The sequence below is a fragment of the Halorubrum rutilum genome, assembly GCF_042665015.1.
Lineage (GTDB): Archaea > Halobacteriota > Halobacteria > Halobacteriales > Haloferacaceae > Halorubrum > Halorubrum rutilum.
This window is the reverse complement of sequence record NZ_JBHTBL010000011.1, coordinates 107,971-162,430: the sequence shown is the minus strand read 5'-3', so window position 1 is coordinate 162,430 and position 54,460 is coordinate 107,971. Positions and strand designations below refer to the sequence as shown.

54 protein-coding genes and 1 tRNA gene (1 of these 55 cut by a window edge) are annotated in these 54,460 nt (G+C 71.7%); 32 read left to right on the top strand and 23 right to left on the bottom strand.

What is annotated here, in order from left to right:
* From ACFQMF_RS12250 to ACFQMF_RS12215, 8 genes are all read left to right on the top strand, one after another.
* Positions 1 to 1,618 carry the 3' portion of a heavy metal translocating P-type ATPase gene (locus ACFQMF_RS12250; protein ID WP_256408082.1) on the top strand. The gene continues 842 nt to the left of window position 1, outside the view, so the window shows 1,618 of its 2,460 coding nt (coding positions 843–2,460); its start codon lies beyond the left edge, outside the window; it ends in the stop codon at positions 1,616 to 1,618.
* Positions 1,619 to 2,121: 503 nt separating this feature from the next.
* The gene (locus tag ACFQMF_RS12245; RefSeq protein WP_256408081.1) at positions 2,122 to 2,583 is read left to right on the top strand and encodes a molybdopterin-dependent oxidoreductase; all 462 of its coding nucleotides are present in this window, start codon (positions 2,122 to 2,124) and stop codon (positions 2,581 to 2,583) included.
* 346 nt (positions 2,584 to 2,929) lie between these two features.
* Positions 2,930 to 3,235, top strand: a complete 306-nt coding sequence (locus ACFQMF_RS12240; RefSeq protein WP_256408080.1) for a putative quinol monooxygenase — start codon at positions 2,930 to 2,932, stop codon at positions 3,233 to 3,235.
* Between the two features lie 158 nt (positions 3,236 to 3,393).
* Complete coding sequence (gene ggt, locus ACFQMF_RS12235) at positions 3,394 to 5,052, top strand: gamma-glutamyltransferase (protein ID WP_256408079.1); 1,659 nt, start codon at positions 3,394 to 3,396, stop codon at positions 5,050 to 5,052.
* Positions 5,053 to 5,263: 211 nt separating this feature from the next.
* Positions 5,264 to 6,376: a branched-chain amino acid ABC transporter permease gene (locus ACFQMF_RS12230; protein WP_256408078.1), complete on the top strand. Its 1,113-nt coding sequence runs from the start codon at positions 5,264 to 5,266 to the stop codon at positions 6,374 to 6,376.
* A complete protein-coding gene (locus ACFQMF_RS12225) occupies positions 6,373 to 7,746 on the top strand; it encodes a branched-chain amino acid ABC transporter permease (RefSeq protein ID WP_256408077.1) in 1,374 nt (457 codons plus the stop codon). Before ACFQMF_RS12230 ends, ACFQMF_RS12225 begins: the two co-directional genes overlap by 4 nt.
* Positions 7,743 to 8,720 carry an ABC transporter ATP-binding protein gene (locus tag ACFQMF_RS12220; RefSeq protein ID WP_256408076.1) on the top strand — a complete coding sequence of 326 codons (978 nt, stop codon included), beginning with the start codon at positions 7,743 to 7,745 and terminating at the stop codon, positions 8,718 to 8,720. The genes ACFQMF_RS12225 and ACFQMF_RS12220 overlap by 4 nt, the downstream gene beginning before the upstream one ends.
* On the top strand, positions 8,717 to 9,421 hold the full coding sequence (locus ACFQMF_RS12215; protein WP_256408075.1) for an ABC transporter ATP-binding protein: 705 nt from the start codon (positions 8,717 to 8,719) through the stop codon (positions 9,419 to 9,421). Before ACFQMF_RS12220 ends, ACFQMF_RS12215 begins: the two co-directional genes overlap by 4 nt.
* A 202-nt stretch (positions 9,422 to 9,623) precedes the next feature.
* Here the strand turns inward: ACFQMF_RS12215 and ACFQMF_RS12210 are convergent, their stop codons facing one another.
* Both ACFQMF_RS12210 and lipA read right to left on the bottom strand, forming a co-directional pair.
* A complete protein-coding gene (locus ACFQMF_RS12210; RefSeq protein WP_256408074.1) occupies positions 9,624 to 11,015 on the bottom strand; it encodes an ABC transporter substrate-binding protein in 1,392 nt (463 codons plus the stop codon).
* A 207-nt stretch (positions 11,016 to 11,222) separates the two neighbouring features.
* Positions 11,223 to 12,161, bottom strand: coding sequence for a lipoyl synthase (lipA, locus tag ACFQMF_RS12205; RefSeq protein WP_256408073.1), 939 nt, complete (start codon positions 12,159 to 12,161; stop codon positions 11,223 to 11,225).
* Positions 12,162 to 12,293: 132 nt separating this feature from the next.
* Here lipA and ACFQMF_RS12200 point away from each other — a divergent pair, with 132 nt between their 5' ends.
* Entirely contained in the window at positions 12,294 to 13,751 is a 1,458-nt protein-coding gene (locus ACFQMF_RS12200) for an MATE family efflux transporter (protein WP_256408072.1), read from the top strand.
* 45 nt (positions 13,752 to 13,796) lie between these two features.
* On the opposite strand, the gene ACFQMF_RS12195 is transcribed toward ACFQMF_RS12200, so the two are convergent.
* The 3 genes from ACFQMF_RS12195 to ACFQMF_RS12185 all read right to left on the bottom strand — a co-directional run bounded on the left by ACFQMF_RS12195 (position 13,797) and on the right by ACFQMF_RS12185 (position 16,170).
* The gene (locus tag ACFQMF_RS12195) at positions 13,797 to 14,282 is read right to left on the bottom strand and encodes a hypothetical protein (RefSeq protein WP_256408071.1); all 486 of its coding nucleotides are present in this window, start codon (positions 14,280 to 14,282) and stop codon (positions 13,797 to 13,799) included.
* Positions 14,283 to 14,404: 122 nt separating this feature from the next.
* Positions 14,405 to 15,889: a sodium:solute symporter family protein gene (locus ACFQMF_RS12190; protein ID WP_256408070.1), complete on the bottom strand. Its 1,485-nt coding sequence runs from the start codon at positions 15,887 to 15,889 to the stop codon at positions 14,405 to 14,407.
* Positions 15,886 to 16,170, bottom strand: coding sequence for a hypothetical protein (locus tag ACFQMF_RS12185; RefSeq protein ID WP_256408069.1), 285 nt, complete (start codon positions 16,168 to 16,170; stop codon positions 15,886 to 15,888). Before ACFQMF_RS12185 ends, ACFQMF_RS12190 begins: the two co-directional genes overlap by 4 nt.
* Positions 16,171 to 16,347: 177 nt before the next feature.
* Between ACFQMF_RS12185 and dnaG the strand changes: the two genes are divergently transcribed.
* Positions 16,348 to 17,955 (top strand): DNA primase DnaG, encoded by a 1,608-nt coding sequence (gene dnaG, locus ACFQMF_RS12180; protein ID WP_256408068.1) that lies wholly within the window; start codon positions 16,348 to 16,350, stop codon positions 17,953 to 17,955.
* A 36-nt stretch (positions 17,956 to 17,991) separates the two neighbouring features.
* Here dnaG and ACFQMF_RS12175 read toward each other — a convergent pair whose 3' ends face one another.
* Entirely contained in the window at positions 17,992 to 18,987 is a 996-nt protein-coding gene (locus ACFQMF_RS12175; protein ID WP_256408067.1) for a prepilin peptidase, read from the bottom strand.
* 178 nt (positions 18,988 to 19,165) lie between these two features.
* Between ACFQMF_RS12175 and ACFQMF_RS12170 the strand changes: the two genes are divergently transcribed.
* Positions 19,166 to 19,687 (top strand): HPP family protein, encoded by a 522-nt coding sequence (locus tag ACFQMF_RS12170; protein WP_256408066.1) that lies wholly within the window; start codon positions 19,166 to 19,168, stop codon positions 19,685 to 19,687.
* On the opposite strand, the gene ACFQMF_RS12165 is transcribed toward ACFQMF_RS12170, so the two are convergent.
* From ACFQMF_RS12165 to gatD, 4 genes are read right to left on the bottom strand one after another with little or no spacing between them, the layout of a single operon-like run.
* Positions 19,684 to 20,988, bottom strand: a complete 1,305-nt coding sequence (locus tag ACFQMF_RS12165) for a DUF6498-containing protein (RefSeq protein ID WP_256408065.1) — start codon at positions 20,986 to 20,988, stop codon at positions 19,684 to 19,686. The genes ACFQMF_RS12170 and ACFQMF_RS12165 overlap by 4 nt on opposite strands.
* A 46-nt stretch (positions 20,989 to 21,034) precedes the next feature.
* Positions 21,035 to 21,250: a hypothetical protein gene (locus tag ACFQMF_RS12160; RefSeq protein ID WP_256408064.1), complete on the bottom strand. Its 216-nt coding sequence runs from the start codon at positions 21,248 to 21,250 to the stop codon at positions 21,035 to 21,037.
* A gap of 24 nt (positions 21,251 to 21,274) precedes the next feature.
* Entirely contained in the window at positions 21,275 to 22,366 is a 1,092-nt protein-coding gene (locus ACFQMF_RS12155) for a GNAT family N-acetyltransferase (RefSeq protein WP_256408063.1), read from the bottom strand.
* Complete coding sequence (gatD, locus tag ACFQMF_RS12150) at positions 22,363 to 23,676, bottom strand: Glu-tRNA(Gln) amidotransferase subunit GatD (RefSeq protein ID WP_256408062.1); 1,314 nt, start codon at positions 23,674 to 23,676, stop codon at positions 22,363 to 22,365. Before gatD ends, ACFQMF_RS12155 begins: the two co-directional genes overlap by 4 nt.
* A gap of 157 nt (positions 23,677 to 23,833) precedes the next feature.
* On the opposite strand from gatD, the gene ACFQMF_RS12145 reads away from it, so the two are divergent.
* The 4 genes from ACFQMF_RS12145 to ACFQMF_RS12130 all read left to right on the top strand — a co-directional run bounded on the left by ACFQMF_RS12145 (position 23,834) and on the right by ACFQMF_RS12130 (position 25,593).
* Positions 23,834 to 24,196 (top strand): Hsp20/alpha crystallin family protein, encoded by a 363-nt coding sequence (locus ACFQMF_RS12145; protein WP_256408061.1) that lies wholly within the window; start codon positions 23,834 to 23,836, stop codon positions 24,194 to 24,196.
* Positions 24,197 to 24,363: 167 nt separating this feature from the next.
* On the top strand, positions 24,364 to 25,002 hold the full coding sequence (gene deoC / locus ACFQMF_RS12140; RefSeq protein WP_256408060.1) for a deoxyribose-phosphate aldolase: 639 nt from the start codon (positions 24,364 to 24,366) through the stop codon (positions 25,000 to 25,002).
* 137 nt (positions 25,003 to 25,139) lie between these two features.
* Positions 25,140 to 25,364 (top strand): hypothetical protein, encoded by a 225-nt coding sequence (locus ACFQMF_RS12135; RefSeq protein ID WP_256408059.1) that lies wholly within the window; start codon positions 25,140 to 25,142, stop codon positions 25,362 to 25,364.
* 67 nt (positions 25,365 to 25,431) lie between these two features.
* Positions 25,432 to 25,593, top strand: a complete 162-nt coding sequence (locus ACFQMF_RS12130; RefSeq protein WP_256408058.1) for a hypothetical protein — start codon at positions 25,432 to 25,434, stop codon at positions 25,591 to 25,593.
* A 4-nt stretch (positions 25,594 to 25,597) separates the two neighbouring features.
* Here the strand turns inward: ACFQMF_RS12130 and ACFQMF_RS12125 are convergent, their stop codons facing one another.
* Genes ACFQMF_RS12125 through ACFQMF_RS12115 form a run of 3 tightly spaced genes read right to left on the bottom strand, consistent with a single transcriptional unit; the run spans position 25,598 to position 28,223 of the window.
* Positions 25,598 to 26,407 (bottom strand): ABC transporter ATP-binding protein, encoded by an 810-nt coding sequence (locus ACFQMF_RS12125; RefSeq protein WP_379792032.1) that lies wholly within the window; start codon positions 26,405 to 26,407, stop codon positions 25,598 to 25,600.
* Positions 26,395 to 27,198 (bottom strand): ABC transporter permease, encoded by an 804-nt coding sequence (locus tag ACFQMF_RS12120; protein ID WP_256408056.1) that lies wholly within the window; start codon positions 27,196 to 27,198, stop codon positions 26,395 to 26,397. Before ACFQMF_RS12120 ends, ACFQMF_RS12125 begins: the two co-directional genes overlap by 13 nt.
* A complete protein-coding gene (locus ACFQMF_RS12115) occupies positions 27,198 to 28,223 on the bottom strand; it encodes an ABC transporter substrate-binding protein (RefSeq protein ID WP_256408055.1) in 1,026 nt (341 codons plus the stop codon). Before ACFQMF_RS12115 ends, ACFQMF_RS12120 begins: the two co-directional genes overlap by 1 nt.
* 227 nt (positions 28,224 to 28,450) lie before the next feature.
* On the opposite strand from ACFQMF_RS12115, the gene ACFQMF_RS12110 reads away from it, so the two are divergent.
* Together ACFQMF_RS12110 and ACFQMF_RS12105 are read left to right on the top strand one after the other, a co-directional pair.
* Positions 28,451 to 29,362, top strand: coding sequence for a 1,4-dihydroxy-2-naphthoyl-CoA synthase (locus ACFQMF_RS12110; RefSeq protein WP_256408054.1), 912 nt, complete (start codon positions 28,451 to 28,453; stop codon positions 29,360 to 29,362).
* Positions 29,363 to 29,436: 74 nt separating this feature from the next.
* Positions 29,437 to 29,805: a cupin domain-containing protein gene (locus ACFQMF_RS12105; RefSeq protein ID WP_256408053.1), complete on the top strand. Its 369-nt coding sequence runs from the start codon at positions 29,437 to 29,439 to the stop codon at positions 29,803 to 29,805.
* Positions 29,806 to 30,233: 428 nt separating this feature from the next.
* Here the strand turns inward: ACFQMF_RS12105 and ACFQMF_RS12100 are convergent, their stop codons facing one another.
* Positions 30,234 to 30,785, bottom strand: a complete 552-nt coding sequence (locus tag ACFQMF_RS12100) for a hypothetical protein (protein ID WP_256408052.1) — start codon at positions 30,783 to 30,785, stop codon at positions 30,234 to 30,236.
* Positions 30,786 to 30,898: 113 nt separating this feature from the next.
* On the opposite strand from ACFQMF_RS12100, the gene ACFQMF_RS12095 reads away from it, so the two are divergent.
* A complete protein-coding gene (locus ACFQMF_RS12095; RefSeq protein WP_256408051.1) occupies positions 30,899 to 33,619 on the top strand; it encodes an AAA domain-containing protein in 2,721 nt (906 codons plus the stop codon).
* 411 nt (positions 33,620 to 34,030) lie between these two features.
* Here the strand turns inward: ACFQMF_RS12095 and ACFQMF_RS12090 are convergent, their stop codons facing one another.
* The gene (locus ACFQMF_RS12090) at positions 34,031 to 35,113 is read right to left on the bottom strand and encodes a phosphoribosylaminoimidazolesuccinocarboxamide synthase (protein WP_256408050.1); all 1,083 of its coding nucleotides are present in this window, start codon (positions 35,111 to 35,113) and stop codon (positions 34,031 to 34,033) included.
* A 169-nt stretch (positions 35,114 to 35,282) separates the two neighbouring features.
* Between ACFQMF_RS12090 and ACFQMF_RS12085 the strand changes: the two genes are divergently transcribed.
* Positions 35,283 to 35,873, top strand: coding sequence for a tRNA (cytidine(56)-2'-O)-methyltransferase (locus tag ACFQMF_RS12085; protein WP_256408049.1), 591 nt, complete (start codon positions 35,283 to 35,285; stop codon positions 35,871 to 35,873).
* A gap of 21 nt (positions 35,874 to 35,894) precedes the next feature.
* Here ACFQMF_RS12085 and ACFQMF_RS12080 read toward each other — a convergent pair whose 3' ends face one another.
* Positions 35,895 to 37,376, bottom strand: a complete 1,482-nt coding sequence (locus tag ACFQMF_RS12080; RefSeq protein ID WP_256408048.1) for an ATPase domain-containing protein — start codon at positions 37,374 to 37,376, stop codon at positions 35,895 to 35,897.
* A 75-nt stretch (positions 37,377 to 37,451) separates the two neighbouring features.
* Here ACFQMF_RS12080 and ACFQMF_RS12075 point away from each other — a divergent pair, with 75 nt between their 5' ends.
* Positions 37,452 to 39,026 carry a PAS domain-containing protein gene (locus tag ACFQMF_RS12075; protein WP_379792029.1) on the top strand — a complete coding sequence of 525 codons (1,575 nt, stop codon included), beginning with the start codon at positions 37,452 to 37,454 and terminating at the stop codon, positions 39,024 to 39,026.
* A 55-nt stretch (positions 39,027 to 39,081) separates the two neighbouring features.
* Here ACFQMF_RS12075 and ACFQMF_RS12070 read toward each other — a convergent pair whose 3' ends face one another.
* Positions 39,082 to 40,098 (bottom strand): hypothetical protein, encoded by a 1,017-nt coding sequence (locus tag ACFQMF_RS12070; RefSeq protein ID WP_256408047.1) that lies wholly within the window; start codon positions 40,096 to 40,098, stop codon positions 39,082 to 39,084.
* Between the two features lie 178 nt (positions 40,099 to 40,276).
* On the opposite strand from ACFQMF_RS12070, the gene ACFQMF_RS12065 reads away from it, so the two are divergent.
* From ACFQMF_RS12065 to ACFQMF_RS12040, 6 genes are all read left to right on the top strand, one after another.
* Positions 40,277 to 40,801, top strand: a complete 525-nt coding sequence (locus ACFQMF_RS12065) for a transcription factor (protein WP_256408046.1) — start codon at positions 40,277 to 40,279, stop codon at positions 40,799 to 40,801.
* Complete coding sequence (locus ACFQMF_RS12060) at positions 40,801 to 41,496, top strand: DUF2110 family protein (protein ID WP_256408045.1); 696 nt, start codon at positions 40,801 to 40,803, stop codon at positions 41,494 to 41,496. The genes ACFQMF_RS12065 and ACFQMF_RS12060 overlap by 1 nt, the downstream gene beginning before the upstream one ends.
* A gap of 4 nt (positions 41,497 to 41,500) precedes the next feature.
* On the top strand, positions 41,501 to 42,265 hold the full coding sequence (locus ACFQMF_RS12055; RefSeq protein ID WP_256408044.1) for a DUF5803 family protein: 765 nt from the start codon (positions 41,501 to 41,503) through the stop codon (positions 42,263 to 42,265).
* A gap of 94 nt (positions 42,266 to 42,359) precedes the next feature.
* Entirely contained in the window at positions 42,360 to 43,052 is a 693-nt protein-coding gene (locus tag ACFQMF_RS12050) for a competence/damage-inducible protein A (protein ID WP_256408043.1), read from the top strand.
* Between the two features lie 338 nt (positions 43,053 to 43,390).
* Positions 43,391 to 44,560, top strand: a complete 1,170-nt coding sequence (locus ACFQMF_RS12045) for an ATP-NAD kinase family protein (protein WP_256408042.1) — start codon at positions 43,391 to 43,393, stop codon at positions 44,558 to 44,560.
* Between the two features lie 605 nt (positions 44,561 to 45,165).
* Positions 45,166 to 46,869, top strand: a complete 1,704-nt coding sequence (locus tag ACFQMF_RS12040) for a tryptophan--tRNA ligase (protein WP_256408041.1) — start codon at positions 45,166 to 45,168, stop codon at positions 46,867 to 46,869.
* A gap of 31 nt (positions 46,870 to 46,900) precedes the next feature.
* Here ACFQMF_RS12040 and ACFQMF_RS12035 read toward each other — a convergent pair whose 3' ends face one another.
* A complete protein-coding gene (locus ACFQMF_RS12035; protein ID WP_256408040.1) occupies positions 46,901 to 47,248 on the bottom strand; it encodes a DUF5518 domain-containing protein in 348 nt (115 codons plus the stop codon).
* A 137-nt stretch (positions 47,249 to 47,385) separates the two neighbouring features.
* Between ACFQMF_RS12035 and ACFQMF_RS12030 the strand changes: the two genes are divergently transcribed.
* A complete protein-coding gene (locus ACFQMF_RS12030) occupies positions 47,386 to 49,362 on the top strand; it encodes an ATP-binding protein (RefSeq protein ID WP_256408039.1) in 1,977 nt (658 codons plus the stop codon).
* Positions 49,363 to 49,378: 16 nt separating this feature from the next.
* The gene (locus ACFQMF_RS12025) at positions 49,379 to 49,771 is read left to right on the top strand and encodes a hypothetical protein (RefSeq protein ID WP_256408038.1); all 393 of its coding nucleotides are present in this window, start codon (positions 49,379 to 49,381) and stop codon (positions 49,769 to 49,771) included.
* Between the two features lie 48 nt (positions 49,772 to 49,819).
* Here ACFQMF_RS12025 and ACFQMF_RS12020 read toward each other — a convergent pair whose 3' ends face one another.
* From ACFQMF_RS12020 to ACFQMF_RS12000, 5 genes are all read right to left on the bottom strand, one after another.
* Positions 49,820 to 50,743 (bottom strand): acetamidase/formamidase family protein, encoded by a 924-nt coding sequence (locus tag ACFQMF_RS12020; protein ID WP_256408037.1) that lies wholly within the window; start codon positions 50,741 to 50,743, stop codon positions 49,820 to 49,822.
* A 296-nt stretch (positions 50,744 to 51,039) separates the two neighbouring features.
* Entirely contained in the window at positions 51,040 to 51,333 is a 294-nt protein-coding gene (locus tag ACFQMF_RS12015) for a chorismate mutase (protein ID WP_092567282.1), read from the bottom strand.
* A gap of 12 nt (positions 51,334 to 51,345) precedes the next feature.
* Positions 51,346 to 52,251: a shikimate kinase gene (locus ACFQMF_RS12010; RefSeq protein ID WP_256408036.1), complete on the bottom strand. Its 906-nt coding sequence runs from the start codon at positions 52,249 to 52,251 to the stop codon at positions 51,346 to 51,348.
* 124 nt (positions 52,252 to 52,375) lie between these two features.
* Positions 52,376 to 52,837, bottom strand: a complete 462-nt coding sequence (locus ACFQMF_RS12005; protein WP_256408035.1) for a hypothetical protein — start codon at positions 52,835 to 52,837, stop codon at positions 52,376 to 52,378.
* Positions 52,837 to 52,962: a hypothetical protein gene (locus ACFQMF_RS12000; protein ID WP_256408034.1), complete on the bottom strand. Its 126-nt coding sequence runs from the start codon at positions 52,960 to 52,962 to the stop codon at positions 52,837 to 52,839. The genes ACFQMF_RS12005 and ACFQMF_RS12000 overlap by 1 nt, the downstream gene beginning before the upstream one ends.
* A gap of 97 nt (positions 52,963 to 53,059) precedes the next feature.
* Between ACFQMF_RS12000 and ACFQMF_RS11995 the strand changes: the two genes are divergently transcribed.
* The 4 genes from ACFQMF_RS11995 (at position 53,060) to ACFQMF_RS11980 (ending at position 54,332) form a co-directional block, all read left to right on the top strand.
* The gene (locus ACFQMF_RS11995) at positions 53,060 to 53,518 is read left to right on the top strand and encodes a DUF5796 family protein (protein WP_256408033.1); all 459 of its coding nucleotides are present in this window, start codon (positions 53,060 to 53,062) and stop codon (positions 53,516 to 53,518) included.
* Entirely contained in the window at positions 53,515 to 53,754 is a 240-nt protein-coding gene (locus tag ACFQMF_RS11990; RefSeq protein WP_256408032.1) for a DUF7508 domain-containing protein, read from the top strand. The genes ACFQMF_RS11995 and ACFQMF_RS11990 overlap by 4 nt, the downstream gene beginning before the upstream one ends.
* An 87-nt stretch (positions 53,755 to 53,841) precedes the next feature.
* Positions 53,842 to 54,189, top strand: a complete 348-nt coding sequence (locus tag ACFQMF_RS11985) for a ferredoxin (protein WP_256408031.1) — start codon at positions 53,842 to 53,844, stop codon at positions 54,187 to 54,189.
* A 58-nt stretch (positions 54,190 to 54,247) separates the two neighbouring features.
* A tRNA-Leu gene (locus tag ACFQMF_RS11980) sits at positions 54,248 to 54,332 on the top strand.
* Positions 54,333 to 54,460 lie beyond the last annotated feature (128 nt).

The following is a 54,460-nucleotide window of genomic DNA, read 5'->3' as shown; positions in this document are numbered from 1 at the left end:
CGACGTCGCAGTCGGCGAGACCGTGGTCGTCCGGCCGGGCGAGAAGGTCCCGCTCGACGGGACGGTGGTCGAGGGCGAGAGCGCGGTCGACGAGTCCCCGATCACCGGCGAGAGCGTCCCCGTCGACAAGGCGGTCGGCGACGAGGCGTTCGCGGGGTCGATCAACGAGGAGGGGTACCTCGAGATCGAGGTGAGCTCCACCGCGGGCGACTCCACCCTCTCGCGGATCATCGAGCTGGTGCAGGGCGCGCAGGCCGAGAAGACAGAGACGGAGCGGTTCGTCGACCGCTTCGCGGGGTATTACACGCCGGTCGTCGTCGCGCTGGCGGTCCTGACCGCCGCGGTGCCGCCGCTCCTCATCGCGGAGCCGGTGACGGTCGGTATCGCCGGCTACCCGTTCGTCTTCGCCGCGGACTGGGGGACGTGGTTCGTCCGCGGGCTCACGCTGCTCGTGATCGCCTGCCCCTGCGCGTTCGTCATCTCGACGCCCGTCTCGGTCGTCTCCGGGATCACCAGCGCGGCGAGGAACGGCGTGCTGATTAAGGGCGGCAACCACCTAGAGGCGATGGGCGAGGTCGACGCCGTCGCGCTCGACAAGACCGGGACGCTCACCAGGGGCGAGCTCGCGGTCACCGACCTGATCCCGCTCGGCGACGCCGACGAGGCGACGCTGCTGCGGCGGGCCGCGGCGCTGGAGCGCCGGAGCGAACACCCCATCGCCGCCGCGATCCTCGACCGCGCCGAGCGGGCGGGCGTCGGGGACCTCACCGAGCCGACGGGGTTCGAGAGCCTGACCGGGAAGGGGATCCGCGCCGAGATCGACGGCGAGACGTACTACGCCGGGAAGCCCGCGCTGTTCGAGGAGCTCGGCTTCGACCTGTCGCGGGCGCGGGCCGAGACCGACGGCGGCGTCGTCGCGGCGGACGACGAGGCCGATCCCGCGGCGGGCGGAGGCGGCCCCGGAGAGCTCCCGGAGGGGGCCCTCGCCGCGTTAGAGCGCGAGGGGAAGACCGTCGTGCTCGTCGGGACGGCGAGTTCGCTGACCGGGGCCGTCGCCGTCGCGGACGAGGTGCGGCCCGACTCGGAGCGGGCCGTCGAGCGCCTCCGCGAGCTCGGCGTGGAGCGCGTCGTCATGCTGACGGGCGACAACGAGGGCACCGCCAGGGCGATCGCCGAGCAGGTGGGGGTCGACGAGTATCGCGCCGACCTCCTCCCCGAGGAGAAGGTCGCGGCGGTCGAGTCGCTGCGGGCCGAGTACGGGGAGGTGGCGATGGTCGGCGACGGGATCAACGACGCGCCCGCGCTGGCGACCGCCGACGTCGGCGTGGCGATGGGCGCCGCCGGGACCGACACCGCCCTGGAGACCGCGGACATCGCGCTGATGGGCGACGACGTGGCGAAGCTCCCGTACCTCTACGCGCTCTCGCACACCGCCAACGGCGTCATCCGGCAGAACGTCTGGGCGAGCCTCGGCGTGAAGGCCCTCCTCGCGCTCGGCGTGCCGCTGGGGCTCGTGAGCGTCGCCGTCGCGGTCGTCGTCGGCGACATGGGGATGAGCCTCGGCGTCACCGGCAACGCGATGCGGCTCTCCGGCATCGAGCCCGAGTCGTACGAGTGACCGGCGGGGGCGAGGCCCTCGTTCCCGACGCCCGAAACGAACATGAACTATTATTAACGACCGACGTCTCGGGAGAGACGTGCCACCCGTAGTACACGACTGACGCAGGCTCGGAATCGGCGGCGGCGACCCGCCCCGAGGGTCCGAGTGCGCGCGAGGCGAGCATCGAAACGGAGAGAGCGTCAACGGAGACCGTCCCGTCGGCGGCCGACGAGGAGAGCAGCGGCGAGGAGGCCGACGACCTCCCGACAGCGGCGGAGGCGGTCGCGCGGTGCGCGGCGACGTTCGACGCGACGGACACGGAGCGGATCCCGAACGGGACCGGCCGGTGGAACGCGTACGCGGGGTCGTGTCACGGCGGCGAGTGACCGACCGCGTCCCGATTTTCCGAACCGACGAGCAGAGCGCCCGGAGCCGCGCCGCTCCTCCGGGGACCGCGACGGATGCCCAGTCCCCGGAAACGGTGTCGCCGATTTGTAAGGGCGGCGCTCTTACCGCCGGTCATGCGCCCACACGATCGCGAGGCGATCCCGGACGCGGCGGCGCGGACCGCGGTCCGACTGTCCGGGCTCGCGGACGGGACGGTGGTCTGCGGCGCGGTCGACGAGAGCGAGCTCGAACGCGTCGAGGAGGAGTTCCTGTGCGCCAGCGGCGAGCGCTGGGGCGGCGCCTGGCGCGGGGTCCCGGTGGCGGCGCTGCTCGACCGGTCGGACGTCGACGTCGACCCGGAGGCGACCCACGTGCGCGTCGCGGCCGACGGGTACGCCGTCTGCGTGCCGGTCCGGACCGCGCTCGACGCCGTGCTGGCGGTCGAGCGCGCGGGCGAGCCCCTGCCGCCGGCCCGGCGCCCGCGGTTCGTCGCCTCCGTCGACGCGGGGCGGACCGTTCGGGGGGTTCGCGAGCTCGAGTTCCTGCGCCTCGGACCGGACGAGGACCCGCAGGAGCACGAGGAGCTCGGGTACTGACCGCGACGGGTCGGACCCGGTCACTTTAGACGACGAGCCGACTACGAGCCACCGGCCGATGACGACGCACCGCCCCGAGCTGCCTCGGCACCAGCGATGACGAGCCCTATGAGTGCAGAGGCCACCGGTTTTTTCACGTCGACACGGAGCCGTCCCGTTTCCGTCGGTCGCCGGTGACCGCCCGCGCCGACGGTTCGCGGATTCGATATAGCCGGTGAGCGTTTATCGGCGCGGTCGATCCCGGCGAGTCCCTTCGCACTCGCAGCAGCCGCCGAGGACCGAGACCGGCGTCCGGATTGCTCCCGTAGCCGGACTTATTCGGCTCGCGCCCCTCGATCCGGACGGAATGTCAGACTCCGAGTACGCGCTGCAGGCCCGCCTCGAAGCGAAGCCGGAGAAGACCGAGGAGGTCGCCGAGTTCCTCGAATCCGCGCTCCCGGCCGCGGAGGCCGAGGAGAAGACGACGACGTGGTTCGCGCTCAGACTCGACGAGACGACGTTCGGTATCTTCGACACGTTCCCCGACGAGGAGGGGCGGCAGGCGCACCTCGACGGGGAGATCGCCGCCGAGCTGCTGGACCGCGCCGACGAGCTGTTCGAGTCGGACCCCCAGATCGACGAGATCGACGTGTTGGCCGCCAAGCACTCGTAGGGGATCGAGCGTCGGTTCTCGCTCGGCGATCCGTCGGTTCCGAAGCCGTCGGGCCGCTCGCGAACGGGAGAGACGGGCGCGAATCGCCGTGGCCGGTCGGCGAGGCGACCGGATAGATCCGGACCGGTATTTATACGCCGGGCAGCCGGATCGGGGGTATGGAACCAGACCTGGACCGGTTCGCTTCTCGGCGGTCGACGGTATACGGCCGGCGCGGCGTCGTCGCGACCAGCCAGCCCCTCGCCAGTCAGGCGGGGATCGAGACGCTGCGCGAGGGCGGGAACGCGTTCGACGCGGCCGTGGCGACCGCGGCCGCGCTGAACGTCGTCGAGCCGACGTCGACGGGGCTCGGCGGCGACGTGTTCGCGCTCTACCGCACGGCCGACGGCGACGTCGGAGCGATGCGCGCCTGCGGGGGCGCGCCCGCCGACGCGACGATCGGGAACGTGCGGGAGGCGTTGGACGCGAACGACGACGCCTCGGCGTACTACCCGGACGACGGCGGGTACGCGGTCGACGACACCGACGAGGCCGGAATGCCCTTCTACGGCCCTCACGCGGTCACGGTCCCGGGGACGGCCCGCGGCTGGGAGGCGACGATCGAGGAGCTCGGCCGGCTCACGCTCGCCGACGCCCTCGCGCCCGCGATCCGGTACGCCACCGAGGGGTACCCGGTCTCGGAGGTGATCGCCTCGTACTGGGCCGGCGCGGAGGAGCTGTTCACCGACGACCACGCCCGGGAGGCGTTCCTGTTCGGGGGGGACGCCCCGTCGGTCGGCGAGACGGTCACGCTCCCGCGGCTCGGCGAGTCGATGGAGGCGATCGCGGAGCGCGGCGCCGACGCGGTGTACGAGGGCGAGATCGCCGAGGCGATCGCCGGGGAGGTGCAGTCGCGGGGCGGGTTCATGACCGTCGACGACCTCGCCGACTTCGAGGTCGAGTGGCCGGAGCCCGTCTCGACGACGTACAACGGGGCCGAGGTGTACGAGCTCCCGCCGAACAACCAGGGGCTCATCGCGCTTGAGGCGCTCAACGTCGCGAGCGAACTCGGCGCCGGCGAGCACGACTACGACACCGCCGAGCGCGTCCACTACTTCGCGGAGGCCATGAAGCGCGCCTTCCACGACGGCCACCGCTACATCACCGATCCCGACTACGAGGACGTTCCGCCGCTCGAATCGACCGACTGGGCGGCGGAGCGGGCGGCCGGCGTCGGGCCGACCGCCGACGGCGACGTCTCCTTCGGCGTGCCGAACGCGAACGCCGAGGACGCCGACACGGTGCTGCTCACCGTCGCCGACGACGAGGGCAACGTCGTCTCGTACATCAACTCGCGGTTCGCCGGCTTCGGCTCCGGGCTCGTCGCGGGCGAGACCGGGATCGCGCTCCAGAACCGGGGCGCGTCGTTCTCGCTCGACCCCGAGCACCCGAACAGCCTCGAACCGGGCAAGCGCCCGTTCCACACGCTGATCCCGGCGATCGCCCGACTCGGGGAGGACGACTGGGCCGCCTTCGGCGTGATGGGCGGGTACATGCAGCCGCAGGGACACGTGCAGGTGATCTCGAACGTCGTCGACTACGACATGCCCCTCCAGCGCGCGCTCGACGAGCCCCGGTGGCGGTACCGCGAGAGCGGCGAGCTGGGCGTCGAGCCCCACTTCGACGACGACGTCGTCGCGAAGCTGGTCCGGAAGGACCACGACGTCAGGACGCTCTCGCCGGTCCAGTTCGGCGGCGCGCAGATCGTCCGTAACGACGGCGGCGTCCTCTCGGCCGCCACCGAGCCGCGGAAGGACGGCAACGCGCAGGGGTACTGACGACGGGCGGCTCGGCGTCGGGGGCGGCTCGGCGTCTGGGGGGGCTCGTTAGAAACGCCGCGTTAGAAACACCTCATCGGCGGCGTCGAGAGGAACGTCATTATATTCCTCAGACAGTTTGTATGTGGCTAAACGTGATATACGTCGGGCGATTCTGGGTAGAAAACGTCTTATAGGTTGATTCATAGGCTTTGATGAGGAGTGTTATCACGTGAGTGTCTCTGAAACGTACGTCCGGTACCGCCAAACCCTCAGCGAGGAACCGCTCGCCATCGGGGTCATACTCGTGGTCCTGTGGATGGTGTGGTCACTCGTCTCCGGGCTCCTGACCGGAGGGATCCAGATCAGCGGTCTGGCGTCCCTGGTATGGGACGGCCTGCTCAGGGGCCTGGTTATTGGCCTGGCCGGCATTGGACTCTCGATGACGTACAGTATTCTCAACTTCGCGAACTTCGCGCACGGCGACTACCTCACCACCGGAGCGTTCGTCGGGATGGGGACGAGCTACCTCATCGCCGGGATCGGCGAGAACAGCGTCGGCGCGCTCCTGCTCGTGGGCGTGGGCGGGTCGGTGTTCGGCGGCGCGCTCGGCATCGGCGTCACGACCGCCCCGATCGCGGTCCTCGTCGGGGCCATCGTGGCGGGGCTCGCGACGATCGCACTGGCGCTCGCGATCGACCGGTTCGTCTACCGGCCGATCCGCGACGAGAGCGGCATCGCGCTGCTGATCACCAGTATCGGGGTCGCGTTCGCGCTCCGGTACCTGCTCCAGTTCGTCTACGGGGCCGGCGTGCGGGGGACGACCGCGGCGGGGTCGGTCCCGAGCGTGAACGTGCCCGCGATCGACGGGACGTTCCGCGTGACGGCGCACGACATCAGCCTCATGGCCGTCGCGGCCGGGCTCATGCTCGGCGTCCACGTGCTGCTCCAGCGGACGAAGCTCGGGAAGGCGATGCGCGCGATGTCCGACAACGAGGACCTCGCGCGGATCACCGGGATCCCGACGGAACAGGTCATCCGGACGACGTGGATCGTCGGCGCCGGGCTCACGGGCGTCGCCGGGTACATGTTCGTCCTCTGGAAGGGGACGCTCGGATTCAACGACGGCTGGCTGCTGCTGCTGTTGGTGTTCGCCGCGGTCATCCTCGGCGGGATCGGGTCGATCTACGGCGCGATCGGCGGCGGAATCATCATCGGTCTCACCGCCTCCGTCTCCGTGATCTGGATCCCCTCGGCGTTCGGCCGCGCAGCCGCGTTCCTGGTCATGATCGTGATCCTACTGTTCAAGCCTGAAGGCATCTTCAGCGGGAGGACCACAGCATGAGCGCCGAAGGTATTCGCGGGCGGTTCGAGGACCTCTTCGAGCATGACATAACGCTCGTGCTCGCCGTCCTCGGTGCCCTCTACCTGGTGTACATCCTCGCCGGCGTCGCCTTCGGCTACGAGCTCCGCGGGCAGCTGAACTCGATCGCGAACCTCACGTTCTTCATCGGCGTGTTCGGGATGATGGCGCTGGCGCTGAACCTCCACTGGGGATACACCGGGCTGTTCAACATCGGCATCGTCGGCTTCATGGGCATCGGCATCTACACCACCGCGGTGGTCTCGAAGCCGCCGGTCGGGGACGGCGCCGCGCAGGTCGGCGGATTCGGGCTCCCGCTCGTCGTCGGCGTCGTCGCCGGCGTGGCGATGGCGGCGCTGTTCGGGCTCCTCGTCGGGCTCCCCGCGCTCCGGCTCCGGGCCGACTACCTCGCCATCGTCACGGTGGCGTTCTCCGAGATCATCCGGTTCACGATGATGTCCCGGACGTTCCAGACGTTCACGGTGCCGGACACCATCAGCCTCGGACCGATCGCCGTCAACCCGGCGGCCGACACGGTCGGACTCGGCGGCGGCGGCGGGCTCATCCTGAACTACACGGACCCGCTCGAAGCGCTGCTTCGGACCCTCTTCCTCTGGGAGCCGTACCTCGGCTTCGTCGGGTTCGTCGAGGCGAACGTCATCTCGAACAATCCCAAGCCGGTGCTCGACGGGCTCTTCTACGGGATCGTTCTCCTCGTCGGCGTCGGGCTGTTCTACCTGCTGCTCTCCCGGACCGGGAAGTCCCCGTTCGGACGGGTGCTGAAAGCGATCCGCGAGGACGAGGACGTCGCGAACGCCTTGGGGAAGGACACCGACCGGTTCAAGCTCACGGCGTTCGTGCTCGGCGCCGGGCTGATGGGGCTCGGCGGTATCCTCTGGTACTCCGGCCAAGGGAGCATCACGCCGCCGTCGTTCCGGCCGAACATCACCTTCTTCGTCTGGATCGCGCTGATCATCGGCGGCGCCGGCTCGAACACCGGGAGCTTCCTCGGCGGCGCGATCTTCGCCGGGCTGTTGTACGAGGGGCCGCGGTACTTCAAGAACCTCGTCCAGGCCGCCTTCGATCTGGGCAGCGCGCCGCGGAACTTCGGCGAGGCGATGGCCGGGTTCGCCTCGCTCGACCCGGTGCCCCTTATCGTGTACACGCTCGACAATGTCAGCCAACTGCGGCTGGTGATCATGGGCGTGGTGCTGATCTGGCTGATGCACAACCGGCCGGAGGGGCTGCTCGGCCACCGCAAGGAGACCGCGTCGAGCGTCGACCTCGCGCGGCCGGGAAGCGGCGGGTCGACCGGGAAACCGGCCGCCGCCGACGGGGGTGAAGAACGGTGAGCGAGACCGACGAATCCGCCGCGGGCGAGTCCCCGCCGGTCGAGGAGACGGCGGCCGACGCCGACGGTGAGACGGCGGCCGACGTCGACGAGGGGGCGTCCCCGACCGCCGGCGACCGGTCGGTCGACGGGTCGTCGCCCGACGCCGATCTGACGGCGCTCGTCGAGGACGACCCCGACACGCACGCCGGGGACGACGACGGGCGGTACGCTCCCCTCGAAGTCGAGGGGCTCCGGAAGGAGTTCGGCGGGATCACCGCCGTCGACGACGTCAGCTTCGACGTCGAGGAGGGAACGCTCACGGGGCTCATCGGCCCGAACGGGGCCGGCAAGTCGACGACGTTCAACCTCATCACCGGGATGCTCGATCCCACCGAGGGGACGGTCCGGTTCAACGGCGAGGACATCACCGGGCTCCAGCCGCACGAGATCGCGAACCGCGGGCTCGCGCGGACGTTCCAGATCGCCCGCGAGCTGGAGGAGATGACGGTCCTCGAGAACATGATGCTCGCGCCGAAGGGCCAGATCGGCGAGTCGCTGTGGCGGTCCATTATGCCGGTCACCCGCGGCTCGGTCCGCGAGCAGGAGACCGAGCAGCTCGAACGCGTCTGGGAGGTGCTCGACTTCTTCGAGATCGACCACCTCGCCGACGAGTACGCCGGGAACCTCTCCGGCGGCCAGCGGAAGCTGCTGGAGATGGCCCGGGCGCTGCTGACCGACCCCGACGTGCTGCTGCTCGACGAGCCGTTCGCGGGCGTCAACCCGACGCTCGAAAAGCGGCTGCTCGAACACATCCACGAGCTGCGCGAGCGGGGGTACACCTTCCTCATCGTGGAACACGACATGGACCTCATCATGAACAACTGCGAGCGGGTCATCGTCATGCACCAGGGCCGGATCCTGAAGGACGGGACGCCCGCGGAGATCAAGGAGAGCGAGGAGGTCATCGAGGCGTACCTCGGGGGTGAGGTATGAGCCTCCTGGAGGTCCGTGACCTCGACGCCGGCTACGGCGACCTGCAGATCCTCACCGACGTCGACCTCGACGTCGACGGCGAGGAGTACGTCACCATCGTCGGCCCGAACGGGGCCGGCAAGTCCACCGTCATGAAGTCGGTGTTCGGCCTGACGACGCACATGGGCGGGACGGTGACGTTCGACAACGAGGACATCAGCGGCACGAAGCCCGAGGACGTGATCCACAAGGGGCTGGGGTACGTCCCGCAGAGCGAGAACGTCTTCGCCGAGCTCGACGTCGAGGAGAACCTCGAGATGGGCGCGTACATCCTCGACGAGGTCCCGCAGGACGCGCTCCGGATGGTGTACGACCGGTTCCCGATCCTCGAAGAGCGGAAACACCAGCAGGCGGGGACGCTGAGCGGCGGTCAGCGACAGATGCTCGCGATGGGCCGGGCGCTGATGCTCGACCCCGAGCTGCTGCTGCTCGACGAGCCCAGCGCCGGGCTCGCGCCCGACCTCGTCGACGAGATGTTCGACAAGATCGACGAGATCAACGAGACGGGGACCGCGGTGCTGATGGTCGAACAGAACGCCAAGGAGGCGCTCAGGCGCTGCGACCGCGGGTACGTGCTCGCGAACGGGCAGAACCGGTTCGAGGACGAGGGGACCGCGCTGCTGAACGACGAGGAGGTCCGCCGGGAGTTCCTCGGCGGGTAGTCGGTCGCCGGCGGGCGTCGGCGATCGGTCCGCGACGCGACCCGTTCTCGGTCGGATCGTTTGCGAGAGAGCGAAGGCGCGCCTGTAGCGACGCGTCGCTCGCGAGGATTGGGCGCGAGCCGCGCCGCTCGTCGGTCGGGGCGCGCGAAAAAACGGGAGCGTTCGGGAGGCCGCCGGTCGACGCGTCGGCGTCCGAGCGCGCTCAGTTCCCGCTCGAAAGCGCCTGATCGACGACGTTGGAGTACGACGACGAACCGATGTTGAAGCTGATCTGGTCGTACACCGTGCCGTCGAACGACTCCTCGAACACGTTACTGAAGCGGTTCGAGAGCTGCTGACCGTAGTCGTTGTTCACGTACAGCGTCGCGGCGGTCGAGGCGCCGAGCCGCTCGGAGGCGACCTGCGCCATGACCCGGCCCTGGAGCTGGTCGCTCGGGGCGGTCCGGAAGATGTAGTCGTCGTCCTCGAGGTTCGTCACCGACAGCGCGGTGCTGGACGGCGAGCAGCCGACGACCTCGTTCGGGATGAGCGCCTCCGTACAGACCGGGACGTTCACGCCGGAGGAGGCGGTCCCGCAGACGGCGGGGACGCCAGAGTTGATCAGCGACTCGGCCCCGCTGACCCCCTGGTTGGGCGAGGTGTTCGTGTCCTCGAACTGGGCGTTCACCGTCAGGTCGAGGTCGGACTCGTTGACCTGCTGGACCGGGATCTCCGCCGCGCGGATCATCGGCCGCCCCGTTGACGCCAGGTCGCCGGTCTCGGGGAGCAGGATGCCGAGGCTCACTTCGCGACCGAGACCGCCGGGCGACGAGTCGGCAGAGGGACCGGCCCCCTCGGGATTCTCGCCGGAGAAGTTCTGCGTCTCCTGGACGTCGACGGAGTCGGCGCCCTGACCGGCGAACTCCCAGATCTGGTAGGCCGCCGACGCCGGGTCGCCGTTCTGGTCGAAGTTGACCGCGCTCGACGCCCCCTGGTAGTTGATGTTCTCGCCGTTCGCGGCCGCCTCGACGGCGTCGAGGAACTCGCCCGGACCGTACTCGGTGCCGCCGGGGTTCGCGATCCGCCGGAGCTGGTCGCGGACCGCGGTCCCGTCGTTCTCGCCCGCCGCGACGTTCGCGAGGATGAGCGCCGCCGCGGAGTCGTACGACTGCGAGGTGAACACGCCCGGCGTCGCGTCGTACGTGTCCTGGTACAGGGTCGAGAACGCCTCCTGGTTCGGGCCGCCCGCCGCCGGCGCGGTCCCGGTGACGTTGTCCATCGCGTTCCCGACCTGCCCGGGCAGCGAGGGGTCCTGAAGCCCGTCGGGGATGAGGATGTCCTCGGCGCCGTCCGACGCGGAGTAGTAGTCGCGGAACAGCTGGATCCCGCTCTCGGGGTAGCCGATGACGACGAGTAGGTCCGGACCGCCGCCGGACCCGCCGTCGGTGGAGCCGCCGTCCTCGCCGTCCATTCCGTCGCCGCCGTCGCCGCCGTCACCGCCGTTGCCACCGTCTCCGCCGTCACCGCCGTCGCCGCCGGCACAGCCGGCGAGGCCGACCGCGCCAGCGACACCGACAGTTTTCAGCACGTCACGCCGTCGTTTGTGGTATGACATACCCATTCATATAGAGGCCTCTCTGATAAGTATATCCCTGTCAACTTCCCCACAGCTACTGGCATTTGCACACATATTAGGTGTTTTACGGCCGCAGGGCCCGGAGTCGTTTTCCGGACGGTCGTAACAGAACCCGTACACGTTTCCCGGCGCGGGGCGCCGGCCGCCGCGACCGTGGCGGTCACCGGGCCGCGGCCGTAGCGGTCGTCAGTCCCCGCCGGCCGCGCGTGCGTGCTGCCGGGCGTCTTCCGGCGAACGGCCCTCGCGGAGCAGCGCCTCGACGAACAGCTCGCCGGCCTTGTACGACGAGCGGACCATCGGCCCCGAGGCGCAGTAGAGGAAGTCGAACTCCTCCTCGGCGACCGCGCGCCACGTCTCGAAGGCGTCGGGGTGGACGTAGTCGAACACGTCGAGGTGCGAGCGCGACGGCCGGAGGTACTGTCCGAAGGTGACGACGTCGACGCCGACCTCGCTGAGGTCTCCGAGCGTCCGGTACACCTCGTGGGCGTACTCGCCGACCCCGAGCATGAGGCTCGTCTTGGTGTGGACGTCCGACTCCCGGTTCACCCGGTCAAGCACGGAGAGCGACTGCTCGTAGTCGGCCCGCCGGTCCCGCACGGGCCACTGGAGGCGCTCGACCGTCTCGACGTTGTGGGCGATCACGTCCGGTCCCGCCTCGACGATCCGGTCGATCGCGTCGGGGTCCCCCTGGAAGTCGGGGATCAGCGTCTCGACGAGGATCCCCGGGTCCCGCCGCTTGATCTCGCGGATCGTCTCGGCGAAGTGGGCGGAGCCCCCGTCCGCGAGGTCGTCGCGGTCGACGGAGGTGAGGACGACGTAGTCGAGCCCGATCTCGGTCACCGCCTCGGCGACGTTCGCGGGCTCGTCTGGATCGAGCGGCTCCATCCCGCCCGTCTCCACGTCACAGAAGTTACAGCCGCGCGAGCAGCGGTCGCCCATGAGCATGAACGTCGCTGTGCCGGGGCCGTCCCGCCCCGACCAACACTCGCCCATGTTCGGGCAGTTGGCCTCCTCGCAGACGGTGTGGAGGTCGCGCTCGCGGAGGCGCTCTTTGATCTCCGTGAACCGGGAGCCGGAGGGTGGCCGCGACTTCAGCCAGTCCGGCTTCCGACGGCCGCGTTGCATACCCTCACCACGGCGGCCGCGTGCAAAAACGTGCGGGTCGCCGCGGAACCGACGTCCGTCGACGGCGACGAACCGGTAGGACGTCCGACAGCAACAATATTTTGTTATCGTGAACCGATACGAAACTATCCGATGTTCGACGTCGACGGCGACGCGATCACCGACGGGCCGGTGGGGCGCGTGCTCCTGCTGCTCGCGGCCCCGCTCGTCGCGCAGAACCTCGTCTACGTCGCGAACGCCCTCGTCGACACGTTCTGGCTCGGCCGCGTGAGCGAGGACGCGGTCGCGGCGGTCGGGCTCAGCCTCCCCGTCCAGTCGCTCCTCGGCGCGGTCGTCGTCGTCGCCGCGGTCGGGACGCAGATCCTCGTCGCCCAGCGGGCGGGCGGCGACGACGAGGCGGGCGCGCGCCGCGTCGCGTTCAACGGCGCCCTCGTCGCCCTCGCGGTCACGGCCGCCGTCGCGGTCCCCGTCGCCGCCTTCGCAGAGGAGCTGGTGCGGTTCCTCGGCGCGGACCCGGCGCTCGCCGGGACCACGGCCGCCTACCTCGCGATCGTCGCCGCCGTCCTCCCGGTCGGCGCGGTCGGCGAGACGGTCGAGAACTGCTTCACCGCCCGCGGCGACACGAGGGCCGTCCTCCACGTGAGCGTCGCGAGCGTCCTCGTCAACCTCGTCGCGGCGCCGACGCTGATCTTCGGGGTCGGGCCGGTCCCCGCGTTCGGCGTCGCCGGGGCGGCCCTCGCCACCGCGCTCTCGGGCGTCGCCGGGCTGCTCCACGTCCTCGCGTACGCGGCCGGGATCGGCCGCGACACGTTCCGGCTCACCCGCGACGCGCTCGTCGTCGACGCCGGCGACCTCCGGGAGGTCGTCGCCGTCGGGCTCCCGCTCGGCGGCCAGCGCGGCGTCAGCGAACTGGTGCGCGTGCTGGTCGTCGGCCTCGTCGCGGTCGCGGGCGGCGCGGCCGGGGTGGCGGCGTACACGGTCGGCGCGCGGGTCGCGACGCTCGCGATCGTCCCCGCGCTCGGCGTCCAGCAGGCGGCCCAGTCGATGATCGGGCAGAACCTCGGCGCCGGCGCCCCCCGACGGGCCCGGCGAACGACCCTCGTCGGGACCGGGACGGTCGTCGTCGGGTTCCTCGCGCTCGGCGCCGTTCAGTTCCTGTTCGCCGGCGCGATCGCCGACCTGCTCGCCCCCGACCTCACCCCGACGGGGCGGTCGCTCTCCGTCCTGTACCTGCGCGTCCTCGCCGTCTCGTACCCGGCGCTCGGCGGCACGTACACCCTGCTCGCCGGGTTCAACGGCGCCTCGCGCACCCGGACCTCCCTCGTCGCCGACCTGATCAAGTACTGGGCGATTCGGTTCCCGATCGCGGTCGCCGCGGTCCCCGCCACGGCGACGTTCGGCGCCTTCGGCCTCGCGGTCGCCCCCGGGCTCGGATGGGGGGTGGAGGCGGTGTTCTGGGCCGTCACCGTCTCGAACGTCGCCGGCTTCCTCGGGCTGGGCGCGTACTTCGCGTTCGCGACGCGGCGGGGGATGTTCCCGACCGCCGCCGAGCGCGCGGGGGGCGGCGGCACCGCTGAGGACGACGATTAGCGGGACCGCCCCTCGGGGAGGCGATCCCGATCGGGACCGACGCGCTCAGATGAAGAATCCCTTGACCGCGTTGATCACGGTCCACTTGACCCGCTCGACGGGGTTGCCCGTCTCTCCGCTGATCACGATCTCGTCGTCGGCGACGGCGTTCCGGAAGGCCGCGGCGGGGTTGTCGGCCGCGACGAGCTCCTCGACCGTCTCTCGGTCGGTCGTGATCCTCCGCACCGCGTCCTCGCTGCGGCTGTCGTCGAGGTCGGTGATCCGGTTCTGTCGGTCCATGGTGATCGAGTACGTGACCTCGGACGAGCCGTCCTGAATGTAGATGTTGCTCGTCCCGGCGAGGTTGACCGGACCGAGGTCGACCGAGTCCGCGTTCTCGTTGTACGCGGGGACCATCTCCTCCAGCGACTCGTACAGGTCGTCGCCGTCGCCCGTCTGCGCGGCGCCGCCGTCGGACTGCGCGACCGCGACGCCGGCCAGCGCGCCCGCGAGCAGGACCGCGACGGCGAGGATCAAGGGGATACGTCTCATGGTGGTTCTACGTTCGAATGGTCACGCGAGCACATAAGCTATCGGTGCCCGAGCCGCGGTCCGGGGTCCGCTCCCGGATGTCGATCCCGACCGATCGGGAGCCGACACTCGGCCGACTGGCCTCAGTCGCCCGCGACCGCGAACCGCGACGCGTCGCCCTCGGCGGTCGGCGCGGTGAGGAGCGAGACGCCGACGGTGAGGACCGCCGAGAGCGCCATCAGCCCGAGCGCGACGTCCCAGCCGCCGAGGACGGTCCGCGGGAGCGTCGGGACGACCCCGACGACCGCCGACAGCACCACCGCGAGGTAGGCGACCTGCGGGACGAGGATGCCAGCGATCATCCCGGTGCGGGTGGTCCGCTCCCAGTAGAGCGCGCAGATGACCGGGAGCGCGAGCAGCGCGAACCCGGAGAAGGCGGTGTCGCCCACCTCGATCAGCGTCCCGGGCCGGAACAGGCTCGCGACGAACGCCAGCAGCGCGAAGGCGGCGACGCCGATCCGGGCGACCCACGCCTCGCGCTCCGCCGAGGCGTCGGCGTTGATCACGGGCCGGTAGAGGTCGCGGGTGAAGTACGACGACCCCGACAGCAGCATCGAGTCCGACGAGGACATCATCGCGGCCATCGCCCCGGCGATCACGAGCGCCGCGAACCACGCCGGCGCGTACTCGTTCAACACGATCGGGAGCACGTTGGCGTTCTCAGGCACGTCGACCGGCATCCCGGCCGCCCACGCGCCGAGCATGAACGCGGGGACGAACAGCAGGAGGACGAGCACCGGCCACAGCGCGAACGACCGCTTCAGCGTCTCGCCCGACTTCGCGACGAAGAACCGCTGGTTGATCTGCGGGAACATCGTCACGCCGAACGCGATGGTGATCGCCGTGGAGACGATGAACCCGACCGAGTAGGTGCCGCCGCCGAAGCTCCCGAAGTCGGGCCGGGCGTCGAGCATCGCGCCGGTGGCCGCGCCGACGCCGCCGACGGCCGACACCACCCAGACGGCGGCGATCCAGACGACGGAGAGCATGAACAGCCCCTGGATCGTGTCCGTCCACGCGACCCCGCGCATCCCCGCGAGGGCGACGTAGAGGATCATGAAGGCCGTGATGAGCGCCGCGCCGCCCCAGTAGGGGACGACGCCGTCGGTGAGTCCCACCAGGGCCTCGCCGGCGCCCATCTGCTGGAGCATGACGTACGGGAACAGCCAGAGGAGGCTCACGCCGGCGACGAGCGCCCGGAGCCCGGTCGAGCCGAACCGGTCGCCCAGCATCTCCCCGAGCGTCACGTAGCCGTTGCGGTTCCCGATCAGCCACTGCTTGTAGCCGATCGCGTACCACAGCACCGCGAACAGCACCCCGTCGAGCGTCCCCATCACGATCAGCCACTCGGGGCCCGCGAGGTACGCGAGGTTCGGCCCGCCGAAGAAGGTGAACGCGGACAGCAGCGTGGCGAAGGTCGTGAACAGCAGGACCACCGTGCCGATCGACCGGCTCGCGAGGTAGTAGTCCTCCGCCGTCGTCTCCGAGACGCGGTAGGCGACGAGGCCGACCGCGAGCGCCAAGACGAGGTAGCCGACGACGATCCCGAGCGAGAGCCCGAGGGTCACGGCCGATCACCCCCGGCGGGGGGAGCCCTCGCGTCGCCGCCCGCGCCGCGGTCGTCCCCGTCCGCCCCGGGCCGGAGCCCCATCCCGCGCTCCCACGCGCCGCTCCGGGCGAAGCGCGAGAACAGGACCGCACAGAGCCCGAGCCACGCGACGTGCCACCAGATCCACACCGGGAGCCCGGCGGCGACGCGGTCGACGCCCCACAGCGGCCACGGCACGGCGAACGCGACGAGCACGGCGAACGTCGGAATCCACACGATATCTCTCCGAGGTCGTCTCATATCGAAAGATCACTTCTTTGAACGCTTAAATCTTATTGAACGGGTTCGATACGGTAGATTGTAGAATAAATTTCTTCAAAGAGCGTCGACGGTGGCGGGTGCGATAACTATTTTCGGCGACGCGCACAACGACGCACGGGCGGCGGACGCCGTCCGATCATCACCATTCACCTTCCCATGAAAGACACAGAGAAATACCTGATTCACGCCACCATCGCGGCGGACGGCGTCGTGGAGCGGAGCGACGTCGTCGGCGCGGTGTTCGGCCAGACGGAGGGGCTCCTCGGCGACGAGTTGGACCTCCGCGACCTCCAGGAGTCGTCGCGGGTCGGCCGGATCGACGTCTCCGTCCAGTCGGAGAACGGGCAGTCGTTCGGCGAGGTCACCGTCGCGTCGAGCCTCGACAAGGTCGAGACCGCGATCCTCGCGGCCGCGCTGGAGACGATCGACCGCATCGGCCCCTGCCAGGCCTCCGTGGAGGTGACGAGCATCGAGGACGTGCGGGCGGCGAAGCGCCGCGAGGTCGTCGAGCGCGCGAAGGAGCTCATCGCCGACGGCTTCGAGGAGACGAGCCTCGCGAGCGACGACGTCCTCGAAGAGGTCCGCGAGGCCGCCCGCGTCGAGGGGATCGTCGACTACGAGGGGCTCCCCGCGGGCCCCCGCGTCGGCGACTCCGACGCCGTCATCGTCGTCGAGGGGCGCGCGGATGTGCTCACGCTGCTCGACTGCGGGATCAAGAACGCGGTGGCCGTCGAGGGGACGAACGTCCCCGACGCGGTCGCCGACCTCACCGCCGACCGGACCGTCACCGCCTTCCTCGACGGCGACCGCGGCGGCGAGCTCATCCTCCGCGAGCTCGCGCAGGTGGGCGACGTCGACTACGTCGCCTTCGCGCCCCCCGGCGAATCGGTCGAGGACCTCGACCGCAACGCCGTCTTCGAGGCGCTCCGCGGGAAGGTCCCGTACGGCACCCTCGCCGACGAGCCCAACCTCCGCGAGGCGGCCGCGGACGACGGGGACGACCCCGGCGAGACGGACGAGAGCGACGAGGGGGACGGACCGGGAGCCGAGCCCGACTCCGGCGGGGCCGGATCGACCGCGTCCGGCCCCGATCCGCCGACCTCCGGCGAGCGGGAGCCCGACGGCGTCGTCGCGGAGGCGGCCCGGGGCGCGGGTGACGGCGGGCTCGTCGAGGCCGTCGAGGAGACCCCGCCGGCCGCGGCGACCGACGCGGCCGCCGACGGGTCGGTCGCGGTCGACGTCGCCGATCCGGCGGCGACCGAGCCGGACGACGCGGACGGCGGTCGGGAGCGCGACGGGTCGGCGACCGACGAGACCGGATCGGAGGGGGACGCAACGGGGAACTCGGAAACGGATTCGGAACTGCAGACGGATTCGGAGCCGGAATCGGATTCGGAGGCGACTTCGACCGGCGACGGTGACGCCGGAGCGACCGACGCCGACGCCCCCGTCGACGACGAGCCGCGGTCCGTTGAGGAGCACGTGCAGGAGGTCGTCGACGCCGGGAGCGACCGCGCCCGCCTGCTCGGGGACGACCGCGGCGTCCTCGCGGAGGTCGACGCGAGCGACGCCTTCGACGCGATCGAGGGGGCCGAGACGGCCCCTCACACGGTCGTCGTCGACGGTCGGATCGACCAGCGGCTGCTCGACGTGGCGGCCCAGCGCGGGGTCAGCGAACTGCTCGGCCGCGAGCTCGGGGAGTTCGTGAAACGGCCCGTCGGGACCCGCGTGCTCACGGTCGGCGACCTCCGTACGGGGAGCTGAGGGCGGGCGGTACCGCCGGACTGCGAGGCCCTCGGCTCAGACGAGCCCGACCGCGCCCAGCAGCGCGAACAGCGCGTCGCCGTACGTCAGCGAGACGACCAGCCCGACCGCCATCGGGACGACGAAGGGCATCCCCGGCGACACCAACACCCGGTCCTCGCGGGCGACGACCGCCAGACCGCCGCGGAGCGTCTCGGCGTCGGTGCCGTACGCGCCGTGGTCGATCGCCGCCAGGAAGCGCTCCGCGGCCCACGGGTCGTCGGGGCGGTCCACGGAGCGGGCGGCGCCCTCGCCGGCGCCGGTCGCGGTCCCGCCGTCGGTCCGCGGGCCGACGTGGGTCCCGCCGTCGGTCGGATCGAACGTCTCGCCGACGCTCTCCGGGTCGCGGAGCCGGTCCGGGTCGGCGCGCAGGTCGGCGAGCGTCAGCCCGCGCCACCGCAGGTACATCCGGAGCGCGTCTAGGTCCAGCCCGCTCCGGGTCTCGCCCGCGTCGTCCTCGTACAGCCGGCCGTGGCGGTCCGACAGGGACTCGGTCGCCACCGGCCGGGCGAGGAACATGTTCGCCGAGACCTCGCCGCGGAGGAGGTTGAGCCCGGCGAGCCCCAGCGGGTACGCGAGCCCAAGCAGCACCGTGTTCGTGAGGACCGTGAGCGAGAAGACGCCGATCCGCGTCTCGACGAGCGGGAGCTCCGCGCCGGCGACGGCGTACTCCGGAAAAGTGGGGAAGAGGAGCGCGAGCGCGATCAGGGCCTTCGCGTCCGCCCCACCGAAGGCGCCGAGGTACCAGAACGCGTAGCCGAGCGGCGCGACGAACAGGACGCTGATTGCGGCCTGCACGAGGAACAGCCGGCCCTCGACCCCCGCGAGCGGCCACATCGCCGCCGTCTCCCAGACCAGCAGCAGCGCGCCGAGCGCGTACAGCGGCGGCCAGATCCGGTTCGGGAGGCGTCGGGTCCGGACGTCCCGCAGCGCCGCCCACGCGAAGACGGGGACGGCGAGCAGCCGCAGGAGGTCCGGGAGCGTCGCGAACATGTCCCCACGGCCGCCGCGGGCGTAATTAGGCGTTCGGGTTCGGCTATCGCGACCGATAGCGCGAGCCGCCGGCCGGGAAATGTCGGCCGGGGGGTGCCGGCCGGGAGACGCGGGCGCCGGCGGCGGTCCGCGGGCCGAACCGCCGGCGACTTGTGCGTCCCTCTCCGACCGCCCGGCAATGCGCCGCCGCGCCGGAACCAGCCTGTACGCCGGGCTCCTCTTCACCGTCCTCGGCGCCATCGCGTGGGGGACCGGGCAGCCGTTCGTCTTCCCGAGCCTCGGGCCGTCGGCGTTCGTGCTCGCGTTCGACCGCCGGAGCGAGCGCGGGCGCGCCCTCCGGATCGTCGGCAGCCACCTCATCGGCGGCGTCGCCGGGCTCGCCGCGTGGTGGCTCATCGCGCCCGGCGCCAGCCTCACCGCGACGCCGCCCGCGTTCTCCCCCGAGGGGTTCCGGCTCGCGGCGAGCGCGACCGCCTCGCTCGTGGCGACGAGCTGGGCGATGATCGCGACCGACGCGGTCCACGCGCCCGCCTGCGCGACGACGCTCATCGTCTCGCTCGGCCTCCTCTCGACCCCGGTCGAGGTGGCGGTCATCGTCGCGAGCGTGAGCGTGCTCGTCGGGGTACACGCCGGCGTCATCCGCGTTTTCAAGCGGATCGTCGGCGACGCGCACCCGCTCTACCGGACCGAGGGAGGCTAACCCTCGGGGTCGACCGTCGACCGCGCTCGCTCCGGCCGCGCCGCGCGCCTCTCGAAGGCGCCGAGGACCGGCTCGGGGTCGGCGAGCCCGGGGATCCGACGCTCGCCGTCGCGGAGCTCGATCACGACGGTCTCGGTGCCGAGCCGCCGGTCGAGCCGTCCCCGCTCCACGCGCAGGCCGGTCTCGTCCCACGGCTCGACGCGCCACAGGGGCGTGCCGAACAGGCGGTCGCGGGCGACGAGCGCGTCGTCGCCGGCGCGGTACGCCACGAGCCCGTACCGGAGCTCGTGGTCGAGCGCGGCGAGCGCCAGCGGGACCGCGACGGCGACCGCGAGGAGGAGGCCGACGGTCCCCCAGTCGCCGCCGATCGCGAACGGCGCGGCGCCGAGCGCCGGGATCGCGGCGAGGTACCACAGCCCCGGATGACCGATCGGCGTCGCCAGCGCTCCGGCGAGCCGCGCGCGGAGCGGCTGCCGGACCGTCCGCACCGGCTCGCCGACCGATCCGTCCGGAGGCTCGGGCGGGGGCGGCTCGTAGGCGAGCCCCAGGTCCAGCGCCGACGACTCGTCGAACGCCGTCAGCCGGTCGCCGTACAGCCCGGCGAGGTCGAAGGCGGCCTTCGCCGCGACGATCCCGAGCAGGAGCGGGAGCCCGACGGCGTCCGGGTCGACGGCGCCGATCTCGGCCTCGGTGCCGACCGTCGCGGCGCCCACGAGCGTCACCGTGAGTATCGCGCCGAGGAAGACCGCCGCAGCGCGGGCGAACACGCCTCGAAGCGCCGTCTGCGCGCTGTGGTTCCGGTACTCGCCGCGGCCGAAGTACTCGACGGCCGTCGTCGCCGCCCCGCCGACGACGACGGCGACGACCGCGAGCGTCACGGTGTCGAGGGCGTCCGGCGCGAGTCCGCCGTCGGCGACGATCCCGACCGTGAGCCCCCCGACGAACAGCCAGGCGACGGCGAGGACCGGCACGGCGACCGGGAGCACGAGCAGCGAGGAGAGCCGGATCCGGAGGTCGGTTCGGGGGACCGACAGCGCGACCCGTCGCTCCGAGAGCGGGCCGGCGATCAGCGCGTCGCGTTCGATCTCGGACGGGCGGCCGGCGAACAGCGCGCGGACGACGGCGTAGAGGGAGGCGCTCCCGAGCTCGAACCAGTAGAGCGTCATCAGCGCGGCCGCGTTCCAGCCGAGCGCGACGACGCCGACGAGCGGGAGGAGGTTCGAGACGAGCAGCGCGAGCGCGCGAGGGCGACGACCCCGAGAGACCGCTCGCAGGGAACCGTCGCGGACGACGGAGGGCATTCGCCCGAGGGATCCGAGCGCGGGGGTTATAACTTGCCGGCGTCGCTCACGGCGCCGGTCCCGCGTCGCGGTGGAGGTACAGGTACGCGAGCACGGGAACGATGGCGAACACGAGGGTCGCGACCGCCCAGACGACCGCGTATCGGTTCCCGCGCGCCCTCGCATCGCGGTAGATCCACGCGGCAGCGGCGACGAGGATCCCGTAGACCGCGACCGTGAGCGGGAGCGACCACGGCAGGGAGACCCCGGAGAGGAGCGTCATGGTGTCCCGTTCGGCCGGCGACGCTTATAGTTCGCCCGTGAGGTCCGCCCGCATGACGAAGTCGGGCTCGGCGGCGACCGGTACCCGGTTCGCCCCGGTGTCGCTCACGTGGTCGACCGTCTCGGGGATCAGGACGCGGGTCGCGTCCGCGTCGACCGCGGCCGCGTCCGCCGCGACCGACGCGTAGAGCGCGCCCGCCGCGTCGACGTCGCGCCACGCGGCGGCGCCGTACTCGGCGGTCCGCTCGGGCCCGCCCCCGCACTCCTCGTCGCCCGGGCCCTCGGAGACGCGGGTCCGGACGGCGACGCCGGCGAGCGCGTCCGCGTCGGCGACGGCGACCAGGCGGTCCTCGTCGGCCGCGACCCGGAGCCGCTCGCGGGTGAGCTCCGAGCACGCCCACGGCTCCCCGTCGTCGAGCGCCAGCCCGCGCAGGTGGTCGCGGGCGTCGCTGTCGGCCCAGAGCGCCCACGCGGCGTCCGGGTCCGGGTCGGTGACGGGACCGATCCCGTCGGCCTCGGTGGCGCCGGCCCCCGTGGCGTCGGCCGCGTCGACCGCGTCCGCGTCGGGCGTCGGCTCCGCGAACCGGAACTCGGTCGCGGGCTCGAAGCCGACCGCGCGCGACTGGCCGAGCCCGGCGACGTTCCACGAGAAGACCATGTTCCGGCAGACGGTCGCGCCGCGCTCGCGCGCCCAGTCGAGCGCGGCCTCCGAGAGCGCGGTCCCGACGCCGAGGCCGCGGGCCGCGGGGTCGACCCGGATCCCCTGCCCCCACGCCTCCCACTCGGAGAGCATGACGCCCTGGATGCAGCCGACGACGGCCTCCGGCTCGCCCGGGGCGGCCGCCCCCGCCCCGTCGCCGTCGACGAGGGTGTCGCCGGGTTGGCGGTCGGCGGCGCTCACGGTCGCGTCACTCTCGGCGACCGCCGCGGGCGGCAGCGTCGCGACGAACGTCCCGGCGTCGGGGTCGTCGGACGCGGCCCACTCGGGGAACACGCGCGGGATGTAGTCGTCGTGGCGCTCGCCCCACGTGTCCCGCGCGAACGCCGCGACCGCGTCGGCGTCGGCGGGGCGCGCCTCGCGGACGGTCACGTCGAACCCGCCGCTCGACGCCGTCATCGCCAGGGCCGCGACTCCTCGGTCAGCTCGCCGGCGAGGTCGCGGCCCATCGCCTCGGCGGGGTCGGACAGGTTCGCCAGCGCCCACATCAGCTTCACCTTCGCGGTGCCGGGGAGGGTGTCGCCCGCCTCGACGACGCCGGCGTCGAGCAGGTCGCGGCCGGTGTCGTAGACGCGGTCGCAGACGCGGCCCGCGAGGCACTGGCTCGTCATCGCGACGACGGTGCCGCCCTCGACGAGCTCCTCGATCCGCGGGATGAGGTCGGTGTGGACGTGGCCGAGCCCGGTCCCCTCGATCACGACGCCGTCCTTGCCGTCGAGGTAGTCCCACGCGGCCGGGTCCATGCCGGGCGTGAACTTCGCGAGCTCCACGTCGGCGTCGAGGTCGGTCGCGGTCGCGAGGTCGGCGTCCTCGTCCGCACCGTCGACGGCCCCACGTCCGCGCGGGAGCGGCTCGCGGGCCCACTCGATGGCTGCGTCGGCCGCGTCGCCGTCGGCGCCCGCCTCGGCCGCGGCCTCGTAGTCGATGCGGCCGAGGGGCTCGGCGTCGACCGTCTCGAAGGCGTCGCGCCGGGAGGTGTGGTTCTTGCGGACGCGCGTGCCGCGGTGGAGCGCGCAGGCGTCGTCGGAGGGGCTCGCGTGCATGCAGACGAGCGTCTCGGCGTGGTCGGCCTTCGCGGCCTCGACCGCACACACCGCGTTCATCACGTTGTCGGAGGAGGGGCGGTCCGCGGAGCGCTGGCTCCCGGTGAAGACGACCGGGACGGGCGAGTCGAGCATGAACGAGAGCGCGGAGGCGGAGTACTGCATCGTGTCCGTGCCGTGCATCACGACGACGCCGTCGGCGCCGGCCGCGACCTCCTCGGCGACCGCCTCGGCGAGCTCCCGCCAGATGGTCGGCTCCATGTTCTCGGAGAGGATGTTGGCGACGACGCGCCCGCGGTAGTTCGCGCGGCCGGCCAGGTCGGGGACGGCGCGCAACACGTCCTCGGCGTCGAACTGGGCGGTGACCGCGCCGGTCCGATAGTCGACGGTGGAGGCGATCGTGCCGCCGGTCGAGATGAGCGACACCGTCGGCAGGTCGTCGTCGAAGGTGATCTCCGAGGCCTCGCCGCCGCCCGCGTCGGCCCCGTCGTCCACGTCGCGGGCGCCGGATTCCAGCACCTCCACGTCGGCCGCGTCGCGGTCGACGCCGACGTTGTACCCCCCGTCGAGCTTGACGACGAGGTGGTCGCGAGTCGTCGAGGGGAGCAGTACGCCCTCGTTCGTGACGTCCCCGCGCTCGACGCGGACGCGATCTCCCGGTTGCATACCACCCGCTTCCCCTGCGGCGGACTTGAATCCAACCGTTCGCGGGTCCCGTCCGCGAGGGCGACCTTGTCAATTGATATCAACGCGTACGGTTCGTAAAATTCATATAGAATCGCTACCCTATGATCGACCGCACACGAGGTGGTCAGCAATGGCCATGCCGACGCCAGCCAGTTCGTGGACGCAGGGGCTCGACTTCCCGAGCCGACTGTTCGAATCGGGTGGTAACGACTACGAACTGTACGAGGAGGACGACGAGTTCGTCCTCACGGTAGAGCTCCCCGGGTTCGACCCCGCGGAGATCACGGCCTCGTGGGACAGCGGCGTCCTCAACATCGCCGCCGAACACGAGGACGAGGAGCGCGGCACGCGCCGGACCTACCACCGCCGGTTCCGCTTCCCGAAGACGGTCGACGAGGACGGCATCGAGGCCGCCTACCAGAACGGTATCCTCACGGTGCGGCTCCCCGCCGTCGTCGACGCCGCGGTGACCGGAACCGAGATCGAGATCGAGAGCTGACGCGTCGACTCTCTCCCGCCGACGCCACGCGTCGACCCTCTCCCGCCGACGCCGACCGGTCGCGGACCGGGTCCCCGGTCGGTGCGCGTCCCCGATCGGCGCGCCTTCCAGTCGGCGCGCCTCCCTCGGTCGATACGCCTTTTATCGGTCGCGAGGACCGTGAGCGCATGGACCGCGACGCGTTCGCCGCCAGCATCGACCACACCGTTCTCGGCCCGGAGACGACGTGGGGGGACGTCGAGACCGTCCTCGACGAGGCCGCCGAGCACGGGATGAACGCCTGTATCCCGCCCTGCTACGTCGCCGAGGCGGCCGACCGCGACGGCGCCCCGTCGACGATCGCGACCGTCGTCGGGTTCCCGCACGGGCAGCACGCGCCCGCGGCGAAGCGCGACGAGGCGGTCGCCGCGTGGGAGGACGGCGCCGACGAGCTCGACCTCGTGATCAACGTCGGTCGCCTGAAGGCCGGCGAGGACGACGCCGTCGCCGCCGAGATCGCCGGCGTCGTCGCCGCGGTGCCGGTCCCGGTGAAGGTCATCATCGAGACCGCGCTCCTGTCCGACGCCGAGAAGCGCCGCGCCTGCGAGGCCGCCGTCGAGGCCGACGCCGACATGGTGAAGACTTCTACCGGGTTCGCCGACGGCGGCGCCACGGTGGCGGACGTAGAGCTGATGAGCGGCTACCTCCCGGTGAAGGCCTCCGGCGGCGTCGGCTCCTACGAGGAGGCGCGGGCGATGCTCGACGCGGGCGCGACGCGGATCGGCGCCTCCTCCGGCGTCGAGATCGTCGAGGGGTACCCCGAGTGACGGCGCCGGGGGGCGGCCCGACCGCGCCCGCTCGGTTTCCGGGGTTCCAGCCGTCCGCCGCTCGCCCGCAGTCGCCCGTTCCCTCGGCGTGAGAATCCCGTCGTGGGCATTTATTACCGGAGCGTCTACGCGGGGGTATGAGTCACTCGCGCGGATCGCCGCGTCCGGACCTCGACACGGCGTTCAAGGCGTTCGGTGCGATCGGCATCCTCATCTCGGTCGCGCTGACCGTGGGCGTGCTCGCCCTCACGGACCCGTTCGGCGAGTACGTCGCCGTCTCGCCGGCGCTGTACGGGAGCCTGCTGTCGGTCGGGCTGCTCGTCGCCGTCAGCTACGCGACGTACGCGCTGCGCCGGCGCTGAGTCGCGCGCTCGGGGAGGCCGGAGCTCCTACCGAGGGGTTAACAGACCGGCGACCGAACCGGGGGGCATGAGCGACGAGTCGGTCGAGGCCGCCGTCGAGCGGTTCCTCGACGAGACCGAGTCCGCGCTGGACGACTACGACCGGGGGTACGCCGACGCCGACGCGACGCTGTCGGTGATACGGACCCGGATGGACGAGCTGGCGGCCGCCGCCGACGGGGACAGCTAGCGAGCTACGGCCCCGCGCCGATCAGCTCCCGGACGCGGGCGACGTGCTCGCCGAAGGCCGGGTCGCCGCGCTCGCGGGGGCGGTCGACGCCGACGTCGACCACCTCGGCGACGCGGCCCGGCTCGGCGGCCATCACGACGATCCGGTCGGCGAGCGTCACCGCCTCGGCGACGTCGTGGGTGACGAACAGCACCGTCTTCCCGGTCGACGCCCACACGTCGAGCAGCTCACGCTGGAGCATCTCCCGGGTCTGCGCGTCGACCGCGCCGAACGGCTCGTCCATCAGGAGCAGTTCCGGGTCGACCGCGAGCGCCCGCGCGATGGCGACGCGCTGTTTCATCCCGCCCGACAGCGACTTCGGGTACGACTCCCGGAACTCCGAGAGCCCGACGAGGTCGAGCATCTCGTCGACCCGCTCCGCGCGCTCGGCCGCGGACCGGTCGCTCCGTTCGAGCCCGAACCCGACGTTCTCCTCGACGGTGAGCCACGGGAACAGGTGGTACTCCTGGAAGACGACGCCCATGTCGGTCGTCGGTCCGGTGACCGGGGTGCCGGCGACTCGGACCTCCCCGTCGGTGGCGTCGGTGAGCCCGGCGATGACCCGGAACAGCGTCGTCTTCCCGCATCCGGACGGGCCGACGAGACAGACGAACTCGCCGCTCTCGACCCCGAAGGAGACGTCGTCGAGCGCGCGGACGGGCGTCCCGTCGCCGTCGTACGTCTTGCCGACGCCGTCGACGACGACCCCGGACTCCCCGGCGGCCGCGCCCGTGCGACCGTCGGCCGTCATCGGCCCGTCGTTCACGCCCGCCACACTAACACCCTCCGCTGGACGGCGCGGAACGCCACGTCGACGAGGAGGTACATCAGGCTCAACACGAGGATGTACGCGATCACCGTGTCGACGAGGAGGTTGTTGCTCGCGCGCAGGATCTCGCGGCCGACGCCCGGCACGCCGAATATCTCGGAGGCGACCACGAGCATCCAGCAGCGCCCGAGGCCGGTCCGGACCCCGGTGAGGATCCCCGGGAGCGACGCCGGGAGGACGACCGACCGGACCATGTCGAGGTCGCCGCGGACGCCGAGCGTGCGGCCCACGTCGAGCAGGTCCTCGGAGATCCCCTCGACGGCCTCGTACGCCGCGTAGTAGTTGATCCAGAAGGCGCCGACGGCGATGATGAACGCCGCGCCCGCGTCGTTGATCCCGAACCACGCGATCGCGAAGCCGATCAGCGCGAGCGGGGGGACCGGTCGGAGCGTCCGCACGAGCGGCGCAGTCACGTCGTCGAGGAGGTCGCTCCAGGAGAACGCGACGCCGGCGGCGACGCCGAGCCCCGTGCCGACGATCGTCCCCGGGACCCAGTGGCGGACGCTCGACGTCAGCGCGGCCGTCATCGTGCCGGACGCGAGCTCCTCGGCGAACGCGTCGGCGACCGCCGCCGGCGACGGCAGCACGTACGCCGGCTGCGTGAGCGAGACCAGGTGCCAGACGACGACGAAGCCGATAACGCCGGCGGCGCCGCGGAGGAGTCGCCGCGGGTCGCCGAGGCCGAGGCCGGCGCGGAGCGCTCCCCCGTCGAACCGGCTACCGGTGTCGGTCGACATCAGAGCGAGTCGTAGATCTCGAAGTCGAAGATCGCCTCGTTCGACAGCTGTGCCTCGATCTGCCCGTTGTTCGCCGCGAACTCCGAGAACACCGGGGTCGCCTCGGCGATCTCCCGGGGGTCGGTGACGAAGTTCGACAGCGGCGAGTCGAGCGCGCGCCGGGCGCGGTCGGCGGGCATCCCGATCCCCGACTCGACGTGCTGGGCCGTCGCGTCCGGGCTCTCGTCGATGAACTCGGTGGCGCGGACGTGCTGTTCGAGGAACTGCGCGGCCAGCGGCGACTCGCGGACCGCGTCGCTCATCAGCGTGACGGCCGCGGGCTGGCCGGGGAGGATCTCGGCGGCGGTCCGGAGCATCGTGACGGACGAGCCCTCCTCGGCGGCGATCGTCGGCACCGGCTCCATGATCGAGGTCCCGTCGATCTCGTCGTTCGCGATCGCCTGCCAGACCGCGCTGGCGCCGTTGATCTCGATGATCTCGACGTCCTCGTTCGACTCGGGGTCGACGCCGATCTCCTGGAGCCAGTACCGGAGCAGCACGTCCGGGACGCTCCCCTGCGGGAACGTGCCGAAGCGGAAGGGGCGGCCGTTCGCCTCGGCCCACGTCGCGAACGCGTCGCCGCCCTCGGCCTCGAACGGCTCGTGGAACGACTCCTCGGCCATGATCCCCATCGGCTCGCGGATGTTCGCCGCGGTCACCTGCGCGGGGATCCCCCGGTCGATGACGATCATCGCCGGCACGATCCCGAACATGGCGATATCGATGTCGCCGCCCCCGAACGCCTGAACGATCGCCGGGCCGTCGGTGAACTCCTGCCCCGTGACCTCGGCGTCGATCTCGGAGAAGTACCCCTCGCCCTCCATCACGTACCACTGGAGGTCGGGATAGATCGGCATATGCGCGACCGTCAGCTCGTCGAGACCGCCGCCACCGCCGCCGAGACAGCCCGCGAGCCCGAGCGTCGCGGCGCCGCCCGACGCGGCGAGGACGGACCGACGCGACGTCGGTGCGCGTGTGTCGTACATACGTCGTAAACGGCCGCCGCGGGCAACACCCCCGCGTCACCAGCAACGAAGGCCGATTTCGATGACGGCCGGATTCGGACGGATCGGCCCCGATAGCGCTTCGAGTGTCGACTCGCGCGTGTCAAGTCGAGAACGGTCGTCATCGATTGATGCAACATCTGCGAAACCCGCGGCGTCGACGCGACCGACCCGCCGTCGTTTATGCGATCGGCCGCCAACGGGGACGCATGGTCTCGGAGATCTTCGACCCCGACGCGTGGGAGCGGGTGACGGACGAGTTCGACGACGTCACCTATCACCGCGGCGTCGACGTGCCGGTCGTCCGGATCGCGTTCGACCGCCCCGAGGTCCGGAACGCGTTCCGGCCCGGCACCGTCGACGAGCTGTACGCCGCGCTCGACCACGCGCGCAAGCAGGCGGACGTCGGCTGCGTCCTGCTCACGGGGAACGGCCCCTCGGAGGAGGACGGCGGCTGGGCGTTCTGTTCCGGCGGCGACCAGTCGGTCCGCGGCGGTTCCGGCTACGAGTACCGCGACGGCGACGAGGCGGGCGACGGGGACGACCCGCTCGTCAGGGAGGCGCGCGCCGGCCGGCTCCACATCCTGGAGGTCCAGCGGCTGATCCGGTTCATGCCGAAGCCGGTCGTGGCGGTCGTCCCCGGCTGGGCGGTCGGCGGCGGTCACTCGCTCCACGTCGTCTGCGACCTGACGCTCGCGAGCGACGAGCACGCGAAGTTCCTCCAGACCGACCCCGACGTCGCCTCCTTCGACGGCGGGTTCGGGTCCGCCTACCTGGCCAAACAGATCGGTCAGAAGAAGGCCCGCGAGGTGTTCTTCCGCGGCAAGACCTACTCCGCCGCGGAGGCCGCGGACATGGGGATGGTCAACGAGGCCGTCCCGCACGAGGAGCTGGAGGACGTCGCGCTGGAGTGGGCCGACGAAATGACGGAGAAGTCGCCGACCGCGATGCGCATGCTGAAGTACGCGTTCAACATGACCGACGACGGCATGGTCGGGCAGCAGGTGTTCGCGGGCGAGGCGACCCGCCTGGCGTACATGACCGACGAGGCCCAGGAGGGCCGAGACGCGTTCTTAGAGAAGCGCGAGCCGGAGTTCCGCGACTACCCCTGGCACTACTGAGTCGGCCGTCGACCGCGCTCCGGAGGCGCGACCCACGCGCCACGGTTTAACCGCCGCCACGCCAACGGGCGCGCATGGAGAAGGTGACCCTCGCGGACGCGTTCGCGTCGATCGACGAGCGCTGGGACCCGCGCCTCGCCGGCGAGCTGAACGGACAGGCCGTGAAGCTCGCGAAGGCCGAGGGCGAGTTCGTCTGGCACAGCCACGCCGACGCCGACGAGCTGTTCCTCGTCACCGAGGGGCGCCTCCGGATCGAGTTCCGCGATCGCGACGACGCGGTCCTAGAGGAAGGCGAACTGCTCGTCGTCCCCCGCGGGACCGAGCACCGCCCGGTCGCCGAGCCGGAAGCGAACATCCTCCTGTTCGAGCCGGCCGGCACGCGGAACACGGGCGACGTGGAGAACGAGTTGACCAGGGAGGATCTGGAGCAGGTTGACGACTGAGCCGGGGATTCGCTGTGCGGTGGCGCGTGCCGCCGAGCGCCCAGCGGGCGCGAGGAGCACGCGCGAGGGAGTCAGTCGCCGGAGCGAAGCGACGGCGACTGACGAGGCTGGGGAGGTGTGAGGCTGCGGTGCGGAGCGGTCCGGGGCGGGACTCAAAGGGGCAGCCGCGAGGACGAAGGTGGCCGCAGCAAGCACCGCAGCGAAGGAGCGGAAGCGACTGAGCGAGGCGCGCAGCAAGGCCCCCGAGTCGTCGCGGCTGGGGCTTTGGAGGTCGTCACTGTCGTTCTGGAATCAGGAGTGTATCACCGAGCGGCTGGGGCTTTGGAGGTCGTCACGGCGAGCGGACCGATCGCGATCGGACCGAAGCGAGTGGCGCTGAATCACGCTTGCTCCGCGAGCACCGAGTTGGCGCTCCGGAAGCCCGCTTATTAATGGAAGCCGCGGTCGACGTCGTCCTCGTCGATCAGGTCGTCGAGCTCCGCCGAGAGGAGCGCCTCGGCCTCGTCGAAGGTTTCGGAGAGCTCGTCGAGCTCGTCCGGGCGCCCGTCGAACCGGTAGTCCATCGGGCCGAACGCCGGCGCGTCGATCGCCTCCATCACGTCCTCGAACAGGTGGTCGGGGTCGGTCGGCGCCTCGGCGTGGACCTTCAGCGTCTCGCGGAGCCGCGTCGCGGCGTCCTTCGCCGCCTCCTCGTCCTCGGGCGGCGACCGCACCGCGAACCGGCCGGCGGACTCCTCGTCCGGGAGGAGGGGATCGAGCTCGCCGTCGACCTTGCGAGCGACGCGCGCGCCGACGCCGCGGAGGTCGCGGGGGTTCTTCGCGTACGTCTTGAGGTGGTAGACGCCGACGTTCGGGTGGCCGAAGTAGAGGTCCTCGCCGAGCCCCTCGCGCCGGGAGCCGGCGACGGCCCGCCAGCCGTCCGGGTCGGTCGAGTCGCTCGCGACGTCCGCGAGGATGTCGTCCCAGTCTCGTACGCGCATGTCGGCGTATGGTAGCGGAGAGACGCGCTTGAGCGTGTCGGTCGCGGCGGGGAGCGGACGACGGGATCGACCCCCACCGACAGCGTTTTTCGAGGCCGCCGCCGATGACGGCCGTGAACGTTCGGGGGCCGATCCTCTCCGTCGGGGAGGCGCGGACGGTGTCGACGTCGCACGGGGACCGGGAGCTCCGCGAGCTCCGGGTCCGGCCCGAGCGCGGCGCGGCCGACCCGGTCGACGTGACGCTGTGGGGGAAGTGGGCGGAGACCGCCGAGCACGCCGAGCCGGGGATGGAGCTCCTCATCACTGACGCCGAGGCGGACGAGTTCGGCGGCGAGACGGGGTACGCGACGACGGGCGACTCGTGGGTCGTGCTCGAACCCGACTTCCTCGTCGACGTGACCGGGATCCGGTCGTGGGTGCAGTGCCCGCGGATGTACTACCTGAACAAGCTCTCCGGGATCCCGCTCAACTACCCGGTGGTCAAGGGGACGATCGTCCACGAGGTGTTCGGCGACCTGCTCCGCGGGATGGAGCTGGAGGCGTCGGTCGCGGACCGCGTCGAGGAGGCCGGGCTCGAACTCGGCCTGCTGGGGTACGAGCCCGAGGAGGTCGCCGACGAGGTGCGCCGCAACGCGGCCGCGATCGAGGGGTGGCTCGCGCAGGGAACGCTCTCCGACGAGGACACCTGGCGGTCGGAGTTCACCCTCATCTCGCCGACGTTCGGCCTGAAGGGCCGCGCCGACGCGCTCCGCCGGGGGACCCCGGTCGAGCTGAAGACCGGGAAGAACACCAAGCGCGAGCCGCGCTTCCACGACAAGATCCAGGCGGCCTGCTACGCGCTCATGCTCGACGAGCGCGGCGTCGACCCCGACATCGGGACCTTGCTGTACACGAAGAACACCGCCCTCGACCGCAACGAGGAGTCGGGCGACCTCGCGCCCGCCAAGGAGTTCTCGGTGGGCCGGGGCCTCTTGGAGTTCGTCGTCCGCGAGCGCAACGCCCTCGCGGCGATGGAGTGGCGCGCGCTCAACGAGCCCGGCGAGCGCCCGACCGTCCCGACCGGGTACGAGGCCGACGCGAAGTGCGAGTACTGCTTCGAGCAGGACACCTGCATGGTCGTCTCGGGCCGCCTCGACCAGGAGTCGAAGGCGGAGTCGGTCGGGACGCCGGTCCCCGACGCGGAGCGCGACTACTTCGACCGCTTCTACGTCGCCCTCGAAGAGGAGCGCCGCGAGACGCACGCCGAGTACCGGAAGCTGTGGGAGCAGACCCCGGAAGAGCGGGCGGCCGACGACCGCGCGCTGATCGACCTCGAACCGGTCTCGCAGACCGAGATCGACGACGCGCGGTGGGAGCTGCGCGCCCGCAAGCCCGACGACGCCGTCTCGAAGCTCCGCGAGGGCGACGTGGCGCTCGCGAGCGACGGCGACCCCGTGAGCGGCCACGGCGAGCTCGGCCGGATCACCGGGCTGTGCGGCGACGAGGTCGTCGTCGAGACCGACGAGCCGGTCGAGCTCCGGCGGCTCGACGTCTACCCCTCGGAGATCTCGGTCGACCGCTCGCTCACCGCGCTCCACGACGCGATCCTGAAGGGGAGCGACGCGCGCAAGGACGTGCTGTTCGGGCGGCGCGAGCCGGAGTTTCGGGACGCCGCCGACCGTCCGGCTGGAGTGCCGGGGAGCGACGACCCGGACGCCCCCGACGCCTACATCGGCAACAACGACGCCCAGAACGAGGCCGTCGAGCTCGCCGTCGACGCCGAGGACTGCGCGCTGATCCACGGCCCGCCGGGGACCGGGAAGACGTACACCATCGCGCGGACGATCCGCGCGCTCGTCGAGGAGGGGAACCGGGTGCTGCTCTCGGCGTTCACCAACCGCGCGGTCGACAACGCGCTCGAAGCCCTGCGCGATCAGGGCTTCGAGGACGTGCTGCGCGTAGGCACACAGACTGGCGTCCGCGGCGACATGCAGGACGTGCGGCTCGTCCAGCGCGGCGACCCGAACGCGAAGGCCGCCGAGCTGCGCGACGCCCCCGTCGTCGCCGCCACCACGGCGGCCTGCGGCTCCCGGGTCCTCCGGGAGTGCGAGTTCGACGTGGCCCTCGTCGACGAGGCCTCCCAGCTCACGGAGCCGGGCACCCACGCCGCGATCAACCGCGCGGACCGGTTCGTGCTCGTCGGCGACCACGAGCAGCTCCCGCCGGTCGTGCGCGCCGAGAACGACCTCCGAACGTCCCTCTTCGAGCGACTCATCGAGGCGTACCCCGACGCGAGCGTCATGCTCGACCGCCAGTACCGGATGAGCCAGCGCATCCAGGCGTTCGCGTCCGCGGAGTTCTACGACGGCGCGCTCCGCCCGGCGACCCCCGAGGTGGCCGGCCAGACGCTCCGCGACCTCGGCGTCGACCCCGCCGACCTCCCCGACGGGCTCGCGGGCGGCGTCGACTTCGTCGACCCGGACGGGACCCGCGACGGGAACCGGAACGTCCGGGAGGCCGAGCGCGTCGCCGAGGTCGTCGACGCCTACCTCGCTGCCGGCGTCGACCCCGACGACGTCGGCGTCATTGCCCCGTTCCGCGCGCAGGTCGCGGAGATCGGTCGGCGGACGCCGGTCACCGTCGACACGGTCGACCGCTTCCAGGGCTCCTCGAAGGAGGTCATCGTCGTCTCGCTGGTCGCGACCGGTGACCTCGACGGCCCGATCTTCGAGGACCACCGCCGGATGAACGTCGCGCTCACCCGGGCGAGGAAGCAGCTGACGCTCGTCGGCGACGCCGACGCGCTCGTCTCGGAGCCGTTCTACGAGCGCATGCTCGACTGGGCGCGGCGCTGAGGCGGGTATCGGCGCGATTCGTTCATGTCGGTGAGCGACAGCATCGATCGCTTATACACCGGCGCGGTGGCGCGTGCCGATGAGCGCCCGAAGGGCGCGAATCGCACGCGCGAGGGAGTCGCTGGCGGCTGTCGCCGCCAGCGACGAGGTTGGGGAGGCGTGAGGTGCTGTGTGGTTGCGGTCGGGCGGGACTCAAAGGGGCAGCCGGGAGGACGGCGCAGGCGACGCAAGCACCACAACGAGGGAGCGAACACCGTGAGCGACCGAGTGAGGAGCACAGCGAGCGTGCGCCGTCCTCCCGGCTGGGGCTTTGGAGGTGTTTACCGTCGATCCGCAGTCACCGATCGCATAGTACCGAGCGGCTGGGGCTTTGGAGGTGTTCACCACCGGTTCTCTGTCAGTCGCGTTCTGTTATAACTCGTCGACCGCGTCCAGCGCCGCCTCGATGTCGGGGACGTCGAACCACTCGCGGCCGGTGTAGGCGTTCGTCCCGGCGGCGTACATGACCGAGACGGCCTCGACGACCTCGTCGGGCAGCGGGTCGGGCGACTCCTCGCAGAGCTCGCGCCAGTCGTCGATGTCGCGGTCGGCGACCGCCGCCTTCGCGTCCTTCACGGCCTCGACCCAGTCGGGATCGTTCGCCTTGTACCACTGCCGGACGACCTCCTTCGAGACCCCGCGCCCGCCGTACGAGAACCGGTTCTCGTCGAAGGTGCCGACCACGTCGGCGACGCGCAGCTCGCCGTCGGCGTACAGGCACTCGATCTTCCCGTCCTCGTGCGAGAAGCCCGCCGCCTCGGCGCGCTCGGTGACGACTCGGTTCACTTCCCGCGCGAGCGACTCCAGGGCGTCGACGTCGGCGGCGCCCGCGATCCGGTCGGCCTCGGCGCGGGTCAGGTAGCGGTCCTGCTCCTCGTACTTCGTCGAGAACTCCACGACGGGTTCCGGGAGGTCGACCGGCTCGTCGGGCCAGCCGCCGTCGGCGTCGGCCGGGCCGTCCGCCCCGTCGAGCCCGAAGTCGGCGGGGTCGGCGCGTCGGCGCAGGCTGGAGCCGACCGGGACGCGGTTCCGGAAGACCACTTCGAGCGGGACGAGGTAGTTGTCGCCCCCCGCGACGTGGAAGGCGTCGTAGTCGTAGCCCGCGTCGGGGCCCTCGTACGGGAGGTCGGGGACCTGCGTCAGGTCGATCGCCATCTGCGTCGGCGGGGCGGTCGCGTCGGCGAGGGGGACGGCCTCGGGCTCGCTCGCCCCGCCCGCGTCGGCGTCCCGGCTGGGATCCGCGACGCCGCGGTAGTGGGTCGGGACGCCCTCGTCTTCCAGCAGTTCGAAGTTGAACGCGCCCATCGCGCAGAGGCTCGCGCCCTTGCGCGGGATCGCGTCCGGCATCTGCCCCCAGTCGAACACCGAGTACGCGTCCGTGAAGACGAACCGGCCGCGGCCGAGCGCGTCGGCGGTCGCGGGCTCGTCGACGCGGAACTCCTTGACGCTCGTCATACCACAGTCGGCGACCGCCTCCCCCATGAACCTTTCAGTTACGTGTGCACCGCTCGGCTTCGATCGGTCGAACGATCCACGACCGTGCCGTGCTCGCGGCGCGCGCTCGCCGTCTCGGCGCCGCGACCGCATCGAAAGGACCACACCCGTCGCGGGCGCATCGCCGGCCATGCAAGAGGCGCGCGAGGTCGTCGTCCTCCGGTACGGCCACCGGCCGGGACGCGACGACCGCATGACGACGCACGTCGGGCTCACGGCCCGGGCGCTCGGGGCGGACCGCGTGGTGTTCCCCGCCAACGCCGGCCAGTCCGCGGAGACGGTGCGGGACATCACCGACCGGTTCGGCGGCCCCTTCGCGGTGGAACTCCGCGACGACCAGAAGGCGATCGTCCGGGGGTTCGACGGCGTCGTGGTCCACCTCACGATGTACGGCGAGCGCGTCCAGGACGTCGAGGGCGAGGTCCGCGAGGCGGTCCGGGACGGCGAGGACCTCCTCGTCGTCGTCGGCGGCGAGAAGGTCCCGTGGGCGCTGTACGAGCGCGCCGACTTCAACGTGGGCGTGACGAACCAGCCGCACTCGGAGGTCGCCGGGCTCGCGGTGTTCTTGGACCGGCTGTTCGAGGGCGAGGAGCTGGACCGGGAGTGGGTCGACGCCGACCGCGAGGTGGTTCCGGAGCCGACCGGGAAGACCGTGATCGACGCCGGGGAGAGCGACCGCGAGGGGAGCGACGCCGGGGAGCGCGGCGACGACTCGAAGTGACTCCGAGCGTCGTCGGCGCCGTCACTCCTCGTCGAGGGTCTCCAGCCCGGCCGCGCCGTCGACGACCTCCGGCGTCCCGCTCAGGATGCCGCGCAGCCCCGTCATCGGCTCGCCGACCCGAACGCCGTCGGACGTGATGCGGAACTCCCGGATCGTGCGCTCGAAGTCGCTCGTCCGCTTCTTCAGCACGCCGATCGCCTTCCGCATCTCGCCCTGCACCTCCAGGTGCCGGAGGAAGACGATGTTGTCTGCGAGGTAGCTGATGTTCTCGACGGTCGCCTGGAACTGCCCGGTGATGTTGCGCGTCTCGTCGATGAACACCGCGGTCACGCCCATGTTCTTGAGGTAGCGGCCCAGCGCGTGCATCTGCTGGAGCATCATCCCGTCCTCGCCGCGGAGCGTGAGTCGGTACCCCGCGATCCCGTCGACCATCACGATGTCCGCGCCGCGTTCCTCGACCTCCTCGCGGACCATCCGGGCGAACTCCTGTGGCGACCGCTCTAACGCCTCCACCTCGTTCACCCGGAGCGTCCCCCGCTCCAGCATCTCGTCCACCGGGATGCCGACGGCGCGGGAGCGCGTGAGGAACGTCTGCCGGTTCTCCTCGAACAGGTAGATGACGGAGCGCTCGCCGCGCTCGGCCGCCTCCTTCATGAACTGCGTGCTCAGCGTGGTCTTCCCGACCCCGGTGGGCCCGCTGATGATGCTGACCGTGCCGCGTTCGAGCCCGCCGTGGAGCAGGTCGTCGACGCCCTCGATCCCCGACGAGACCTGCTCCGCCGTGAACTCGCCCGTGTGCTTCCCGGGCTGGAGCGCCGGGTACACCTCGATGCCGCCGTCGGTCACGCGGTAGGCGTGGTCGCCGCTCTGCGTCGACGACCCGCGGAACTTCGGCACGTCGATCGTCTTCCCGTACTCCTCCGTGCCAAGCCGGACCGTCCCGTCGGTGATGAACTCCAGGTCGTCGGTCGGCAGCGAGTCGGTGTTCTGGACCGTGAAGACGACGGTCGCGCCCTGATCTTTCAGGAACCGCATGAATCCGACGACCTGCTTGCGGAACTGGTAGTCGTCGGACAGCAGGAACCGGAGCTGCGTCAGCGGGTCGACGACGACGCGGTCCGGGTCGACCGCGGTGACGCCCTCCACGATCCGCTCCGTGAGCGGCTCGCTCTCGACCTCCGAGGGCGCGAACACCTCGTACGACTGCTCCTCGGTGAACACGTCGGCGCTCGGGCTCAGATCGAGGAACTCGATTGCGTCGGTGTCGAAGCCGAGCGCGGCCGCGTTCGCCTTCAGGTCGCGGGCGTCCTCCTCCAGGTTGACGAACAGCGACGTCTCCCCCTCGTCGACGCCCCGCTGGAGGAAGTGGAGGCTCAGGATCGTCTTCCCGCTGCCCGCCTGACCGCGGATCATGTAGCTGCGCTCCGGGATCAGCCCCCCGGACAGTACCTCGTCGAGGCCCGCGATACCGGTCGACAGTCGCTCGGGCAGTGGCTCGGGCATGAGTCCCCGTCCGTGCGCCGGGTAGTTAATAAAAGGGGTAACTCTTAGTGGCAGTGCGTTCACCGTTCACGAGCAATGGATACGGGCCCAGACGGGCTCGCCGGCGGCACGTCCTCCGAAGGCGGCGGGGCCGATCCGGCCTCCGGGGAGGCCGCCGCCGGTGCCGCCGATCGGACCGACGACGACCTCCCGGCGGGAGCCGCGCCTGAACCGGACGCTGACCCCCGCGTGCTGCTGTTCATGCGCCCGGGACGCGACCGGGAGCTGGTGGCCGAAGCGCTGAGCGACCGGTTCCGGACCGACGCGACGACCGACGTCGAGGCGCTCGACTCGACGTTCGACTGCTGCGTCTTCGACGCCCACGAGTTCAACCGGGTCGCCGGGTCGATCCAGCGGCGCCGGGAGCTGGCGGCGCCCGTCTTCCTCCCGTTCGTCCTGCTCGTGAGCGACGACACGGCGGGGCCGACGACGGAGAACACCTGGGACTACGTCGACGACATCGTCGAGCTGCCGGTGCGGAAGCGGGCCCTCCGCACCCGGATCGGGAACCTCGTCGAGCGCCGCCGCACCTCGCTCCGGCTCGCGGCGCGGGAGCGGAAGCTCGAGGAGACGGTCGAGGACCTCCGACTGAAGGAGCGCGCGATGGACGAGGCGCCGGTCGGGATCACGATCGCGGCGGTCGACGAGGACGGCGAGGGCGACAACCCGCTCGTGTACACCAACGACGAGTTCCGAGAGCTCACCGGCTACGGCTCCGAGATGTTCGGCGTCGACTGCCGGTTCCTGCAGGGCGAGGACACCGACCCGGAGACGACCGCGACGCTCCGGGCGGCGATCGACGAGGAGCGGCCGGTCGGGGTCGACATCCTGAACTACCGGCGCAACGGCCAGAAGTTCTGGAACCGGCTCACGATCTCCCCGATCCGCGACGAGGAGGGGGAGGTCACGCACTTCGTCGGGTTCCAGACGGAGATCACCGACCGAAAGATCCGGGAGCGCCGCCTGGAAGTGATGAACCGCGTGCTCAGTCACAACCTCCGGAACAAGATGAACCTCATCTCGGGGTACACGGAGCTCGTTCGCCGGGCGGTCGACGACGGCTCTGACGAGGCGCTCGACGCGCTGGCGGTGATCGACGAGACGGCGGACGACCTGATGGGGATCGCGGCCGCGGTCCAGAAGCTCGACCGGACGCTGTCGGGGCCCGCCTCGACCGAGGAGGGCGTCGCGCTCCGCGACCACCTGATCGAGCTGCGGTCTCGGATGCGGGACCGGTACCCCGAGGCGGCGATATCGTTCGCCCTCCCCGACGGCGACCCGCTCGAAACGACGGCGGTCGGCCTGCTGACGGCGATCGAGGAAGCCGTGGAGAACGCCGTCAAGCACAACGACGACCCGGAGCCGCGCGTCGAGGTCCGCGTCGAGCGGGAGTCGGCGGAGTGGATCGCGGTCGAGGTCGCGGACGACGGCCCCGGGATCCCGGACCACGAGACGCAGGTGCTCGACCACGGCGAGACGTCGCTGAACCACGCGGACCGGCTGGGGATCTGGCTGATCTACTGGGTCGTGGCCAAGGCGGGGGGGGAGTTCGCGATCGACACGTCGAGCGAGGGGACCACGGTCCGGCTGGTCGTCCTGACGCACCCATGACGGGGGTCGGCGTCGGGCGCCCGGGGCGACGCCGAGGCGCGCCCGGCGACGAGTCTCAGAGCGACCGCTTCGACCGCAGCAGCGCCAGGCGGAAGCGGGCCTCCTGTCGGCTCGTCCCGCGCACGCGACCCGTCTCGGCGTCCGCCATCGAGGCGAGCGACAGCCGGTCGAGCAGGGGGGGCCAGTCGGCGGCGCCGGCCGCCTCGCCCGCGAACGCGACCGCGTTCCCGAGCCCGTCGCGCTCGGCGGTCCCGAGGCGCGCCACCGCGGCGTCGGCGTCGCGGCGACCCCCGCCGACGTAGAGGCGGTCGCCGACCGCGGCGGGGACCCACGCCGGCAGCAGGAGCAGCCACAGCAGGACCCCGGCGATCGTGTACGCCCGCGGCGGGACCCGGTCCTCCTCGGGCTCGTACCCGTGGATCCGGTTGACGCGCCGGTCGGCGGCGCTCCGGTCGGTGCGCCGCCCGACGAGCACCGTCGCCAGCAGCGCGACCGTCTCGACGAGCGCCAGCGCCGGCAGCAGGGCCGTCGTGACCGCCGCCTCCCGGGTCCGGAGCCGGACGAGCGCGTGGCGGAGCGCGGCGTCGCGGTCGGCCGCCGGGAGGGCGAGCAGCCGCGTCGAGACGACGAGCCGCGCGCCCCGGTAGCCGTCCGCGACGGCGACGTTGGCCGCGTCGGCGCGGACGACCGTCACCGCCGGGGCGTCGACGCCGACCGCCTCGGCGAGGGTCGAGACGCGGTCGTCGACGAAGGCGCCGTGGCGGTCGTCGACGTCGGCCTCGGGGAGCCGCGCGATCCGGCGGTCGACGAGGACCGGGCCGAGGAGCGCCGAACCGCCGGGACCGAGGACGACCGCGGCGAGCGCGGCGGCGACGACCGGGGGGATCCCCCCGAGGGCGGCGGGAGCGAGGACGCCGAGACCGGCGGGACCGAGGAGGGCGGCGAGGGGGACGAGCGGCGCGGCGACGAGCAGCGCCGGGACCGCCGCGAGCGCGAGCGCGCCGACCGCCCGCCTGAGGCGCACCCGTCGCCCGAAGTCGGGTCGGTCGCGCGGGTCGTCGGAGTCGCGCATCACGCACGGGTGGTGCGAGGGGCCGCGTAAAGCTCTGCCGGAGCCGTCGGCGGCTCCGCGGCGCCCGTCCCGGTCGCGGAGCGTCCCCCCGCGCGACGAGCGCCGCCGGGGCCGGCGGAGCCGGTCGACGGTGGCCCTTTCGGAGCTTTTAACCCGATTCCACCACCAGTTTCGCGTAATGGCTTTTGAGGATCTACTGAACGACCCCGTCATCCAGAAGTACCTCCACGAGCTGGTGGGGCCGACGGGGATGCCGGTCGCGGCCGCGCCGCCGGACGGCGAGGTCACTGACGAGGAGCTGGCCGAGGAGCTCGGCTTAGAGCTCAACGACGTCCGCCGCGCGCTGTTCATCCTGTACGAGAACGACCTCGCCACCTACCGCCGGGTGCGCGACGAGGACTCCGGGTGGCTCACGTACCTCTGGACGTTCCACTACGACAACATCCCGGAGAACCTCGAAGAGGAGATGTACCGCCTGCTCGACGCCTTGGAGGACCGCGAGGAGTACGAGCGCACCCACGAGTTCTACCTCTGTGAGGTGTGTTCGATGCGCTTCGAGTTCGGCGAGGCGATGGACTTCGGCTTCGAGTGCCCCGAGTGCGGCTCGCCGCTCGAAGCGATGGACAACGACCGGCTCCGCGAGGCGATGGGCCGGCGCGTCGAGGAGCTGCGCGACGAGCTCAACGTGGACGTGACGGGCTGATGGTCGTCCTCGCAACCAAGTGCTACGTCGAGGGCGACGCCCGCGACCGCGCGCTCGACGGCATGGACTCGCTCGTCGCCAACGACGTCGGCGAGCTGAGCGTCGACTGGCACGTCGGCGTCCGCGGCGACGGCTTCGTGCAGGTGGACGTGAGCGGCGAGGACGCCGCGGTCGCCCGCAACGTCCTCGCGGAGACGTGGGGCGAGATCGTCGCCCACGACGGCGGCCTCGAAGCGGGCGGGGAGTACGTCGGGACCCTCGAATCGTGGGACGACGACGGGTTCGTCCTCGACGCCGGCGTCGAGGTGCGGATCCCCGCCGACGAGATCGGCCTGGGTCGGGGCTCCCCCGAGCAGGTCGTCGAGCGGTTCGGGCTGGTCCAGCACCTCTCCATCCGGTTCGTCTACGGCGGCGACGCCGGCGACCCGGACGCCGAGCCGAGCCGCCTCGCGGACGCCGAGCGCGACCGCCTGTACGACTGGCAGCGCGGGAACGGCCGGGTCAACGTCAATTCGGCCACCCGCGGCGAGGTGCGCGCGACGGTGAACCGCGCGGGCCACGCGCAGGACATCGTCACGGTCGAGCGACTCGGCCTCCTCGAACAGAGCATCGTCTGTACGGAGAACACCGACCCGCCGGGACTACTCGCTGCGATCGGCTCGTACCTCCCGGCCGAGATGCGCTGCGTCGTCTGAACCCGTGAACAAACGCTTCGCCCTCGCGGTCGCCGTCGTCGCGCTGCTCGCGGTCAGTGCCGGCTGTCTCAACTACGTCAACGACGGCGGCGAGGTCGCGAACGAGACCCTCGACGCGGAGCCGCCCCACGAGTACGACTTCGACACGGAGCGCGACGCCGCGTTCAACCTCTCGACGGGGAATCGGTACACGGCGGTGTACGACGTCTCCGGGGTCGAGGAGCTCAGGCTGTACAGGCAGACGCCGTACGCGGGCGACCAGCCGCTGGAGTTCGAGGCGTTCCGGTACCGGACCGCCGACGGCGAGGTGCTCAACGGCACCGAGTTCCGCGCCCGCGGCGGCGAGGTCGACCGCACGCCCGACGAGACGTGGGTCCGCTTCCCCGAGGGGACGGGCGAGGGACGGGTCGCCTTCTCGGCGGCCGGTTCGCCCCGGCGGTTCACCACGCTGGCGTACGTCGACGGGTCCTACGCGGTGACGCTCCCGCCCGGGTTCAGCACCGACTTCCCGGTCGTGGGGCACGTCGCGCCGCGCGACTACGAGGTCGAGACGGTCGACGGCCGCGACCGGATCACCTGGGAGTCGGTCGAGGGCGGGTCGGTCGTGGTCCAGTCGTACCGCGAGACCGACCTGCTCGTCTTCGGCGTGATCCTCGCCGTCGCGGTCGTCGCGGCGGTCGTGGGAGTCGCGTACTTCCGTCGCCAGCTGGAGGCGCTCAAGGAGCAGCGCCGGGAGCTGGGACTCGGCGTGTACGACGACGACGAGTAGCCGGCCCCCGAGTCCCCCTGGGCCGCTCTCGGACGGAGGCCGGCCGACGCGCCGAACGCGGACGCTTTTGAGTACGCGTCGCCTTGTCGGGGGTATGAACGCCGCCGTCGTCACCGTCGGGGACGAGCTCCTCGTCGGCGACACCGAGAACACGAACGCGACGTGGCTCTGCGACCGGCTCGACGAGCGCGGGGTCGTCGTCCGCCGGGTGACGGTCGTCCCCGACGAGGTCGGCGAGATCGCGCGCGTCGTCAACGAGTACCACGCCGAGTACGACGCGGTGGTCGTCACCGGCGGGCTCGGCCCGACGCACGACGACGTGACGATGGACGGGGTCGCGGCGGCCTTCGGTCGGGAGCTCGAACGGAACGAGGAGGCCGCGGCGTGGCTCGCCGAGCGCGGGTACAGCGCCGACGACCTCGCGGCGGAGACGACGCACCTGCCGGCCGGCTGCCGGCCGCTCGCGAACGAGGCCGGCGTCGCGCCGGGCGCCGTGGTCGAGTCGGTGTACGTCCTGCCCGGCGTGCCGACCGAGATGAAGGCGATGTTCGAGTCGGTCGCCGACGAGTTCGAGGGGACGCCGACCCACACCGTCACGGTCGACGTCGACGAGCCGGAGAGCGCCCTGCTCGACCGGTTCACGGAGCTGCAGGAGGCGTTCGACGTGAGCGTCGGCTCCTACCCGGGCGAGAGCGTCCGGGTGAAGATCACGGCGACGAGCGCGGCGGAGGCCGAGCGCGCCGCCGAGTGGGTACGGGAGCGGTCGACGCTGGTCGAGTCGGAGTGAACCGACCGGCGCGCGACGCGGCGAGGAGGGGAGGGGCGGTCGGACACGGCGGGACGGCTACCGGTAGAGGTACGCGAGCCACACGGCGGTGACGGCGAAGCTCGCGAGGAGCACGGCGATCGCGGTGGCGGAGATCGGAAGCGGCTCGGTCACGGCGGCTTCGAGGAGCATACCCCGAGGTTGCTCCGGGGGCGTCTTAAGTATTGAACTTCGGGGCTCGGCGGCGGTCGAGGCGGTCGGTCCCCTCGCCCGCCGGCGAGCCTCGTCGCCCGCGGGTTCCGGCTCGGCCCGGCTGGCGAGACGCGCCCGCTTAAGTTTCCGCCGCCGTAGGTCGGACCATGCACGTCGGCTTCGTGATGAACCCGGTCGCCGGGATGGGGGGCCGCGTCGGCCTCAAGGGCACCGACGGGAAGGTCGCGGAGGCGGTCGCTCGGGGCGCGGAGCCGCGGGCGCCGGACCGCGCGCGGCGAGCGCTGGAGCGCCTCGCGGCGGTCGCGCCGGAGACCGCGATTTCGGTCGCCGCCGACCCGATGGGCGAGGGGTCGGTCAGGGACGCCGGCTTCGACCCGGTCCGCGTCGTCGACCCGTTCGATGGCGACCCGACCGACGACGCGACCGACTCGACCGGCGACGGCGACCGGCCCGGTCCCACGGAGACGACCGCCGAGCACACCGCGCGCGTCGTCAGGTCGTTCGTCGGGGGCGACGGGACGGAGGGCGGCGACGACGCGACCGCCGATCCGGTCGATCTGGTCCTGTTCGTCGGCGGCGACGGCACCGCGACGGACGTGGCGGCGACGCTGGAGGCGGCGGGCAGCGAGGTCCCGATGCTCGGCGTCCCCGCCGGGGTGAAGGTGTACTCCTCCGTCTTCGCCGTCTCGCCGGAGGACGCGGCCGAGGTCGCGGCGGCGTTCTCGCGCACCGAGCGCCGCGAGGTGATGGACATCGACGAGGACGCCTACCGCGAGGGGGAGGTCCGCCCGGAGCTTCGCGCGGTCGCGCGCGTCCCCGTCGCCGACGACCTCCAGTCGTCGAAACAGACCGCGAGCGGGACCGTCGAGTCGCTCGCCGAGGGCGTCGCCGACGACATCCGCGAGCGCGACGGCGAGGGCGTCACCTTCGTGCTCGGGCCGGGGTCGACCGTCGGCGCGATCAAGGACGAACTGGGGTTCGAGCCGTCGCCCATCGGCGTCGACGTGTGGCGCGACGGCGAGGTAGTCGCGCTGGACGCGACGGAGTCCGAGATCCTCGACGCGCTCGGCGACGAGAACGTCGTCGTCGTCTCGCCCATCGGCGGGCAGGGGTTCGTCTTCGGCCGCGGGAATCCGCAGCTGTCGCCGGCCGTGATCCGGCGCTGCGACCTCCGGATCGTCGCCTCGCGGGCGAAGCTCGACGACGTGCGCGCGCTCCGGGTCGACACCGACGACCCCGAGCTCGACGCCGAGCTCGCGGGGTGGGTCCGGGTCCGCGTCGGGAAGTTCGAGACGCGGATGATGAAGATCGCGTGAATCGCGATCGGGAGAAGGGAGCCGGGAACAACCGTAGATCGAGATCCCGGCGGCAAGCGGGATACGCAGAACTGCGGTGGCGCGCGCCTCCGAGCGGCCGCCATCGGCGGCCGCGAAGGAGCGCCGCGCGAGGGACGCGGCGACCGAAGGGAGCCGCGAGGCTGGGGAGGTGCGAGGTGCTGTGTGGGCAGAGCGGGGCGGGACTCGAAGGGGCAGCCGCGAGGGCGGCCCAGGCGACGCAAGCACTGGAAGGAGCGAACGAAGTGAGTGACTGAAGCGCGTGGTTCGAGAGAGCGAAGCTCTCTCGTCATCACGAAAGGCGCTCCGCGCCTTTCGAACGACAGCGAGCGTGCGTCGCCCTCGCGGCTGGGGCTTTGGGGGTTTTCTCCGCCGATCCGTAATCGACCACGTATCGCCGAGCGGGCGATACTCTGGATGCGTTCTCCAAGTAGTGTGTTCGATCACAGACACGCCAGGGAGCTCAGCGCGGGACCAAATCCGATATCCGTACCATCGTCCCTCGTTCACGATTCATCGACGAACTCGTGCGCCACGTTCTCACGCACAAGCGAACGGTTTTTGCGTCGACCGACGGGAGGAGACGTATGGACGAGGACACCCCCGATGAGACGGGGCCGTCGGCGGCGGGCGGTCCCCCCGACGAGACGGCGGGGTCGCCCCGCGCCGACGGCGGGACGGAACGCGCGGACGGACCGGCCGAGGAGGTCGCGCTCGACCCGTGGGGGTCGGCGTCGGTCGGCGACTACGCGGACCTCTTCGAGGAGTTCGGCATCGAGGCGTTCGACGACGTCGCCGACGACGTGGTCGACCCGCACTACCTGATGCGCCGCGGCGTCATCTTCGGGCACCGCGAGTACGACGCGGTCGCCGAGGCGATGGCGAACGACGAGCCGTTCGCGGCGCTCTCCGGGTTCATGCCCACCGGCGACCCGCACATCGGCCACAAGCTCGTCTTCGACGAGATCATCTGGCACCAGGAGCAGGGGGGCGACGCCTTCGGCCTGATCGCCGACCTGGAGGCCCACTCCGCGCGCGGCATGTCGTGGAACGAGATCGACGAACACGCGCGCAACTACCTCCTGAGCCTCCTCGCGCTCGGCTTCGACGCCGAAGCGGGCGAGATCTACCGCCAGTCCGACAACCGCGAGGTGCAGGACCTCGGCTTCGAGCTCGGGTCGAAGGCGAACTTCTCGGAGTTCGAGGCAATCTACGGCTTCGACGGCGAGACCAACATCTCCCACATGCAGAGCGTCGTCACCCAGACCGCGGACATCCTCTACCCGCAGCTCGTCGACGAACCGAAGCCGACGGTCATCCCGGTCGGCCCGGATCAGGACCCCCACGTCCGGCTGACGCGCGACCTGGCGACCCGCGTGCGCTACTTCAAGGTGACCGAGGCGTTCGCGAGCTTCGAGCTCGACGACGCGGAGCGACAGCTGGTCCGCGCCGCCTACGACGCGCTCGCGGCCGAGGGCGCGAGGGACGACGGCGAAATCGACGACGCCGAGACCGACGTGCGCTGCGAGGACGCCGCCGCGTGGCTCGCCGACTACGAGCCGCCGGCGCCCGCCGACGCGGGCGAGGCCGACGGAGACGCCCCCGACACCCCCGACCTCGCGGCGGCCAAGCCGACCGCCCTCGACAAGCTCCGGGCGGGCGGCAAGGAGCCGCTCCGGCCCCGCGTGCGCTTCTTCGACCGCAACGCCACCGACGAGGCGTTCGAGGCGCTGATCGAGGCGGTCGACGGCGAGAAGCGCGTCTTCGAGGGCCACGTCGACGCCTTCGACCTCACCCGCGGGGAGGCCGAGTCGGTCGCTCGCGAGGTCGAGATCGACCACGGCGGGTTCGGCTTCCGGCAGCCCTCCTCGATCTACCACCGGTTCATGACCGGGCTCACCGGAGGGAAGATGTCCTCGTCGATCCCGGCGAGCCACATCTCCCTGCTCGACGACCCCGAGGACGGCTACGACAAGGTGAAGGCGGCGACGACCGGCGGCCGCGACACCGCCGAGAAGCAGCGCGAGCTCGGCGGCGAGGCCGACGAGTGCCCCGTCTACGAGCTGTACGCCTACCTGCTCGCGGGCGACGACGACGAGCTCACCAAGACCGTCTACGCCGAGTGCGTCAACGGCGAGCGCCTCTGCGGCGGCTGCAAGGAGCAGGCCGCCGAGCTCATGCGAGAGTTCCTCGAAGACCACCAGGAGAAGCGCGAGGAGGCCGAGGAGCTCCTCGCGGAGCTCGACATCGACCTCGACTCCGACCGGCGCGGCACCGGCGGCGAGCACTGACGGGGTCGCCGGCGCGGTCCGTCGTCGGAGCCTACAGCTCCCGTTTCGCGTACGTCCCGATAACGCCGCCGACCGCGCTGAGAGCCATCACGAAGCCGAACGCGACCGCGACGATCCCGAGGACCACCGCGCCGCCGCCGATCGCCACGCCGGGTTCCGGGGCGACCGGAACCAGGAACAGGAACAGGAGGAGGATCCCGAGCGCGGGGAGCGAGGCTATCGCGCCCGAGATCGCGCCGACCCGGAGGCCGTCGCTCGTCTCGCCGCCTTCGAGGTACCCCGCCGCCGCGCCGCCGAGCACGGGCGAGACGCCGGTGAACGAGAGCAGGACCGTCGCGACCGCGCCGATCAACGCGTTGAGGTATGTGTTTCCGGTCACGGAGTGATTGTCACCGTTACCGGGTATAATCCTCCGGGACGAGACGGCGACCACCCGGCCGCGTACTCGCCCGCGCTTCCCCGTGACGGCGCGCTCCGAGCCGATAGTTTATGAGGCGGGCGGTACCTGTCACGAGTATGACCGAGCAGGAGACGATCCACGTCGCGGACGTCAGCGAGGGGATCGGCGGCGACGCGACGGCGGATCCGGGAACGCCGGTGGAGCTCCCGGTGGTCGACGTGCTCACCGGCCGGTCCTTCATCACGGGGAAGAGCGGGTCCGGTAAAAGCAACACCGCCTCCGTCGTGATCGAGAATTTGCTATCTAACGGGTTTCCCGTCATGATCGTGGACACTGACGGGGAATATTACGGCCTTAAGGAAGAATACGAAATTCTACACGCCGGCGCCGACGACGAGTGCGACATCGTCGTCTCCCCGGAACACGCGGAGAAGATCGCCGAGCTCGCCCTGGAGCAGAACGTTCCGATCATCCTCGACGTCTCCGGCTACCTGGAGGAGGAGACCGCGAACGAGCTCCTCTTGGAGGTCGTCAGACAGCTGTTCGCGAAGGAGAAGCGCCTGAAGAAGCCCTTCCTGCTCGTCGTCGAGGAGTGCCACGAGTACATCCCCGAGGGCGGCGGGATGGACGAGACGGGGAAGATGCTGATCAAGGTCGGCAAGCGCGGCCGGAAACACGGTCTCGGCGTCGTCGGGATCAGCCAGCGCCCGGCCGACGTCAAGAAGGACTTCATCACCCAGTGCGACTGGCTCTGCTGGCACCGGCTCACCTGGGACAACGACACGAAGGTCGTGGGGCGCATCCTCGGCTCGAAGTACGCGAACGCGGTCGAGGACCTCGGCGACGGCGAGGCGTTCCTGATGACCGACTGGGACGAGTCTATCCGCCGGATCCAGTTCCACCGCAAGGAGACGTTCGACGCGGGTGCGACCCCCGGGCTGGACGACTTCGAGCGCCCGGAGCTGAAGTCGGTCTCCAGCGACCTCGTCGGCGAGCTCCAGTCCATCTCCGACGAACAGGAGCGCCGCGAGTCCGAGATCGCCGACCTCAGGCAGGAGCTCGACAGGAAGGACCGGCGGATCGCCGAGCTCGAACGCGAGCTGGAGGAGGCGCGCGACCTGAGCAGCATGGCCGACCAGTTCGCGCAGGCGCTCCTCGGGAAGGCCGAGGCACCCTACCGCGAGGGCCGCGGGCGACCCGCGGTCGGCGGCGGAACGTCCGCGGCCGACGGCGGGGGCGGTAGCGGGGGGAACGACGGGGACGAGAGCGACGGCGACGACGACCAGTCCGTCCTCAAGTCGTACGACGAGGCGGTCGCCGCGACCGCGGACGGCGACGGGGGCGCGGACGCCGACACCGCTGTCGACGCCGGCGACACCGTCGGCGACGCCGGCGACGCCGCCGAGGAAGCCGGTGAGGTCGACGACACCGCCGACGACCTCGCCGACACCGACGCGCCTCCGGACGACGTCGAGCCCGTGACGCGCGCCGACGTCGCCGAGAGCGCCCTCCGCTTCGACGACGCCGTCGAGCTCGGCACCCGCGAGGCGGTCATCGAGGAGCTCCGCGGCCGGATCGAGGCGCTTCCGGAGCTGTCTCGCGGGATGCTCCGCCACTACCGGCGCGAGGGCGTCAGCGAGCCCGTCGCCGCCCACATCGACGCCGGCGGCGACGGCGACTCCGGGCACGCGTACAGCCGTCACCGCCCGATCCGGCGGGCGGGACTGATCCGCCACGCCGGTCGCGGACACTACGCCTACGCCGTCCCCGACCTGATCCGCGAGGCGTACGCCGACCGGCTCGACGAGGAGAGCGTCCGCGAGATCGTCAGGGCGGTCGAGACCGCCTTCGTCCCGCCGGCCGAGCGGAGCTATCCCCCGGACGCGGACCCGGCCGAGGTCGAGTCGGACCGGAGCCCGGAGGCCGACGTCGCCGACGCGGAAGCGGTCGACGGTGTCGCCGACGCGGAGGCGACCGAAGACGCGGCCGAGGGGGACGGAAGCGCGGCGGACGCCGCCGACCGATCGAGCGCGAGCGGGCTGAGCGACGCGGCGCGACGGCTCGCCGACCGCGGCCGGACGGCGGACGAGTGAGGTGCGAGTCGAGCGGATGGACCGACGGCTCCCCGTGGTCGCGCTCGGCTCGTTCTGCTGCTCGGCCGCGGGTGTCGCGGCGCTCAAGACCGTCGAGCCGGGGACCGCGACGCTCGGACTCCCGCAGCTCGCGGTCGGAGTCGTCGCGTGCGCCGCGCTCCTCGCGGTCCTCGGCGGCGGGCTCCCGGCCGCGTGGGTCGTCGCGTTCGGGCTGTCCGCGGGGTTCGGCGTCCACCTCGGCGGGATCGGGATCAGCGGCGAGACGCCCGGGATCGCCTTCCGGCTGGCGTGGGCGGCCGTCGTCGGGACCGCCTCCGCGACGGCGCTCGGCCTCCCCGGCGGGGCGATCGGCCTCGGGCTCCGACGGACGATCCGGCGGTTCGGGGACGGGGAGGCGGCCTCGGAGTGAGGTCGGAGCGAGGTCGGGCCCGACGGCGGTCGGACCCGACGGCGGGGCTCAGAACGGGACCGAGAGGTACTCGCTCGGCACCGCGTTCCGCGCGGTCACCTGCGGGTCGACGACCTGACTGATCTCGAGGCCGCCGACGAGGCTGGAGAACAGGTACGCCTCGGTCCGGGAGAAGCCGTGCTCGTGCGCCAGCAGCCGCACGACGTCGCGGTTGGCGAGTTCGACCGCCTCCTCCATCGTCGCGGCGCTCGCGACCGTCTTGACCGCGTCGCCGGTGTCGACGAGCGGGCGGTCGAGCGGGACCGGCGGGTCCTCGATCACGGAGAGCGTCACGTCGATCTCCGTGCCGATCTCGGCGCCGGTCCCGCACATCTCGCCGTCGGCCATCGCGGCCTTCGAGTCGCCCATCGCGAGCATCGCGCCCTCCTGGAAGACGGGGAAGTACGCGGTCGTCCCCGCCGTCATGTCCGTGGTGTCGAGGTTGCCGCCGTGGTCGTCGGGCGTGAGCGTCGAGACCGACTCCTCGGCGGTGGCGACGCCGATCGTCCCGATCACCGGGTCGATCGGGACATCGATCCCCTCGAACTCGATCCGGCCCCCGGCCCCGTCGCCCTCGCCGTCGACCTCGGTGATCCGCGTCGCCGGGTGTTCGATGTCGGGGTCGTCCTGCAGGAGGCCGAACCCGGGCGCCGTGATGACGCGCCCGCGGTCCTCGGCGACGCGCACCGCTTCGATCTCGACCGCGAGCACGTCGCCGGGACTCGCCCCCTCGACGGCGATCGGGCCGGTCGCGGCGTTCACCTCCTCCGGGATCGCGTCCAGCAGGTCGTCGTCGCTCTGGATCGCGCCGTTCAGGCTGTCGATCGTCTCGATCGTGAGCGACTCCCCGTCGGCGGCCTCGTAGACGGGCTCCATCTCGGGCGCGAACTCGTAGACGTGGCCATCGCGGTGAGAGACCAGCTCTCGTGACATATCGGCTTCGACTCCGGAGCGCGAGAACAAAAATCCCCGCACGGACGCGCTCGACGACCGCCGTCGTCGCGTTCACGGCTTCGCGGAGGGACGAACCGTATCCGTTCGAGGTGTCCGTCGCGGCCGCCGAGCCGCCGCTTCGAGCGGACTCGGTCGCGCTCTGCGGTCAATTCACACGGTCGGATTCGCGCGGTGTCCGTCGGGCGTCGTATTGATACCAGTCTCGGCTCCGTGCCGGCGGCCCGTGTGGAGGAGGCCGACGCGGCGATCGAATACAGCCTCGGTCTGAGAGAGCCCTAGCGACTCTCCCGCTGCTCCACCTTGTTCAACTCGATCAGCAGCCGGAAGATCGCCTTCACGAGGTTGGCGTCGACGTCGAACTGCTCGGCGTTCTCGCCGGCGCGCTCCATCACGCGCTCCTCCTGTCCCTCGTCGGTGGTCGGGAGGTCGCGCTCCGCTTTCACCGCCGCGACCGTGTCGGCGACGTAGGTCCGGCGGGCGATCAGTTCGACGATCTCGCGGTCGATGTCCTCTATCTCGCGTCGCAGTTCGTCGAGGCTCCGGTCGTCCGCGTTCGGTGTGTCACTCATGGGTTCTCGTTGTCACTCGACGGTCGCGCCGTCGTTTCTCGTGGTCGTTCGTCGCAGCGTTCCGGGGCGCTCGGCCCACGCGTCGGCGACCGCGTCGAGGTCGGTCTCGGGGTCGGCGGGGTCCGCGACGGCGGCGACGCTCGGGCCGGTTCCCGACAGCGACACCCCAGTCGCGTGCGGCATCGCCTCGACCGCGGGGTCGGCGTCGAACCCGAGCGCGGCCGAGAAGGCGAGCCCGTTGACGGTCATCGCGTCGGCGTACCGACCGTCGAGCGCGAGGTCCGCGACGAGGTCCGCCATCGGCGCGACCGCCTCGCAGCGGGCCGCGTCGGCGTCCGCGCTGTAGGCGCGCTCGGGCGGGGTCCAGACGAGGACGTCCCAGTCGACGGTCTCGCGCGACCTGAGCTCGTCGGCGGCGTTGTCGGTGACGGTCACGCCGCCGAGCATCGAAGCGGTCGCGTCGTCGAACGCGCCGGTGACCGTCACGCCGGCCTCGCGGGCCGCCCGCACGCCGAGCCGGCAGGCCTCCAGTCGGGTGACGTCGACTGACGGGGCCGAGCCGTCTCCGTCGGCTCCGTCCCCGACCGTCAGCCCGAGCGCGTCGCAGGTCGCGAGCACGGTCGCGTTGGCGGCCGCGCTGGAGCTCTTGAGCCCCGCCGCGAGGGGCACGTCGCTGTCGGTCCGAACGGCGCCGCCCTCGCCGTCGCCCCACCGCTCGGTCGCGAGCGCGACGCAGCGCTCGATCAGGGCGGTGTCCGCGTCAGGGACCTCGGCGATCGTCCCCTCGACGCCCTCGGCGGTCGGATCGAGATCGACGCTCGCGCGCGTCTCGACGTCGATACCGAAGGCCGCGCCGGTGCCCGTCGCGAGCGCGTTCAACACGGTGCCGGCGCCGAGCGCCGCGGCCCGTCCCTCCATGCACTCACGGCTCGCGAGCGCGGACAAAGAGGTAGCGATCACGGCGAGACTCTCGCTCAGACCGGCTCCGCGCGCCGCACCGCGGCGTCGATCGTCGTTTCGTACCCATCTCTGGTCACGTCGATCACGCCGTCACCGACCCGACGGCGCCGGTCGCCGCGCCGACGACGGCGGCGGCGACCGCGGTCGTGAGAAGCGGTCCGATCGCGTCCGCGATCCCGTGCGCCTGCGCCGCCGCCTCGCCCTGGGAGACGACGACGAGCGCGACGACGACGAGGCCGTAGATCAGCGCGCCGACCCCGCCGCCGACGCCGGAGGTCGCGGCCGCCTCCCGGGCGTCGTACGCCCGCGACCCGAAGAGCACGCCGAGCACGCCGGCGACGAGCGGCGCGCCGATCAGGGCGGCCGCCGTGACCGCGAGGTACGACTGCGCGACGAACACCGGACCGAACCGGGCGGTCTCGCCGGTCGCGGCGGTCGCGAGCGCGGTCTCGGCCCAACTCGTCCCGACCGCGGCGACCAGCCCGACGCCGACGCCGACGACCGCGAACACCGCCGCCGTGAGGCCGGCTCCCTTCGCGTCCATCAGACCACCGCCCACCCGTCTGCCAGCCGGCCCTGCCGTCCGGTGCGCTCCTCCCACGCGTCTCCGGAGAACCCGGCGACGAGCCCGATGCCGGCGCCCAGCGGCCCCCGGCGCGTCCGTTGCATGAGGTAGACTCTCGTCGGCGGGGACTTAAATGTGGCACGCCCGATTCTCGCGACTGAGTGCGCGCCCCTTTTGAGGCGGGCGGCCCGAGCGACGCGTATGTCAGCGCCTTCACGCAGCGACGTCCCGCCGACGTCGATCGGGATCGACCTCCGCGAGGAGGGGGTCGTCGTCGAGTACCTCGACGGGCGGACTACGCTCTACCGCGGGGTCCCGGACGCGGTCGAGGGGTCGGTGACCGCCGGGCCCGGCAAGGAGACCCACGTGCTCGTCACCGACCCGACCGAGACCGAGGGCGTGATGACGTACGTCAACGACTACAACACCGACGACGAGATCCTAGAGGAGTCCGGGGTCGGCCGCGTCCTCGTCGAGGAGGGCGAGCGCGACGAGGTGTTCCCCGGCGTGATCGTCGGCCGCACCGACCAGCGCAACGAGGTGGTCGCGGACCCCGAGATCGCCGGCGGCCGCGTGTTCGTCTTCGTCGAGGACGGCTGGACCGAGGGGAGCTTCGAGATCGTCGAGGGCCCCGAAGACGGGCTCGACGCGCACCGGTGAGCCTCGCGAAGCCCTGGCGCGACCTCGACCGCTCGACGGTCGGGAGCGCGCCGAGCCGCTACGCCCTCTACGAGCTCGGCGACGCCGACGGCGACACGGTCGGGTTCGGCACGGGCGTCCTCCGAGACGAGCTGAAGGAGGCGCTCGCGTACGGGGACGCGGCGAAGGTGCGGTGGGAGCTCGCCGACTCGGCCGAGCACGCGGAGCGCCTGCTCGCCGAGCACGTCGAGGCGTAGCCGAGAGCGCGAGGGGGACCGGCGCGGGCGACCCGGTCGCCGGGAACGACCGACAGACGAAAGTCCCGCGGTCGCGGACGAGGAGGTATGAGCGACGAGGCGAACCTCGACGACGTGGTACGCGCGAGCGACATCGGCGAGGAGGGGCCGCCGATCGAGGAGAAGCCGTACAAGATCGTCTTCGAGGCGAACAAGTGCTTCGGCGCGGGGAAGTGCGCCGAGGTCGCCGACAACTGGGTGATGGACATCCAGAGCGGGATGGCGAAGCCGCGGTCGTACTACATCGGCGAAGACGAGCTGGAGGAGAACGTGCGGGCGGCCGAGGTGTGTCCCGCGAAGAAGGAACGGGGGGTCATTCACGTCGTCGACCGGCGCACCGACGAGGAGATCGCGCCCGATCCGCACGGCGACGGGACGCTCTCGGTGGACTGGTAGCCCGCTCGCCTCCGGCTTCCGAAAGGCGTTTCACCCCGCCGCCGGAACCGAAATCCGCGCGGGGGTGGCTGAGCCTGGCCAAAAGCGGCGGACTTAAGATCCGCTCCTGTAGAGGTTCGAGGGTTCGAATCCCTTCCCCCGCATGCTGTCGCGAGCATCCCGCGAGCGACAGCACTAGGCTTGGGATTCGAATCAGGGAGCGGAACGTGAGCGAGCCGCATCGCGGCGAGCGAACGAGAGCGACCGTGGTTCGAATCCCTTCCCCCGCACT

Excerpts from the sequence above, each read along its gene's own strand:
- ACFQMF_RS12195 (WP_256408071.1), bottom strand. The coding sequence starts at position 14,282 with ATGAGACGTATCCCCTTGATCCTCGCCGTCGCGGTCCTGCTCGCGGGC.
- ACFQMF_RS12145 (WP_256408061.1), top strand. The coding sequence starts at position 23,834 with ATGCCGACGCCAGCCAGTTCGTGGACGCAGGGGCTCGACTTCCCGAGC.
- ACFQMF_RS12135 (WP_256408059.1), top strand. The coding sequence starts at position 25,140 with ATGAGTCACTCGCGCGGATCGCCGCGTCCGGACCTCGACACGGCGTTC.
- ACFQMF_RS12200 (WP_256408072.1), top strand. The coding sequence starts at position 12,294 with ATGTTCGACGTCGACGGCGACGCGATCACCGACGGGCCGGTGGGGCGC.
- dnaG (WP_256408068.1), top strand. The coding sequence starts at position 16,348 with ATGAAAGACACAGAGAAATACCTGATTCACGCCACCATCGCGGCGGAC.
- ACFQMF_RS12210 (WP_256408074.1), bottom strand. The coding sequence starts at position 11,015 with ATGTCATACCACAAACGACGGCGTGACGTGCTGAAAACTGTCGGTGTC.
- ggt (WP_256408079.1), top strand. The coding sequence starts at position 3,394 with ATGGAACCAGACCTGGACCGGTTCGCTTCTCGGCGGTCGACGGTATAC.
- deoC (WP_256408060.1), top strand. The coding sequence starts at position 24,364 with ATGGACCGCGACGCGTTCGCCGCCAGCATCGACCACACCGTTCTCGGC.
- ACFQMF_RS12040 (WP_256408041.1), top strand. The coding sequence starts at position 45,166 with ATGGACGAGGACACCCCCGATGAGACGGGGCCGTCGGCGGCGGGCGGT.
- ACFQMF_RS11985 (WP_256408031.1), top strand. The coding sequence starts at position 53,842 with ATGAGCGACGAGGCGAACCTCGACGACGTGGTACGCGCGAGCGACATC.
- ACFQMF_RS12105 (WP_256408053.1), top strand. The coding sequence starts at position 29,437 with ATGGAGAAGGTGACCCTCGCGGACGCGTTCGCGTCGATCGACGAGCGC.
- ACFQMF_RS12245 (WP_256408081.1), top strand. The coding sequence starts at position 2,122 with ATGCGCCCACACGATCGCGAGGCGATCCCGGACGCGGCGGCGCGGACC.
- ACFQMF_RS12025 (WP_256408038.1), top strand. The coding sequence starts at position 49,379 with ATGGACCGACGGCTCCCCGTGGTCGCGCTCGGCTCGTTCTGCTGCTCG.
- ACFQMF_RS12050 (WP_256408043.1), top strand. The coding sequence starts at position 42,360 with ATGAACGCCGCCGTCGTCACCGTCGGGGACGAGCTCCTCGTCGGCGAC.
- ACFQMF_RS12015 (WP_092567282.1), bottom strand. The coding sequence starts at position 51,333 with ATGAGTGACACACCGAACGCGGACGACCGGAGCCTCGACGAACTGCGA.
- ACFQMF_RS12005 (WP_256408035.1), bottom strand. The coding sequence starts at position 52,837 with ATGGACGCGAAGGGAGCCGGCCTCACGGCGGCGGTGTTCGCGGTCGTC.
- ACFQMF_RS12175 (WP_256408067.1), bottom strand. The coding sequence starts at position 18,987 with ATGTTCGCGACGCTCCCGGACCTCCTGCGGCTGCTCGCCGTCCCCGTC.
- lipA (WP_256408073.1), bottom strand. The coding sequence starts at position 12,161 with ATGCAACGCGGCCGTCGGAAGCCGGACTGGCTGAAGTCGCGGCCACCC.
- ACFQMF_RS12010 (WP_256408036.1), bottom strand. The coding sequence starts at position 52,251 with ATGGAGGGACGGGCCGCGGCGCTCGGCGCCGGCACCGTGTTGAACGCG.
- ACFQMF_RS12060 (WP_256408045.1), top strand. The coding sequence starts at position 40,801 with ATGGTCGTCCTCGCAACCAAGTGCTACGTCGAGGGCGACGCCCGCGAC.
- ACFQMF_RS12160 (WP_256408064.1), bottom strand. The coding sequence starts at position 21,250 with ATGACGCTCCTCTCCGGGGTCTCCCTGCCGTGGTCGCTCCCGCTCACG.
- ACFQMF_RS11995 (WP_256408033.1), top strand. The coding sequence starts at position 53,060 with ATGTCAGCGCCTTCACGCAGCGACGTCCCGCCGACGTCGATCGGGATC.
- ACFQMF_RS12085 (WP_256408049.1), top strand. The coding sequence starts at position 35,283 with ATGCAAGAGGCGCGCGAGGTCGTCGTCCTCCGGTACGGCCACCGGCCG.
- ACFQMF_RS12090 (WP_256408050.1), bottom strand. The coding sequence starts at position 35,113 with ATGACGAGCGTCAAGGAGTTCCGCGTCGACGAGCCCGCGACCGCCGAC.
- ACFQMF_RS12155 (WP_256408063.1), bottom strand. The coding sequence starts at position 22,366 with ATGACGGCGTCGAGCGGCGGGTTCGACGTGACCGTCCGCGAGGCGCGC.
- ACFQMF_RS12185 (WP_256408069.1), bottom strand. The coding sequence starts at position 16,170 with ATGAGACGACCTCGGAGAGATATCGTGTGGATTCCGACGTTCGCCGTG.
- ACFQMF_RS12030 (WP_256408039.1), top strand. The coding sequence starts at position 47,386 with ATGACCGAGCAGGAGACGATCCACGTCGCGGACGTCAGCGAGGGGATC.
- ACFQMF_RS12020 (WP_256408037.1), bottom strand. The coding sequence starts at position 50,743 with ATGTCACGAGAGCTGGTCTCTCACCGCGATGGCCACGTCTACGAGTTC.
- ACFQMF_RS12215 (WP_256408075.1), top strand. The coding sequence starts at position 8,717 with ATGAGCCTCCTGGAGGTCCGTGACCTCGACGCCGGCTACGGCGACCTG.
- ACFQMF_RS12070 (WP_256408047.1), bottom strand. The coding sequence starts at position 40,098 with ATGCGCGACTCCGACGACCCGCGCGACCGACCCGACTTCGGGCGACGG.
- ACFQMF_RS12240 (WP_256408080.1), top strand. The coding sequence starts at position 2,930 with ATGTCAGACTCCGAGTACGCGCTGCAGGCCCGCCTCGAAGCGAAGCCG.
- ACFQMF_RS12000 (WP_256408034.1), bottom strand. The coding sequence starts at position 52,962 with ATGCAACGGACGCGCCGGGGGCCGCTGGGCGCCGGCATCGGGCTCGTC.
- ACFQMF_RS12100 (WP_256408052.1), bottom strand. The coding sequence starts at position 30,785 with ATGCGCGTACGAGACTGGGACGACATCCTCGCGGACGTCGCGAGCGAC.
- ACFQMF_RS12065 (WP_256408046.1), top strand. The coding sequence starts at position 40,277 with ATGGCTTTTGAGGATCTACTGAACGACCCCGTCATCCAGAAGTACCTC.
- ACFQMF_RS12225 (WP_256408077.1), top strand. The coding sequence starts at position 6,373 with ATGAGCGCCGAAGGTATTCGCGGGCGGTTCGAGGACCTCTTCGAGCAT.
- gatD (WP_256408062.1), bottom strand. The coding sequence starts at position 23,676 with ATGCAACCGGGAGATCGCGTCCGCGTCGAGCGCGGGGACGTCACGAAC.
- ACFQMF_RS12130 (WP_256408058.1), top strand. The coding sequence starts at position 25,432 with ATGAGCGACGAGTCGGTCGAGGCCGCCGTCGAGCGGTTCCTCGACGAG.
- ACFQMF_RS12075 (WP_379792029.1), top strand. The coding sequence starts at position 37,452 with ATGGATACGGGCCCAGACGGGCTCGCCGGCGGCACGTCCTCCGAAGGC.
- ACFQMF_RS12110 (WP_256408054.1), top strand. The coding sequence starts at position 28,451 with ATGGTCTCGGAGATCTTCGACCCCGACGCGTGGGAGCGGGTGACGGAC.
- ACFQMF_RS12165 (WP_256408065.1), bottom strand. The coding sequence starts at position 20,988 with ATGCCCTCCGTCGTCCGCGACGGTTCCCTGCGAGCGGTCTCTCGGGGT.
- ACFQMF_RS12170 (WP_256408066.1), top strand. The coding sequence starts at position 19,166 with ATGCGCCGCCGCGCCGGAACCAGCCTGTACGCCGGGCTCCTCTTCACC.
- ACFQMF_RS12080 (WP_256408048.1), bottom strand. The coding sequence starts at position 37,376 with ATGCCCGAGCCACTGCCCGAGCGACTGTCGACCGGTATCGCGGGCCTC.
- ACFQMF_RS12115 (WP_256408055.1), bottom strand. The coding sequence starts at position 28,223 with ATGTACGACACACGCGCACCGACGTCGCGTCGGTCCGTCCTCGCCGCG.
- ACFQMF_RS12045 (WP_256408042.1), top strand. The coding sequence starts at position 43,391 with ATGCACGTCGGCTTCGTGATGAACCCGGTCGCCGGGATGGGGGGCCGC.
- ACFQMF_RS12120 (WP_256408056.1), bottom strand. The coding sequence starts at position 27,198 with ATGTCGACCGACACCGGTAGCCGGTTCGACGGGGGAGCGCTCCGCGCC.